The organism is Richelia intracellularis HH01, assembly GCF_000350105.1.
Taxonomy (GTDB): domain Bacteria; phylum Cyanobacteriota; class Cyanobacteriia; order Cyanobacteriales; family Nostocaceae; genus Richelia; species Richelia intracellularis.
Genome location: NZ_CAIY01000080.1, coordinates 1 through 57,671 on the forward strand (window position 1 = coordinate 1; position 57,671 = coordinate 57,671).

Annotated in this window: 33 protein-coding genes, 1 tRNA gene and 2 pseudogenes (1 of these 36 running past the window's edge); 15 read left to right on the forward strand and 21 right to left on the reverse strand. The window is 33.4% G+C overall.

Translation table 11 applies throughout. From position 1 onward, the window contains the following. Positions 1 to 1,290 precede the first annotated feature (1,290 nt). Positions 1,291 to 3,726, forward strand: a complete 2,436-nt coding sequence (gene pheT / locus RINTHH_RS08480) for a phenylalanine--tRNA ligase subunit beta (protein WP_008235421.1) — start codon at positions 1,291 to 1,293, stop codon at positions 3,724 to 3,726. 2,503 nt (positions 3,727 to 6,229) lie between these two features. On the opposite strand, the gene thiS is transcribed toward pheT, so the two are convergent. From thiS to RINTHH_RS11280, 7 genes are all read right to left on the reverse strand, one after another. After that, positions 6,230 to 6,442: a sulfur carrier protein ThiS gene (gene thiS, locus RINTHH_RS08485; protein WP_008235424.1), complete on the reverse strand. Its 213-nt coding sequence runs from the start codon at positions 6,440 to 6,442 to the stop codon at positions 6,230 to 6,232. Beyond that, on the reverse strand, positions 6,435 to 7,553 hold the full coding sequence (locus tag RINTHH_RS08490) for a thiamine phosphate synthase (protein WP_044304933.1): 1,119 nt from the start codon (positions 7,551 to 7,553) through the stop codon (positions 6,435 to 6,437). Before RINTHH_RS08490 ends, thiS begins: the two co-directional genes overlap by 8 nt. Positions 7,554 to 9,279: 1,726 nt before the next feature. Further along, the gene (locus RINTHH_RS08495; protein ID WP_008235429.1) at positions 9,280 to 9,759 is read right to left on the reverse strand and encodes a flavin reductase family protein; all 480 of its coding nucleotides are present in this window, start codon (positions 9,757 to 9,759) and stop codon (positions 9,280 to 9,282) included. A 1,291-nt stretch (positions 9,760 to 11,050) separates the two neighbouring features. Next, entirely contained in the window at positions 11,051 to 11,857 is an 807-nt protein-coding gene (gene cobM, locus RINTHH_RS08500) for a precorrin-4 C(11)-methyltransferase (RefSeq protein ID WP_008235430.1), read from the reverse strand. 244 nt (positions 11,858 to 12,101) lie between these two features. Continuing rightward, positions 12,102 to 12,974 (reverse strand): prolipoprotein diacylglyceryl transferase, encoded by an 873-nt coding sequence (lgt, locus tag RINTHH_RS08510; protein ID WP_008235443.1) that lies wholly within the window; start codon positions 12,972 to 12,974, stop codon positions 12,102 to 12,104. A 282-nt stretch (positions 12,975 to 13,256) separates the two neighbouring features. After that, positions 13,257 to 13,799, reverse strand: a complete 543-nt coding sequence (locus tag RINTHH_RS08515; RefSeq protein WP_008235444.1) for a UDP-3-O-(3-hydroxymyristoyl)glucosamine N-acyltransferase — start codon at positions 13,797 to 13,799, stop codon at positions 13,257 to 13,259. After that, positions 13,759 to 13,998: a DapH/DapD/GlmU-related protein gene (locus RINTHH_RS11280; RefSeq protein WP_008235445.1), complete on the reverse strand. Its 240-nt coding sequence runs from the start codon at positions 13,996 to 13,998 to the stop codon at positions 13,759 to 13,761. The genes RINTHH_RS08515 and RINTHH_RS11280 overlap by 41 nt, the downstream gene beginning before the upstream one ends. Before the next feature lie 1,430 nt (positions 13,999 to 15,428). Between RINTHH_RS11280 and moeB the strand changes: the two genes are divergently transcribed. Both moeB and RINTHH_RS08530 read left to right on the forward strand, forming a co-directional pair. Then, a complete protein-coding gene (moeB, locus tag RINTHH_RS08525) occupies positions 15,429 to 16,601 on the forward strand; it encodes a molybdopterin-synthase adenylyltransferase MoeB (protein ID WP_008235446.1) in 1,173 nt (390 codons plus the stop codon). An 898-nt stretch (positions 16,602 to 17,499) separates the two neighbouring features. Continuing rightward, positions 17,500 to 17,718 (forward strand): hypothetical protein, encoded by a 219-nt coding sequence (locus RINTHH_RS08530; RefSeq protein WP_008235447.1) that lies wholly within the window; start codon positions 17,500 to 17,502, stop codon positions 17,716 to 17,718. 8 nt (positions 17,719 to 17,726) lie between these two features. On the opposite strand, the gene ribD is transcribed toward RINTHH_RS08530, so the two are convergent. From ribD to RINTHH_RS08550, 4 genes and pseudogenes are all read right to left on the reverse strand, one after another. Next, positions 17,727 to 18,899, reverse strand: a complete 1,173-nt coding sequence (gene ribD, locus RINTHH_RS08535; protein ID WP_044304935.1) for a bifunctional diaminohydroxyphosphoribosylaminopyrimidine deaminase/5-amino-6-(5-phosphoribosylamino)uracil reductase RibD — start codon at positions 18,897 to 18,899, stop codon at positions 17,727 to 17,729. A gap of 199 nt (positions 18,900 to 19,098) precedes the next feature. Continuing rightward, positions 19,099 to 19,743 (reverse strand): rod shape-determining protein MreD, encoded by a 645-nt coding sequence (mreD, locus tag RINTHH_RS08540; RefSeq protein WP_044304936.1) that lies wholly within the window; start codon positions 19,741 to 19,743, stop codon positions 19,099 to 19,101. 43 nt (positions 19,744 to 19,786) lie between these two features. Beyond that, positions 19,787 to 20,580 (reverse strand): annotated as a pseudogene (gene mreC / locus RINTHH_RS08545) (rod shape-determining protein MreC). 63 nt (positions 20,581 to 20,643) lie between these two features. Further along, complete coding sequence (locus RINTHH_RS08550; protein ID WP_044304945.1) at positions 20,644 to 21,651, reverse strand: rod shape-determining protein; 1,008 nt, start codon at positions 21,649 to 21,651, stop codon at positions 20,644 to 20,646. 768 nt (positions 21,652 to 22,419) lie between these two features. On the opposite strand from RINTHH_RS08550, the gene RINTHH_RS08555 reads away from it, so the two are divergent. Together RINTHH_RS08555 and RINTHH_RS08560 are read left to right on the forward strand one after the other, a co-directional pair. Further along, the gene (locus tag RINTHH_RS08555) at positions 22,420 to 22,782 is read left to right on the forward strand and encodes a single-stranded DNA-binding protein (RefSeq protein WP_044304937.1); all 363 of its coding nucleotides are present in this window, start codon (positions 22,420 to 22,422) and stop codon (positions 22,780 to 22,782) included. Positions 22,783 to 24,007: 1,225 nt separating this feature from the next. Further along, positions 24,008 to 24,415 carry an EVE domain-containing protein gene (locus RINTHH_RS08560; RefSeq protein WP_008235467.1) on the forward strand — a complete coding sequence of 136 codons (408 nt, stop codon included), beginning with the start codon at positions 24,008 to 24,010 and terminating at the stop codon, positions 24,413 to 24,415. 1,218 nt (positions 24,416 to 25,633) lie between these two features. Here RINTHH_RS08560 and RINTHH_RS08565 read toward each other — a convergent pair. Continuing rightward, positions 25,634 to 26,908, reverse strand: a complete 1,275-nt coding sequence (locus RINTHH_RS08565; RefSeq protein WP_008235468.1) for a vWA domain-containing protein — start codon at positions 26,906 to 26,908, stop codon at positions 25,634 to 25,636. Positions 26,909 to 27,520: 612 nt separating this feature from the next. Here RINTHH_RS08565 and RINTHH_RS08570 point away from each other — a divergent pair. Then, the gene (locus RINTHH_RS08570; protein WP_008235469.1) at positions 27,521 to 28,183 is read left to right on the forward strand and encodes an ATP-dependent Clp protease proteolytic subunit; all 663 of its coding nucleotides are present in this window, start codon (positions 27,521 to 27,523) and stop codon (positions 28,181 to 28,183) included. A gap of 77 nt (positions 28,184 to 28,260) precedes the next feature. After that, entirely contained in the window at positions 28,261 to 28,854 is a 594-nt protein-coding gene (locus RINTHH_RS08575; protein WP_008235470.1) for an ATP-dependent Clp protease proteolytic subunit, read from the forward strand. A gap of 1,558 nt (positions 28,855 to 30,412) precedes the next feature. On the opposite strand, the gene RINTHH_RS08580 is transcribed toward RINTHH_RS08575, so the two are convergent. Together RINTHH_RS08580 and RINTHH_RS08585 are read right to left on the reverse strand one after the other, a co-directional pair. After that, the gene (locus RINTHH_RS08580) at positions 30,413 to 30,940 is read right to left on the reverse strand and encodes an FKBP-type peptidyl-prolyl cis-trans isomerase (protein ID WP_008235472.1); all 528 of its coding nucleotides are present in this window, start codon (positions 30,938 to 30,940) and stop codon (positions 30,413 to 30,415) included. Positions 30,941 to 31,022: 82 nt separating this feature from the next. After that, the gene (locus RINTHH_RS08585) at positions 31,023 to 31,346 is read right to left on the reverse strand and encodes a phasin family protein (RefSeq protein ID WP_008226944.1); all 324 of its coding nucleotides are present in this window, start codon (positions 31,344 to 31,346) and stop codon (positions 31,023 to 31,025) included. Between the two features lie 802 nt (positions 31,347 to 32,148). On the opposite strand from RINTHH_RS08585, the gene RINTHH_RS08590 reads away from it, so the two are divergent. The 3 genes from RINTHH_RS08590 to RINTHH_RS08600 all read left to right on the forward strand — a co-directional run bounded on the left by RINTHH_RS08590 (position 32,149) and on the right by RINTHH_RS08600 (position 37,309). Continuing rightward, positions 32,149 to 33,417 carry a M16 family metallopeptidase gene (locus RINTHH_RS08590; RefSeq protein WP_008235476.1) on the forward strand — a complete coding sequence of 423 codons (1,269 nt, stop codon included), beginning with the start codon at positions 32,149 to 32,151 and terminating at the stop codon, positions 33,415 to 33,417. Positions 33,418 to 33,823: 406 nt separating this feature from the next. Next, positions 33,824 to 34,693, forward strand: coding sequence for a fructosamine kinase family protein (locus RINTHH_RS08595; protein ID WP_008235477.1), 870 nt, complete (start codon positions 33,824 to 33,826; stop codon positions 34,691 to 34,693). A gap of 1,953 nt (positions 34,694 to 36,646) precedes the next feature. Continuing rightward, a complete protein-coding gene (locus RINTHH_RS08600; RefSeq protein WP_008235481.1) occupies positions 36,647 to 37,309 on the forward strand; it encodes a HEAT repeat domain-containing protein in 663 nt (220 codons plus the stop codon). Between the two features lie 2 nt (positions 37,310 to 37,311). Here the strand turns inward: RINTHH_RS08600 and RINTHH_RS08605 are convergent, their stop codons facing one another. Further along, entirely contained in the window at positions 37,312 to 38,403 is a 1,092-nt protein-coding gene (locus tag RINTHH_RS08605; RefSeq protein ID WP_008235483.1) for an ABC transporter ATP-binding protein, read from the reverse strand. 99 nt (positions 38,404 to 38,502) lie between these two features. Beyond that, positions 38,503 to 39,234: a GUN4 domain-containing protein gene (locus RINTHH_RS08610; protein ID WP_008235484.1), complete on the reverse strand. Its 732-nt coding sequence runs from the start codon at positions 39,232 to 39,234 to the stop codon at positions 38,503 to 38,505. Between the two features lie 794 nt (positions 39,235 to 40,028). Between RINTHH_RS08610 and RINTHH_RS08615 the strand changes: the two genes are divergently transcribed. Continuing rightward, entirely contained in the window at positions 40,029 to 41,450 is a 1,422-nt protein-coding gene (locus RINTHH_RS08615; RefSeq protein WP_008235488.1) for an NADP-dependent isocitrate dehydrogenase, read from the forward strand. 607 nt (positions 41,451 to 42,057) lie between these two features. On the opposite strand, the gene RINTHH_RS08620 is transcribed toward RINTHH_RS08615, so the two are convergent. Next, positions 42,058 to 42,130, reverse strand: a tRNA-Val gene (locus RINTHH_RS08620). A 274-nt stretch (positions 42,131 to 42,404) separates the two neighbouring features. Between RINTHH_RS08620 and RINTHH_RS08625 the strand changes: the two genes are divergently transcribed. Then, complete coding sequence (locus RINTHH_RS08625; protein WP_008235490.1) at positions 42,405 to 42,929, forward strand: metal-binding protein; 525 nt, start codon at positions 42,405 to 42,407, stop codon at positions 42,927 to 42,929. A 575-nt stretch (positions 42,930 to 43,504) separates the two neighbouring features. On the opposite strand, the gene RINTHH_RS11595 is transcribed toward RINTHH_RS08625, so the two are convergent. Both RINTHH_RS11595 and queA read right to left on the reverse strand, forming a co-directional pair. Further along, positions 43,505 to 43,648, reverse strand: a complete 144-nt coding sequence (locus RINTHH_RS11595; protein ID WP_008235492.1) for a hypothetical protein — start codon at positions 43,646 to 43,648, stop codon at positions 43,505 to 43,507. A gap of 860 nt (positions 43,649 to 44,508) precedes the next feature. Next, entirely contained in the window at positions 44,509 to 45,675 is a 1,167-nt protein-coding gene (queA, locus tag RINTHH_RS08635) for a tRNA preQ1(34) S-adenosylmethionine ribosyltransferase-isomerase QueA (RefSeq protein ID WP_008235494.1), read from the reverse strand. A 2,456-nt stretch (positions 45,676 to 48,131) separates the two neighbouring features. Here queA and RINTHH_RS08640 point away from each other — a divergent pair. From RINTHH_RS08640 to ylqF, 3 genes and pseudogenes are all read left to right on the forward strand, one after another. Next, positions 48,132 to 48,671: a pentapeptide repeat-containing protein gene (locus tag RINTHH_RS08640; RefSeq protein ID WP_008235496.1), complete on the forward strand. Its 540-nt coding sequence runs from the start codon at positions 48,132 to 48,134 to the stop codon at positions 48,669 to 48,671. A 1,904-nt stretch (positions 48,672 to 50,575) separates the two neighbouring features. Next, a complete protein-coding gene (locus RINTHH_RS08645) occupies positions 50,576 to 52,903 on the forward strand; it encodes an ATP-dependent helicase (RefSeq protein WP_044304938.1) in 2,328 nt (775 codons plus the stop codon). Positions 52,904 to 53,723: 820 nt separating this feature from the next. After that, positions 53,724 to 54,597 (forward strand): annotated as a pseudogene (gene ylqF, locus RINTHH_RS08650) (ribosome biogenesis GTPase YlqF). 3 nt (positions 54,598 to 54,600) lie between these two features. Here the strand turns inward: ylqF and RINTHH_RS11105 are convergent. Together RINTHH_RS11105 and treY are read right to left on the reverse strand one after the other, a co-directional pair. Beyond that, on the reverse strand, positions 54,601 to 55,212 hold the full coding sequence (locus RINTHH_RS11105; protein ID WP_044304939.1) for a hypothetical protein: 612 nt from the start codon (positions 55,210 to 55,212) through the stop codon (positions 54,601 to 54,603). 1,527 nt (positions 55,213 to 56,739) lie between these two features. Next, positions 56,740 to 57,671: the end of a malto-oligosyltrehalose synthase gene (gene treY / locus RINTHH_RS08660; RefSeq protein WP_008235510.1), read on the reverse strand. Its footprint extends 1,855 nt past the window's final position; only the last 932 of its 2,787 coding nucleotides appear in the window; its start codon lies off the right edge, out of view — the gene reads right to left on this strand; it ends in the stop codon at positions 56,740 to 56,742.

The window sequence follows — 57,671 nt, forward strand, 5'->3', positions numbered from 1 at the left end:
GTAATAATTAAATTTCTAGTTAAAACTTAAATACAAAATATCTGCTATTTAGTACCATAGTGATGGAATAAGATGATGTTAATTTAAATTTATATAAGCCTAGGATAAGCTAATTATATAAAGTTTTATGAGACTGAAAAAATTATAGTGGTAATTTTAGTCTTATTATGGCAATTTTATTGAATAAATATATTCTTAGTATCAATAAAATATATCAATGTAGTGAATTAGTAAAATAGCGATAGGATAACAAGTAGTTTAGTTTATCAAGTATAGTTTGTAAGAATAATTTTACTCCAATTAAATACTATATTATCATTAACAAAATATTATATATAAGCATAAGTACTTCAACTATGATAAGCTTTGAGTGTTTACTCCGAATATAATGACTAGATATATACTGATAACTAATTTAAGACTAGGTCTCATAAGTAGATTTACTAAGTCCAAATTTTTCATTACAATCTTTCAGATTATACCTAATAGTAAATACTTAGCACCGCTTGCAATTAAAAGATAAAGACTTAAAGTAAAAGGCTATTATATAAAATATTTATCTTTTTTAGAGCTTCTCTCTAGTAAAATTTAGTAATACTATACTTGTAGCATAAAATTAGTAAAGGAAAGTAATGTTAAGATCTAGTGCTTGATGATACAAAAACAAGAACGACTTTACCATGGTTGTTAAAATCAATAAACCTACAATCCCCACACTAAATCTTATAGTTGAAACTTTTTCCTCACCTCTAATATTTTAAATATGTTATTTTGTCTGAAGCTATTATGCTTTCTTATAACAAATTCATTTAAATATTAACAGTCACCATAGAATTAATAATTACTATAAAAATAGTAATTGCAATCATTTGAATATAGCAAGTTTGTATTACTAACTGATGGTGGGATATATCTCAATATTATTTATTAGTATATGTAGCTAGAGCTAAAATTATTAAATTTGATCGTAACGAAAAACTCTACATTTTTTTAGTTGGTAATATATACTATGTTTAAGTTATCTTGCTTTCGGCCTATGATATGTTCATCTTCTGATACCTAATATAATTACTAAAAGATCAAGACATTATTTTACTGCTTTGTTAGAAAAGTAGACTGGATGAGATAGCACAGTTTAATTTATAGACTCTCTACAATTTCTGTGTATTTGCTCGACCATCTACATTTTAAGATAAGTAATGAAACTAAAATCTATAGGTGGTCGCTTGATTACTTTCATAGATAATAGATAAAACCAAAAACATTTTTTAGAACAAGCAAACTCACTAAATGCGTATCTCTTTGAATTGGTTACGGGAACTGGTCGAAATTAAACTTAATCCTGAGGAATTAGCCGAGACTATTACCATGTCTGGGTTTGAGGTGGAGGAGATTGAAGACTGGCACACTTGGGCAGATGGTGTGGTAATTGGTAAAGTAGCACAATGTCAACCTCATCCTAATGCACATAAGTTAAGTGTATGCCAAGTAGATGTTGGTAAAGGGGAACTATTAAATATTATTTGTGGTGCTTCTAATGTACGCACAGGTATTTATGTGCCAGTAGCACTGGTTGGCACATACTTACCCAAAATCGATTTAAAAATAAAACCAGTAAACCTAAGGGGTCAGATGTCTTATGGTATGCTTTGTTCTTTAAAAGAACTAGGTTTATCTACTGATATTGATGGTATTCATATTTTCTCCCAAGAACATTTGCAATTAGGGGCAGATGTACGACCTCTTCTTGGTTTAGATGATATTATTCTGGACGTAACTTCAACTGCAAATCGTTCTGATGCCTTGAGTATGGTAGGTATGGCTAGGGAAGTAGCTGCACTTACTGGTGGTAATTTAAACATCCCTGAATCTGCTCCTATACTGTTACCCCAAAATATAGGTAATTTGAGTTTAAAAATTAGTGAGCTTGCTGCTTGCCCAGCTTACTTCAGCACCTTAGTTAGAGGCGTGAAAATAGCTCCTTCTCCTGCCTGGTTAAAACAAAAACTAAATGGTGCGGGCATAAATCCTATCAATAATATTGTTGATATAACTAATTATATATTGTTGGAATGGGGACAACCACTCCATGCTTTTGATAGTCAACGTTTAAAATCTATAGATGGTAGAGAGAAAATTACTATTGGTGTCCGTTTTGCAAGTATAGAAGAATCCTTAAAAACCCTGGATGGAAAAACTCGTAAACTATCAACGCAAAACCTTGTAATTACAGCTAATGATAAACCCGTAGCCTTAGCAGGCATCATGGGGGGAGCAGAAACAGAAATATATTCAGGAACGGAAAATATTGTTCTGGAGGCAGCCTTGTTTGATCCAGTTGTTATCCGTCGTTCTTCCCGCAGTTCAGGCTTAAGGAGTGAATCTTCTGCAAGATATGAAAGAGAGGTTAATCATTTCTGTTTGGAGATGGCTCTTTACCGTGCTCTCTCCCTAATTGAAGAATTAGCTGGTGGCACAATTGTTGCGCAAGAAATAGCAGATAATCGTCCTGATTTATCTATCTGTAATCGTTCTATTGAACTTCGCTTAGAACGTATAAATCAGGTTCTTGGTCCTGTAGAACTAGGAGATAATAATATAGACGAACTAACAAGCGTAGATGTGGAAAACATTCTCACTGCTTTAGGATGTAAATTAACAACAAGCAGTCATGCAACCTGGACAGTCACAATCCCCCCATACCGTTACCGTGATTTAGAGGAAGAAATTGACTTAATTGAAGAGATTGCGCGTCTTTATGGTTATGAGCGCTTCTGTGAGACTCTACCGGAAAAACCAGAAGCTGGTTATTTACCTATAGACCAAGAGTTGCTACGGAAATTACGAGCTAGTTTTCGTGCAGAAGGTTTAACAGAACTCATGCATTATTCTCTGGTGAAACCAGGAGAAGATAAACAAATTGCTCTGAATAATCCTCTATTCGCTGAATATTCTGCCTTGAGAACCGATTTAATTGCTGGGTTAATTGATGCATTCCAATACAACTTAGAACAAGGAAATGGTTCTCTAAATGGGTTTGAAATTGGTAGGGTTTTCTGGCAGGAAGAAGGACTACAAGAGACCGATATGATAGCAGGAATCATGGGGGGTGACATTATCTATAGCCATTGGCAAAATAGTGGTAAGGAAGAACCAATGACTTGGTTTGCAGCTAAGGGAATCTTAGAAAGTGTCTTCACCCAAATGGGATTAAAAGTAGAGTATCATCCTGATCGCCAAGATTCTCGTCTCCATCCAGGACGTACCGCCTCTTTGTGGTTAGGAGGTAGTAAACTGGGAGTGTTCGGACAATTACATCCCCAATTACGGCAAGAAAAGGATTTACCGGCATCAGTGTATGTGTTTCAACTAGACTTAGATGTAATATTAGATTTATTAGAGAGAGATGAATTTCTGATTTCTACCTTCAAATCTTATTCTAGTTATCCTGTTTCTAATCGTGATATTGCATTCTTTGCCCCCATCAGTATCAGCGTTGCCGACATTGAAAAAGTAATTATGAATGCTGGTAAAAGTTTATTGGATTCTGTAGAATTATTTGATGAATACCATGGTGAAAATGTACCTTCAAGACAACGAAGTTTGGCATTTCGCCTCACTTATCGGGCAAATGACCGTACCCTTAAAGATAATGAAGTGGAAAACATACATAATAGGATCCGAGAAGCTTTGGTAGAAAAATTTGGTGTTAGTCTTAGGAGTTAGAAAGGGTTATAAGAGTGATATGGTGAAAAGCTGAAGAGCCTACCATTATTTGCTCTTACAATCCTAGTTCCATATATGATTGTGTGTTTGCTTTAACTGGAATATAAACCAATTGAATATTAATGGGAACTTACTTAAGAAGTTAAGGCTACTTGTATAGTGTAGATTAAGATAATTTTCTTCAATGATTGTTACAATCCAATTCGACAATTGTAATAATTTACTCAAAATCGATAAAATATATGGTAAAAAAAATTCAGTTCCTCCTTTGAATGTAATAAATAATCCATAAATTGATGCTTACATTTCGATTTTTATTTACTTTTGGGAAATTTTTTTAACTCCTAAAACTTAGTATAAATTTTGAATTTAACAGCCTTTGCTATAGTGAGAATAGTTAATATTATCTAACTTTATGATAGTAATAATTCAGTTTGCGAAGGCTGATTCAAGGAGTAAGCTGATTTACTAGGTAAGAATTTAATAAGGCATTTACAAATTTCAATTTTATATATAAACTAAAAGTATTTTATATTATAAACTAATATAGTTTGTTGAAGAGAATTAAGTCTATCCTTGAGATCATTGAAACCACTTTTAAATAAACCCAATAAATGGGAAGATAGCAATTTAGTTTTTATGATTAAATATAAAATGTATGCTTGTAATTGCTTTGCGAGAACATATAAAAATAAGATAGAAATATTTTTAAGTAAAATAAACTGAACAAATATTAATGAAAAGAAGTCATACATATCTTAATGAACGAGAACTGGTTTAATTGATTTAATAATAATTAAGATGTATTTTGTATTTACAGAGATATGAAAAATAAGAATAGATAAATATATATAAACTTATTAAAAAAATTTTGTATGGTGAATTTACCTATCCTACAACAAACTTGATAAATCAGTATTTTTTTATACTTTTCCATTCAATAATAACTACTAATAACTATCCTCATTAGCACTTCTCAATAGTAGATTAATTTGGCTTAATTATGCTTGCATTTTATTAATGAATGGTTGTATATTTTTACTGAATATTTTACCTTAAAATATTTTCTTGTTTGTCTTTTTAAAATGCAAATAGTTTTGCTAGTCTCTCTTTTGGCTTCAAAATTCTGTTAACAAATATAAGGTATGAATTAGAGTTGAAACTCTAATTCATACCTGTGCAGCTTATCAATACGTTAAGATTGTTGTAATAGAAGTATCATTTTGCAAATATCATAATATAAGGCTGATAAATCTTTACCCAGCCTTTAGTCATATTCTTAAAGTAATTATAAAAAGGTAAGAGGAATTTATGTTGAGTTATAGCTGGTTAAAAACCATATACCAACTTACTATATTTAGATTTATATCATTATTTAGATTTCTATCATTTAATAACCCGATTCTCTATCCCCATAGAAATTTTACCTTTAAAGGTTGAATCATTCATACCTAATTATGGATTTTTCAAAATGCTATGAATTCTCATTTTCACCTATTTTGACGTTGTCATATATTCGATTTATCGTGTATAATTACTTTTTCAGTTAAATATTACAATAGTTATTTTAACTATATAAATTTCTATTCATCTTAAGTTTATTGATTTATTTTTATATTTTTCTCACTATTGTTCATAGGAGACAATTTTCATCTTCCTACAAAAATTATCTCTAATATTTGACGTATTTATATTTTTTATGTCAAATCTGTATCAGTATATCTGCCCTTGAAACCACTCTAATCACTAGATTGTATTAGCATTACAAGTATCCTATTATAGGAATTGTATTGTTAGAAATTTTCTTAACTATTTATAATTACTCATTATCTCAGTACAATCCGCAGGTTTAATCGTATTATATTATTATAGGAGGGAAGAATTATGTAATCAGTAAATTATGAAGAATTGTTGGAACTACAAAACTACTATGCAAGACTTTATATTCAACAATTCTACAAGTAGAATAAAGAGATGGTATTCATCAAGATACTTTGTAAACTCCATTCCCGAATGAGGGTACTAATAAAAATGTAATTAATAATAGACCAGTATCTATACTATCAAGTGTTACCTTTTCCTTTGCCCATTGATTTATATGAAGTTCAGCAAGAATAATATTTCTCAGATTATCCAGAAAGTCATAGAAATCATATGTAAAGAGAGCACGGATGTTTCAATCAAAGCTGTCCAAGTTTTGCTTATGCTCAATGAATACCTGAGCATAATGTATATTAGCAAAAATCAGAATCTAACCAGTAAATGGTATCGTATTCCTACTAGATATAAAAGTTGAGGACTGAGAACACAGTGAATTTGATTCATACATCAAATAATCTCTCCTACACAAGAAAAATTTCTGATTTCACCATTATTCTCATAATCTAATAGAATAAATGCTATTTGTCAGTCTCATTAACAATATAGGGTTTTAATATAATCTCTTCTGTATATTCACTCAAATCTTAAGTTGATTACTTTTATTACTTTCTAAATCTCCTAGTTATCCTCCACCAAAAATTGTCACTACCTCCAAACGATCTCCATCTTGAATTGTGGTAGATTGCCACAATTGCCTGTGTAAAATCTCTCCATTATATTCCACAACAACCAATCTGGAATTAAACCCGAGTTTTTGAAGGACATCAGGTAATATCATTGGTAAGGGCAAACTATGGACTTTACCATTAACTTGCAGTTTAATATTGCTATGCATGGTTTGGGGTATAAACTGGTTGAATTCGGTTAAATTGGGATAAAAAGTATTGAGTAATTAAAGTTGGTTGCTCAGCTTGCATAATTGCCCTAACTATTGCCACGCGACTTGCCCCAGCATCAATTACATCATTGATATTATTGGTATCTATACCTCCAATGGCAAACCATGGAATACGAGCATTTTTTGCCACATAACTGACATAATCTAATCCAACAGGAGCTTTACCTGCCTTAGTTGGGGTTTCATAAACTGGTCCCACTCCTATGTAATCTACCCCTTGAGATATAGCATCTTGCATTTCTTGTGAATTTGTAGTCGATCGGCCTATCAGACGTTGAGTACCTAGCAACTGTCGTGCTGTGGAAATTGGCATATCTTGCTGTCCTAGATGGACACCATCAGCATCTATTGCCATGGCTAAATCTACCCGGTCATTAATAATAAATAAGGCTCCATATGAATGACATAGTTGACGTAGTTTTGTTGCTTGTTCTAGACAAACATTATCCTCTGCATTCTTATTACGGTACTGCACTAAAGCTAGTCCACCCTTTAGAGCTGCTTCTACAGTTGTGAGTAAACTTTCACTAGGAGAGGTAACAAGATACAAGTGTGCTTGTAATAACATTTGGTATCTTTTAAAACCCATTAAGTCACTTTCCAGAGTATATACACTATAGCGCATCTGTCTAAAGGCTTTGCCCATATTGGGATCATAAAGCTTGCTGTATTCTTCTAATACCCGCATTGCTTCTTGAACCCTGCAGAAGTTGGCTGAGAGTAGAGAATTAATACTACTGCGTTTTTCCTCTCTGACATGACTTAACTCTGTACCAGTATCTCCTGGAGTATCTCGTGCAGCTTTCATTTCCTCATGATGCCACTGGGCAACTTCCTGGCGGAGATTTTTAAACTTTGTGACTAGCTGGGGACTATTTAAGCCAAAACGACACCACTCCTCAATAATCCGCAGTCCTTCACGGGCACGATCCAAGTTGGTATCTAAAATACGGTAAACAACTTTTTGTATATCTTTTTTTCTACCGTACAAATCAGCCATTACAATATTTCCATCTGAGCCTTCTTCAATATAGCCATTTACTTTCATACTCACAACACTTTTTAGTTCTTTATTTCTTCGCTAAAAACTCAGGGTAATCAGATTCTGGTTTTCCAGATATATAAACTCCCGTGAAATTACTTTTTATTAAAACTAATTTGATTGGTCAATAGATTAACCCAAATTATAAATATATAGCTTATGGTTAGATTATAAGAGAATTGTTGCCCTAAGTAGTATCGTTGTATTGTATACGTACTAATGCTTGTGTGTGAGTTTTCTAGAAGGGATCTCTGGGCTTTCTTTTACATTTATTTTTTTACATTGAAGATAACTGCTATCTCGTTAACTAGAAACTTTGTGTACTTTTATGGGAATAAAAATGATTTACAAATATGCCAAATGCATACCAAGTGATTATAGTGGTTAGAACATTATTTACTTCAGATTAAAACAAGATAATTTTGACATCCAACTAATTTCTCAGGTTCAGGTGTTATTTGTCAACTAATATATCAGATATATCGGAGATGAGAATCATTTAGTTAGTTGGGTGGTAGTAATTAAAAATTTAGTTGAGAAATATTATAGATAATTATTTATAGTAGAAAGTAAAATTGTGCCCGGAAGAGCTTGGAAATAGTAAATCAAACTATCAGAATTTGGCTTTTAAGAAAAATAAACCTAATAGCTACCATAAGTATGAAGTTCCACAGCTCTCACGGGATTAATAATAATTAATATAGCTTATGGTATTTCAATTGAAATAGATTCTGGTTTTCTTAGGGTTATAAAACAACCAACAAATAGTGGAAAATATCCTTATTTTCCATTTATAGAATCCTGGAATTGTAAACTGCCTCAGTAACAAATACAGAAAAATCATCAGGAGTTAAATTAATTTGTTTATTGTATACACTTATTACTGTGGGTTTAATACTCATTTGATTCATTTGATGTTTTTTATTTCTACTATCTGGCCACTAAATTTTCTGTCTCCCTTCATTTGATAACAAATATAGTATATTCCGTTCTTACTTTTATGCTGTTGTATCTGCTTTAACAGCTTGATTTTCTGTCTTAAATCTCCCCTGCTACTTCTATAGCCTCATTAATACCCTAACCACATTAGGTTGAGCTGAAATGCCAAATTTACTGCTGTAGATTTGCTGTCTACACTTACCAGTCTAAATTCGATGATGGATTTTGATCATAAAATTTTAATCATAAATGTGTATAATTTATTAACTCCCCATCTCTATTGTGTGTTGTTTAAACTACAAATCAGGCAAGGATATGCCTTAGTAATGAGATATGTTCTCAGGTTAATAGTCTGCTGGTGTGTGTTTTAGTCAACCTTTCTTATTCTAGTCATTATGTATTACGGCGATTTGGAAACAGTTGGGTAATAGGGGTTAAATGCTCGATAGAATAGTAAACTTGCAATATGTACTTTCCAGGCCAATTTCTTGTCTTGCAATCAATTCAAGTATAATTATGTTTCTTGGGATAATACTTTGAGCATGGGTGCAATTTGCATTTACATGAAAATGGTTGTGAATCTGATGCATTTTCCCCTATAGAGTTATATCTCTAATCCTTTAAAACAATATTTTTTCACTTACTGTGACTATGTTGCAGCTGTAACTTTAGCCTGGAATAAAATTATAAAACCGAAATTCCAACAACTAGGAATACTCAATTAGACTTGATATAAATAAAAATCAATGTTCCGAGAACAAAATTTCTTACATAAATTAAGTTCTCAGTGAATTCATCCACCGTAATTCCAGCCAGTTGTTTCTAATAGTAGTTGCTTCCCCTCACGGTGAACTACAGCAGCAATTACCTCACCTACATAAATAGTATGATCGCCCTTTTCAACTAAATCAACTACATTACATTCCACATAACCCAAAGAATTAGAAATAATGGGACAACCTGTTTTAGTCAGGTAAAATTCTACATCCCCAAACTTATTACCTACCCTACCAATAGGTTTAAAAAACTTTTGTGCGATATCTTTTTGTCCATCTTCTAAAAAACTTATGGCAAATACACCACTAGTTTTAATCATTTGCTGAGAGGTAGAATCTTTCCTCACACAATTAACTATTAAGGGAGGTTGAAAAGAAGCTTGCATTAACCAACTAGCTGTAAAACCATTCAATTCTTCTCCGTTATTTACCCCACATATATACAAACCATGGGGGATTTTTCGTAACATGATTTTTTTTGCTTTTTCGTCTAGCATTAATTAACTCTACAAATCGGAAATTTTATAAGTCATTAATAAACCCAATTGATATAAAAATAACATGAAGGTATTATCATTTCCAAAACTTATGGGATTTATTTGGAGAAAATAAGCTTCGAATCGGTTTTAGCAAATTGTGCAAGTTCCTATAAGTAAAATGCAGAGCCCTGAGTCAATAGTTGAGTTAGCTAATTTCCTTGGATTGCCTTAGAATGTTTTTACTGTGTTCTGGAAAATAGATTAGTTTTAATAAGCAATATTACAGCAGTTTGCCAAATATGTGACTGGATTTATATGAATATTAGGGAATTATTAAGTTAGTTATTATATATGTGCTCACTAACTACTTTCAGCCATAGATTTTTTGAAAAATACTCTGGAAGAAGATTAAATATCCCCATGATCAAAGTTTTTATGAAAGTTTGCTAGATGATTTGTTTTTAATTCTTATCCCAACTATTTCAAACCTGTACAACTGTCAAATCCACATAATGTCATATAAGATTTTGTAAATGCTCAACTTTCCTTACGTAATTCTTTCTATTTAACCTAATTTCCTCGATTAAAATAACCGCCAGATGAAACCTCTTAATCCAGTGTAAAATTGGCTTTTTGAATTCAACTTTACAAACTGCACTCACAATCTCTCCTATAACTGTAAAGATAAACTAGCTATTTTTTCTCATGGTTGGACTGGAACGCTATATCCTCACTTGATGCTTATAATACCATGTAACCCTTGGCTATTTTTATATTGCCACTGTTTATGTTATATGATGTGAACCCTAATACTTACCTACATTATCACAGACATCCTTGGGCTCAATTTTTTTTCATGATGGGGACAAAAATAAAATATCCAAATTCTACAGATATAACTTCTTTTCCTTGATCCTAAGATATGATAAAACTTTCTTAAATAAAGGGTTATGTTTCATTTATCTGATATTTCATATGTCTGTATAACAGGCAACTGACATACTAAAATTCTTTGCTTTTCGTACATACTTTGAAGTATGACTTAAAAAACCGATTATCTTTACTGGTGTGAGAATTAGGGAGTTTTTCTTTTCAGGGTGTATTAATGTATGGTCTCTACACTCTCTTAGTTATCTTCAATACTTGACTTATCCTACAGTTACCTTAGAATTTTAATTTTTGTGATTTCTCTTACTAATTAGATATTATTATTCAGTCCATAGTAAAATTGCAAATAGGGGAGATATAAAGTAAAAAATCGAAAGTATAAAGCATATATTTATTTTCTCTCCCTACTGACTTATATTAATTATCCTCTCGGTCTGAATAAGTGAGTGTGTTCCGGGTGATATAATTGTGATCTGTGTTGGGCAGTTTCTACAGGAAATTGCGTAGAGTTCTCACCAACAACTCCCCTCAGTGCAGGACTAATTACATATAGTGTAGTACGAGTAAGATTTTCCTGATAGGTACAGTTGGTAATTTGATCTAGGGAAACAACCTTAATTTTCTCGTCATTCCAACCTAAGCGATATAAAATTGCAACAGGAGTATCTGGTGCATAATGTTCTAGTAATTTTACCTGTGCGTTTTCAACATGATGAGCTGCAAGGTATAAACAAAGACTAGCTTGATGACTTGCAAGGCTACTTAATTCCTCCTTCGCCGGAACTTCTGTACGCCCACTCACACGGGTAAGAATAATAGTTTGTACTAATCCAGGAATGGTTAACTCTACTTTAAGACTGGCAGCGGCCGCTTGAAAAGCGCTGATACCCGGCACAATTTCAAAGGGTACACCTGCCTTTCTTAAAAGTTGTATCTGTTCATGGATAGCACTATAAAGGCTGGGATCTCCAGAGTGAAGACGAGCCACTGATTTTTTTGAACGTACCCCCTCTATCATTATTGGAATGATAGTTTCTAGGGTCTTGTTGGCTGTACGGATAATTTCTGCATCTGGTTTGCATATTTGCAAAATCTCTTGAGGGACAAGGGAATCTGCAAACAAAATTACATCTGAATTCATCAAAATATTTTGTGCTCTGACTGTTAACAAATCTGGGTTTCCGGGTCCAGCACCAACAATATATACGGAAGCAGATAGTTTCTTCATTTGCTAGTTGCAGTGTCAGAATTAGGTTTTTATAAGACAATTCACTTAAGTCAAATATCCTTCCTACAAAAAGTTGGGGATTTTAGTTACAAATTCCGGATAGGAAGTTCTTGCTCTGGTAAATAGAAGTGGTAGATGCACCCTGGTTAAGCCCTGGAGAATTCTCTGGGGCATTTTTTCAGCTATTGAGGAATAACTAAAATACAATTTTAGGGGGCAAAGAAATTTTGCCAGTTTATTTGTCTCAATCTTTACCTTCATTCCCTTGATTATTAAGAATAATGTCAGGTAAAGAGCGTTTAGCTATATATAACCACATTAAACCAACTAGTCCTAAGCAAATCCCAATAAGGCTTATTACCTGTGCTATTCTTAAGGAACCTAGCATTAGACTGTCAGTTCTTAAACCTTCAATCCAGAGTCTACCTAAACTGTAAGCTAGTAAATAAGTCAAAGCTAATCCTCCTGGCCTTAATTTTAATTTACCCCTTAGACTGCCAAAGAAAAGAAGCATTAATAATAAGAATACCACTAGATTCCATAAAGATTCATAGAGGAATGTGGGATGAAAATATTCAAAATTGGCTAAGTCTGGGGGACGACGTTCCAGAGGAATATATAACTTCCATGGTAAATCAGTAGGACTGCCGAAGGCTTCAGAATTAAAGAAATTACCCCAACGTCCAATGGCTTGGCCCAGAATCAATGAAGGAGATACTAAATCAGCTAATTTCCAAAACGATACCTTTTTCAGTCTAGCGAAAATCAAAGCTGCAATCACTCCACCAATAATAGCCCCATGTATTGCTATGCCACCTTGCCAAATAGCAACTATACGTCCTGGATTATAAGCATATTCTTGCCACTCGAAAATCACATAATACAATCGTGCTGCTGGGATTGCCCCAATTACTAGCCAAATAGCTAAATCACTGAGCAATTCTGGGTCTACATGGCAGCGCTTTGCTAGATATTGGGATAAGTTAACACCAATTAATACGGCTGTAGCTATTAACAAACCATACCAACGAATGGTTATTAGTCCAAGCTTTACCAAAATTGGACCAGGAGAAGTAAACTGAAAAGCCAAGGGCAATGTGGTAATATCCAGTGCCATGTAAAAATCCTGATATAGAGCAGATATGAAAAAATAACAATTAAGGAAACATATCATAATTAAGAGTAATAGAAATAAATCATTATTTTCCATCTTTTAATCATAATTAATCAGTGCTCCTTATAATGCAGATAAATTATCACACTGCCTTCTGATTGGTTTTGTACTTTGGTTAGTGAGTTCATGTTCGAACAAATAAATTTGAGCTGTTTAACTGCGCGAGTACAGACAAGCTTTATAGGTTTTCAGTTATCATCGGTGTCCATTGCAACATAGAATTATTTAAAAGATACAGGAGCTTCTTTGTAATTTTCTGACAGATTGATAAGTTTCTGGTAGGCGATTTAGTATGGCGAATTCCTTGAGGTGCCTTTTGTAAGAAGGCATGGCAGGACTGCCACATAACAACTCTCCTGAACTAATACCACTGTGAACGCCAGCTTTTGCAGTAGTGGTTGCTCCATCACAAATTTTGGATTGGGAACCAATTCCTGAATGTCCTGCTAAAGTCACTCTGTTTCTTCTTTTTACCCCTCCTGCGATTTCTGACTGAGCAGCTATTGCGCAACTGGCAACTATTTTACAACCATCACCAACTTGTACAAGATTGTCGATTTTGGTGTTATGGCCAATTCTAGTCTTACCTACAGCAGGAAGATCAATTCTAATGTTACAACCTACTTCTACACCATCTTCTAGTATGGTCAAGCCAAATTGCTTTATTCTCAGCCATCTACTAAAAGTTGGAAAAAATACAAATCCTTCTGCACCGATTGCAGCAACACTATGAATTACACAATTTATACCAACTTTGAGTACGCTCATGAATAATACAATTAGCATGTAGGACTGTATGATTGCCGATTCTTACTTGAGGGTAAATTAACACATTAGGATGAATACATACATCTTTACCAATTTCCACCCCTTCTTGAATTACCACATTTGCACCAACACAAACTTCATTGCCAATTTTTGCTGTTGGGTAAATAACTGCTGAGGAATGTACTTCGGGGCTGAGCATTATCAATACTTTGAACCTTGGTAATTTCCGGGTTATGCTCTTGATTCAAGTCAAGGTTATAAGATGATATATGAGTACTATCTAGTTGTTGGATAATTTGGCTAAATTTTATCACTGTATTTATTAAAGAGTTTCTTGATAATAAAGTTATTTTCATTCTTTGTCATATCTTTAGTCCTACACCATACATAGAAACATCTATAATTTCCTTAAATACTTGAGGTGCGATTTGTAATGAGGTGAAAGTATAATGGACAGATTTTAGAGTGGATAACGTAGAATTATGCTTAATTAGCTATTAGTTCTCAATAATATCTTACCAATTACTGAGTGATAATTACACCTTCATGATAAGAAGTATACTATTTTATAGTAGCAATGAACTGCTAATTTATTTGAGTTCTATAGTATCAGAATTTGAGGTAAATTCTTTTCGATTTATTTCTGCTCATTAGTTGTACTGATAGCTACAGAAGATTTTTCATTTGCTTTGACTTGGGAGGATAATATTAACAGAATACACACTAAATATTATGGACAAATTCGTTAAGTGTTTTAGTGGCATTGAATAATTGATTCAACTATAAATATAAGGTTGATATAGTCTTGAACATGATCATAAAAATTACTATACGGTCAGTGCAAATAAATTATGAATCTCCTACTATATGCTGATTCCGAGTTGATGTGAGAGTATCAACCCCAGCATATTCATTTTTGATAATCGTATACCTGAAAAAAGTTGAATATGTCTGAACTCACAAAAGAGAGACTAACCTATAGCTATTATAACCTCACCAGATTTGTATTTTATATGTCCCCTATCTAAATTAACAATACTTGCAAATGATTTATACGCATGCAGAGAACACCCACCCAGAAGAATTTGGGGAGTTATATTGGGTGATTTGAGAAAAAGATAGTGGATATGGTTTCTACAGAAAATGTTAAGGGAGGTTAATTAGTAGTTATTGAGTAGGAAATTTCCTACTCAATAACTACTAATTATAGAAGGTATGCGACATCAGCTGAATTATTGTTAGAGCTACAAAAATAAGCTGGGGGCAAAATCTAGACAGTACCAATTTTTTTCCACCTATTACACCCATCTTCCTATTATATTCTCAGAATTTGATCGTTTATACACTTAGGAAAAATACTCGTATATTTATGTATGATTGTTGCTCAGAATTGCAAATACGCCTACATTTAGTAATTTAGTATCGATATGAAAATCAGAAATTTCAGATTGAGAAATTAACAATTTGCTTGTAAGTATCTTAATAAGGAGTATCAAATACAATGTAGAATGCAACCTATGGAGTTTCTGCCAGCTTATTTGCTCAAAACTATATTTAAAAGAATACAGATGAAAATACGTCATTCTCAGCTAATATAATAAATCTGCGCCTCTTCCCAATCAATATTCTATGTTTAATCCTAATGTAGATAAAATCCAGTTGACACAAGATGATTACGAACGTTACTCCCGCCACCTGATTTTACCTGAAGTCGGATTAAAGGGGCAAAAGCGTCTCAAGGCATCCAGTGTGCTTTGCATTGGTACAGGTGGATTAGGCTCACCACTATTGCTATATCTGGCAGCTGCGGGCATTGGTCGTATCGGAATAGTAGATTTTGATGTTGTTGATACCTCTAACTTGCAACGTCAAGTAATTCATGGTACATCCTGGATAGGTAAACCTAAAATAGAATCAGCCAAAAGTCGAATTCATGAAATCAATCCCTATTGTCAGACTGATTTATATGAAACCCGTCTCAATTCACAAAATGCTTTAGATATAATTAGGCCTTACGATGTTATTGTTGATGGTACAGATAATTTCCCTGCCCGTTACTTAATTAATGATGCCTGTGTTCTAGAGAATAAGCCAAATGTATATGGCTCGATCTTCCAGTTCGAAGGACAAGCAACTGTATTTAATTATGAGGGAGGGCCAAATTACCGTGATTTATACCCTGAGCCTCCACCGCCAGGAATGGTTCCTTCCTGTGCAGAGGGTGGAGTTTTAGGGATTTTGCCAGGAATTATTGGTGTAATTCAAGCAACAGAAACTGTCAAAATTATTATAGGGCAAGGTAATACCCTAAGTGGTAGGTTATTACTGTACAATGCCTTGGAAATGCATTTCCGGGAGTTAAAGTTACGTCCTAACCCGGTTCGCCCAATTATTGAAAAACTGATTGATTACGAGCAATTCTGTGGTTTTTCCCAAGTTAATGCAAAAGAAGCAGAAGAAATTTCTTCCATTCAAGAAATCACTGTTACTGAATTAGAACGAGTATTGGATAGCAGTACTGATGATTTTATGCTTATTGATGTCCGTAATCCTAATGAGTATGAAATTGCCCGGATTCCTGGCTCTATTTTAATACCTCTATCAGAAATTGAGAATGGTATAGGAGTGGAAAAAATTAAGAAATTATTCAACGGACATAAATTATATGTTCATTGTAAAACTGGTGGTCGTTCTGCTAAAGCCCTAACTATTCTTAAGCAAGTTGGTATTGAAGGCATAAATATTAAAGGTGGTATTACAGCCTGGAGTGGTGAAGTTGATTCTTCTATTCCTACCTATTAGAAGACTTTTGGTCAAGACCACATATCAGCCCCTAGTTATAATTTTTGATTGGGGGCTGTTTGCATTACATTTTATAATATTTGCACTTGATTGCTTAACAAGCTCATACAATTTGAGTATTTCTGGCTAATGGAATAATAATCCCATGTTAACAAGAATAATGGGGCTACCAAAAATATACTCTTGGTCTATAGGCTAGAAAACTCTAATAATTAATTTGTTTTAGTTTCTCATAGTACACTTGCGTAAAGGAGAAAATACTTTTAAAGTTAAATTATATGAATCTAAACTTCATGCACCCAAACTTTTATATTTTAATACGTTGACCCAATAGAATTAACTTGATATTAATATGTATGTATAAAATTACCTTTCTAAGCAAAATAGTAAGGATAAATAATAGACCTCATCCAAAATGATAACCTAACAGAACCTAGTATTGCTATGAAATATATTTATTTCGGTCAATATCTACTTAGATCAGAGCTGTAAATTATTAATTAGAACATAAGCAATTTTTCAGTATCTTATGATGATTATTATCATATTTTGGCTATGGGTGTAATTTTTATTCCCGATAACATTTTAAATATCCCTCGAGACCAATCCAATTTTTGAATAGTAGGTAATTCCAGGATACTCATTGTAATTGAAGTTTATAGAAAAAATATATTTTTCATGAGATAGCTCCACGCTTTTGGATAATATTAATTTAATATGAATTTCTATATTGATTTTTCCCATTTTCGAACTAGTTTTTAGACCAAATCAAGATATTTTTCAATAAATTAAGTTTGTAATAATACTTGTTTCAACTTCAACCTTATCCACAGAAGAATATAAATAAATTGTGTATCCTAGAAACAACTAAGCTTAAAATTAATGGCATGGAGGTTGAATGACCCCTCAGGTGATGCGCCAGTTTTGGTCAGTTGTGGAAAATGCCCATAGTCAGACATTGCTGCAAATGGATGACAATAACTTAGTATGTTGGTTAGTTAACCAAACTACTATGAGGGTACTGCTCAATGTTAATGAAACTGACTTTCTAAGCGAATATATTAAGTCGCGACTCCATCTTATCCGTGATATTGTTTGTGAAAACCAGTATTCTTAAATTGAATGCTAATGTTTTGGTAAATAACCCGTAATCAAAAAATCAGAACCGATCACATGCATTTCTGCGCATTGTAGTGATAGAGCCTCATTCATAGTAGCAAAACCCAAATTACCCACAGGCCCAGGTGCTTTAACACCACCAATTATTTTAGGTGCAATAAATGCCAAGACTTTTTGTACTGCGCCTTGAGCTATTGCATTAGCTGCTAATATACCTCCACACTCCCATAATACTTTACAAAAACCGCGATTATAAAAATAAGTCATTACTTGGTTGGGAGTTAGGGGCTCCAATTCCACTACTTCTACACCTTGTCTATATAATAAGGCTTGAAATTCAGGATTAGCTCCTACTTTAGTTAATACAACTGTCTGTGCATTATCTGTATTCCATAGATTAGCACTGCTTGGTAAATTTAAATGACGACTCATGACTACCCGCAGAGGACTATGATTACCTTGTCCATGATTGGTTAAATGCGGATTGTCTTGTCTCACCGTATTTCCACCAATAATTACAGCATCACAGGCAGACCGCAATCGATGTACAGCTTGACGGGTAGCATCGTTTGTTACCCAGGTACTATGGCCACTGCTAGTTGCAATTTTCCCATCTAAAGTCATGGCATATTTCAAAATACCAAAAGGTTTATGGTAAAGAACACGATGGATAAAACCCTCGTTTAATAGGCGGCAATCTGCTTCTTCTACGCCAGTCAATACATCAACCCCTGCAGCTTGTAACTTGGCAATTCCCCTTCCAGAAACTAAAGGGTTAGGATCTACCATTCCCACGACCACTTTTGCGACTCCTGCTTTAATTAAAGCTTCTGAACAAGGAGGAGTTCTACCATAGTGATTGCAAGGTTCCAAATTAACATAAACAGTTGCGCCACGAGCCTGTTCCCCAGCATCTCTCAGGGCAAATACCTCGGCATGGGGTTCTCCTGCTCCTGGATGAAACCCTTCTCCCACAATTTTTCCATCTTTAACAACTACTGCACCTACTAGGGGATTAGGAGATGTATAGCCCACAACCAGACGAGCTAATTGCAAACATCTTTGCATTATTTCCCTGTCAAACTCAGTTCCCACTACTGGTTGTATTGGTGTATCCGAATTTTTATGACTGCTACTTATAGATATATCTTGTGTAGCTATAAATGGGGAATTATACATGATTTGCCCAATCTAAATAAACTTAGGAGTCAAGGCAAACAAGAGGTTTTCAACCCCCAATAAGTCTCTTCACTCATCATCCCTTATTATTTTATCATTTCAGTGATTTTACACTCTACTATTTCAACTTAAGTCGTCAATTTTAATTCACCAATACTACTGTAGGAAAAAAATATTTGTATAGTTCATAAAATGAAATCTATAATTTGGTTGAAATTGCTATTTGAACTGACCTGAGCTTTTGCCACCAACAATTTAGAGGGTAATATACTACAGGGGCCCAGAGGCTACTAAGAATTGCAGAAGCCAAGACTATTTTTTGATAATGAGTCCAAATTTCTTTTGGGTTGCGGTCACCAACAAAAATCAATTGGAAAGCAAAAATTGTTTCTGTTAAAACTGACATACCAAATACAATTAAGGCAATAGAAATAAAATCTTCTTGAATAAATCGCCTTTTCTGAAATAAACTAGTAGTTATTCCTACCAAACCTAGACCCAAGGTATGGGTAGGATTAGGGAAAGTTATAGCGTCTTGTAGTAATCCCAAAACAATACCAGCTAAAGTACTTTCTAATGCTGAACGCTTGATGCTCCAGGCTACAACCCAAATTAACAACCAATTAGGTCCAATCTCCAACAATTCCATACCCGGAAATCTAGTTAATAACATTAATAAGGATAAAACTACAGTAGAAAATGTCACACCCCAATCTAAGACCTGCAGTACTCGTGGATGCCAATCTATAAGGTGAGGAATATAGCTATTCTTTTTGGATTTGCTTTTGTGTGGTGATGGAGATAACTGTTTTCTTTTGTAAACCCAAAATTCTCTAATATTCATGATATTTCAGACACCCTAACTTCTCTGAATTTCACTTGTTTGGTCATTTCTCTGAAGAGAATGAATTCTCGGAAAGCCGTTTGGCTGGTTTTGGATGTACCCCTACCCAATCTAAAGAACTAATAGATGGAAATAGGTCAACTTTGGCAATGGATACTGGTAATTTATTCAAATCTAGGGACCTTACCTTACCAATAGGCAATCCCGAAGGGAATTTACTACTATAGACAGATGTTGTGATAGAATCACCGATCTTTACACTTGGGACCTTTTCATAAAATTCTAATATGGCCTCCCTAGAAGCGTTACCCCGTAACACCCCCTTACTACCAGTACGAGAAATATTCACACCAATTGTGCTTTTTGTATCAGTAATTAGTAGAATACGGCTTGTATTAGGAGTTACACTATCTACAATACCAACTAAACCTCCTTCTGCCTTGACAATTCCTCCTATCTCTATACCTACTGTACTACCTCGATTTAGGATTACTTGTTGCCACCAATTATCAGCACTACGACCAATCACCCTAGAGAGAATTGGTTTTGATTTAGTAGGATTGTTTTCTGTATAAGATAATAATTTTTTAAGTTTTGGTTTTGATTTTCTAAGTCTAAAATTCGAGTTTCTAATTCTAGAACCTTAGAATTTTTTAAAGTGTTTTTTGTGTATGGTTGAGAATGTAATGTTTGCAACTGGTTACTAAGTCCCAAATAAAACTCTAATATGGCTGCGCCCTGTGTTTCTCTAACCAGCCAAGAACTACTAAGAATCACAGCAATCACGATAATTTTTAGACTTTTACGCTCCCAACTATAATGACGCACTGTAAACATATATATTTAAGTTAATTCTAGTTTGAGTTCTAAGTATATTTAATTTATCTAGTTCGTATATTCTCATGTTTGACGGGAAAGTCCACTGAAAACTTTTTCTAACTGTTGAAAGTTTTCTAGTAATCTACCCGTACCTAATGCAACACAAATGAGGGGATCAGCAGCAACATGGGTGATAATTCCAGTTTCATGACTAATCAATGTATCTAACCCTTTCATTAGGGCTCCACCACCAGCTAGGATAATACCACGATCAATAATATCAGCAGCAAGTTCTGGGGGTGTTTTTTCCAGAGTCTTTTTGACGGTTTCAATAATTGCACAAATTGGTTCTGACATACTATCCCGAATTTCTGGCTTTTTGAGAATGACAGTACGTGGTAAACCGGAAAGTAAGTGTAAACCTCGAACTTCCATAACAGCCTCATCATCATCACGTGTAGGATAGGCTGAACCAATACGGATTTTAATCTCCTCTGCGGTACTTTCTCCAATCACCAGATTATGTACCTTTTTTATGTATTGAGAAATAGATTCAGTCAGTTCATCTCCGGCTATACGCACCGACTCACTTAGAACTGTACCTTGTAAACTAAGAACTGCAACCTCGGTAGTACCACCACCAATATCAATAATCATATTTCCGGTCGGTTCTACTACCGGTAAGCCTGCACCAATTGCTGCTGCAATTGGTTCATCAATTAAATATACTTCTCTTGCCCCCGCATGAACGGCTGCATCCATAACAGCTCGTTTCTCTACTCCTGTAATACCACTAGGAATACCAATTAAAATTCTGGGTAATACTAAAGATTTCCCCTCGTTCGCCTTATTAATGAAGTGTTTGAGCATAACTTCTGCAGAGTCAAAGTCAGCGATTACTCCATCTTTTAATGGTCTTAAAGCCATCACATTCTTTGGTGTACGCCCTAACATCTTTTTTGCCTCTGTTCCGACTGCAATGACTCTTTTTTCAATATTATTGATTGCCACAACAGAAGGCTCTTGCAGTACAATACCTTTGCCCGATACATACACCAAGGTGTTGGCAGTACCAAGATCGATACCTATATCCCGCGATAATGAAAACCTACTAAAAATTCCCACGCTCCCCTTTGCCCCCACCTACTATATGCAAATCCTAGCTGGTGTCTTAAATAAATAATAATGTGGCTAGATTGTATTATGTTTATCATCATGAGTCTAGTCAACGGGTTTATTGACTAGATAACATTTAGTATGTTATTCGTCTGATTTTATGTTTTAAACACTAGAAGTATTTTCAAGAGGAAATTATATCCATGAATAGGTTTTAAATATAAATTATTAATTATCATGCAATAAGGGGAATAACTATAAATTAGCATGGCATTGAAATAATGAGGCTAATCTCCAATAATTTATAGTTTGGCTTGAGGTTATATAACTCCATTTATTTGTGAAGCCTACTGATTTCTATGTTATTGTCAAGTGTAATTTCCATTATTTATCATTAAATATTCGTTAGTAGTCAAATTTATCTACACGATTGCAGTAGGATTGCCCTACTCTACCTTGGTATTTGAATCCGATATTACCATTGCCACAGAATATATCTGAATAGATTTAACTAAATAAATTTACTCTTAATATTTGCCTGTTTAATCTGGCGGAGAATTTTAGGTGTATTTTTCCGATATAGCAACTAACTTTGTATTAATTACTATCTTATAAAAAAACAGTCGTATTCTACGATAATGCAAATTTGCAATTTACTACCCCATAATTTAGTTTCAACAAATACAACTATACTTTAGAATTTATCTATAAGTTTTAACGCTCTTTTTCCGTAGTGTATTTATGAGTATTAATGTTGTTACTTTAGTTGGTCGTGTTGGCAATGATCCCGATATGAAGTATTTTGAGTCGGGCAGCGTTAAGTGTAGATTGACATTAGCCGTAAATCGTAAAACACGCAACAGTGATGAACCTGACTGGTTTGAATTAGAACTGTGGGGTAAAACTGCAGAAATAGCTGGAACCTACGTCCGGAAGGGCAAGCAGATAGGAGTCAAAGGTTCATTGAAATTCGACTCTTGGAGTGATAGAAATACAGGAGTAAAGCGTTCCAAACCAGTTATTGTAGTAGATCAACTAGAGTTATTAGGCTCAAGAAAAGACACTGAAACTGCAATAATGGATAGTAGTTCCAATAACTTTTAAAATTAAATAAACTACTGAATAGTTTCTAGCCAGGAATTATGTCTTTTGGTTTCTGGCCGACCTCTATTTCTAAACAATTAGCATTCCTTTGTTGGTCATCATTATAGAGTTTATATCTAATATATAGGTGCACAGTTGCTTGCCATCAGGTATGATATTTCTCCATATTTTCTGAGTTAAAATGATGATATAGCATTAGAACTAAGGATTCAGAAAAACTTTAGATCCAGAATTAATTTAATAATTTATTTTTTTCTCCTCATTACTAAATCTTATAGTTCATTATAGTATTTTAGTGAGTGAAATTAATTATTTATACATGTATTTAAACTTATTGTATAAAACTCCACAGATCTAGAAAAATAATTGTTGAGCCTTTTTACTTGTGAAAAACTTCAATATAGCAAATTTACCGAAAATATAAGAATATAGATTGAGATTTCAGGTAAGAAGACATGGCTTGTGAATGTAAAGTTTCTTTTGTCAGAATCAAATCTTATATTACAGAGATTAGTATTTTTTCGTAATTGCTTTAAGGATTTTATTCAAACTTTTGATATTCACGATTATTAAATTATGAATATCAATTAAAAATAGACCTAGCAATAAAATGGTGTTGCAAAATTTAAACTTAAAACCTGAGTTATTTCCAAGCTGCTTCACTCATGAATTTGTGTTACTCTAACTTTGATAACTTTATCCATGAATTTTTATAAACCCTGATCCCTAATACATAAGCTAGTTAAATTCATTAGCATTCTAGTCATCTACCAAATAATACTAGTTAAGATACTATCACAATCCATGTGAAATGTATTTCATCTAAAATCAGTAGTTTATAATTCCCTTATATAGTTTTCTTTAGTTATCTCATCTACAGATATTTTTATTTGTACTGTAAAATCTGTCTTTAGTACCCTACAACAATTTATTAGCAATCATTATGACTCTTGTCCCCATAAGTTTAGAGCGAGCATGCAGGAAATCTTCTTTTCATTTATTAAAGTATTATAGGTAGTGAAAAAGCCTAATACATTGCTAAATCCATATACCAATCACAGATAGACAAAAGTCAAAACTTACTTAATAGTAGTATATGTGACTACTATCTGAAAAAATATGCTAGACGATAAATTCTTGTAGTTAGATAAATACAATTATCTAATTAAGTTTATGATTGTTTTGTATTGAAGCCAGTTTTAATTTTATCAAGGGGATTAATTTTATGGCTTATTGGTTAATGAAAACAGAACCTAACGAATATTCCTATGATAATTTAGTAAATGAAGGAATAACTGTATGGGATGGGATAAGTAATGCTTTAGCACTCAAATATTTACGAACTATGAAAATAGGGGATACTGCCTTAATTTATCATACCGGAAAAGAAAGGAAAATAGTTGGTACTGCAGAAATAGTTAGTTTACCATATCCTAACCCCACTTTAGACGATCCCAAGCTGTTAGTAATTCAAGTCAAAGTAGGAAATAGAATATGTAACCCCATACATCTAAAGCAAATTAAACAGGATGAATACTTTGCCGGATTTGATTTGGTTAAATTACCGAGGTTATCTATAGTTCCTGTTTCTGTACCTTACTGGCAACGTTTACAGGAAATGGCCAATGGGTAAATTACTTAACATCATTAATTGTGTAAGGAAAGGATACTAAATATACTAATTTTTTTTCTTTGCACTCTTTTATGAAAACACTACTAAATAGAATGATCGAGTATATATTATCCAGTATTTGTACTTCTATATATTTTCATTCTGTATGTGAGCTTCCTATTTTTTTAGTCTTAGCTGTATTTAGCTAATGACTATCTTATCTTCACGACAGTCCAGTTATATCTGTTGATATATGAAATAATATCTGGATCAATTTTTATCATCAATAAGATTATCTTCAGCGAAATATATATACCACGGAATTTAACCCCATTTTTAACTTAAAAGCATTTGTATTTGAGGGTAATTACCTCCATTTTTTTACTTTATTAATATATTTTCCTAATAGGATAGTTTTGGGTTGATATTCAGTAAAATTCAGACCTGAATTTGGTGAATTTAAGAAATGTTACAAGCAAAATAACTAACTATTACCTGAATGAATATGTCAAAAAGACAAGTGGATTCTGTGATATCAATGGCCCTATTTACTATTTTAAAGACTCTGTACTGATTGAAGGATAACCTACACTAGAAATAACTTGCATTAGGTAGGCTCAATTGTTATTGGGTGATTATTGTTGAGAAATTACTACCATTCTTTGACCTTCTTTCATAAGGAGCTAAGAATTTAGCTATCTTTGTACCAGCTGTGACTAAGTAAATATAATGGGTGCTAAAATAGTTAGAGCTAAGTTAAACTTCATGAGTTAAATCCTGAATTATTTATCACTTACCAAGTTATAAAAATTAACATCATTATTATTAAATAAATCTTAGTCTGTATTTGTAAAAGAATACAACTATATTATAAGAGGTATAAACTATTTCTAATTGTCTAGTTTAGTGTATAAACAGGTATATTTTTGATTAATGCAATAGTAATTCAATCAACTTATTGTATACTTACAATAAGTTGATTGAATTACTATCCATTTTCTATTTTATGGACGGTGCTAGCAATATTTTCACTATTTTTTGAAAAAAATAATCTATAAAAAAATTTCCCAAGAAAAAAGCCAGTTTGTAAATGGGCTAGATGGGATATTTACGAATCAGCAAAATAATCAGGATTTACTTATTAGGATTTTTAATTTATTTATCTGCTAAGCTTGGTAAGCAGAATAATAAAGCCTTTAACAGTATATTTATGATGTCCAAAATCGCCCACCAAAATAACTAATTTACAGACTTATTTATATCATGGTTAAAATCTTGTAATATTGTTTTGGAAACGATATATGTTCTTTTGCGATCTGTTTCCGATAGTTTCTCTCCCATTTGCAGACGGGTAGCAGACGTCTGTAAGACTGTGGCAGCACTATTATCACCCATTTGTAGTGCTGTCTTAGCAGCAGTATGTAACATAGTTACAGCACCTGCATGATCACCTTTTTGCAATTTAGCTTCTGCTAACTGAGTTTGACGGTACTTAGCCAATATCAAAATCGACTTTTGTACATTGGAGTTTAGTCTAGGCTTATAAACTTCCTGAACTTCCATGTAAACGGGCATATTTTCAGAATATAAACCTGTATAATTTTGTGCCGGATCACTATACTTAATTTGTAAATTTGTAATTGCTTGTTTTCCTACAGGCAATTTGCCCATATATAAATTGGCCAATACTACCCGTTCTGTATCCAGCATTAAATCTCCTAAACGCACTGAAAAGCGACCGTTTGCTTCTAGTTGAATAGGCAGTTCAATAGTATCTGGAGATACTTGGGCAATGGGTTTTAATTTAGCTAATCGTACATTAGGCATGAGTTGAAATAATAGATGAGCATTAGTTAAACCTATGGACTGAGCACGCTTAAATAAGCGATTAAAAGCCTCTATTGCTTCATCAGGTCGTTGAATATAGGATAATGTACCACCAGATGTATCTGCGATTCTTTCTAGTATATCTTGGTTCCAATGGTCACCAAACCCTAGGGCGTTTAAAGTTAAATTATGATTTGCAGCCAATTGGGCAAGCTTTAAACAGCGATTGTTATCACCATGTTCATTTTCACCATCAGTTAATAAAAATACTTGAGAAATATTTTCTTGTTTTCCTTTTGCTAATTGCTCAATTCCCAAGCGTAACCCTTCATCAATTGCAGTTCCTCCATCGGCAGACAAATAGGCAATCTGTTGCTTTGTCCATTCTGGATTCTCTAGGATTTGGTTGGGTATTAATACTTTGGCACGATGATCGAAAGCTACTATACTCAAACGGTCGCCTTCCTTAAGTCGATCCACCAAACCAATGGCAGCCCTTTTGACCATTTCCAATGGTTTACCATTCATTGAAGCACTATGGTCTAATACTAAGCATAAATTAAGTGGCACATTTTTATCCGTCTGTCCTATATTCACAGAAATAGAAACCTCTAATTGGCGTTGATTATTTAACTGATTGGCATCTACATTGCTGTCATTAAAATTTGCCTGTAAACTAACCTTCATAACCACAAGTACCCAAATCACAACAAAATAATTTAGTTATAAATAATTTCTAGTATAAGTATCTAGTCTGCAGAAAAATTTCTACTGACAGATACATCAATAACTGAGATTTTTATGTTCCCAGATTTACATCAGTAATTCTTAGTTCCTGTATCACTTAATTATTCCTTTTCTTTAATTACTAGACTTTAGACTAATTTAATATTTTCAGAATTGTACTAAGAAATAACTACTACATTAACTTCACTATTTAAACTATTTCCATATGAGGATTATAATCATCTGCAAGGTAATTTTCTTGAATCAAAATTTTGAGGGAATTAATCCCTTGTAAGACTTTCTGAATGGTTTATTCTAGTCCTAAATTGCTTGAGCCCAAAAGAAATACAGAAAATTAATAATTCTGTAAATACCCCAAATACTTTATAAATTTTTATGTCTGACTTCCAAGCCCCAATTGATTTTGACTAATTTTCCTGGAAACCTGAAATTCACTTTAAACTTCAGTTATCAGCATAAGTAAGAATTAGGGAAATAACCACACCCCATTTAGGCTATCATCACGCTACTATGTATTACAGTTAACGGCATAAATATCAGACAACAGTTGCTATGGATACCTTCCCCATCAAAGCTGTTCAAGCTCCTTACTACGGCGATAATTTTACTCGCACACCTCCTCCGGATTTACCCTCGCTATTACTCAAAGAGCGTATTGTCTATTTGGGTATGCCACTGGTGCCAGCTGTCACTGAGTTAATTATTGCAGAATTGCTTTTTTTGCAGTCTGATGATCCCGAAAAACCAATCAAAATTTACATTAACTCCACTGGTACATCTGGCCATAGTGGTGATCCTGTTGGATTTGAAACAGAAGCTTTTGCAATCTACGACACTCTAAAATATATTCATCCCCCCGTACACACCATTTGTATTGGCATGGCAATGGGCATGTCAGCCATGCTCCTTAGTGCTGGGACCAAAGGTTGCCGTGCTAGTTTACCCAATTCTACAATTGTTATACATCAGCCTAAAAGCTATGCTCAAGGACAAGCCACAGATATCCAAATTCGTGCAAAGGAAGTCTTATCTAATAAGAGAACCATTTTAGACATTTTGTCCCAAACTACAGGGCAAGAACGGGAGAAAATTGAAAAGGATATGGACCGAATCTTTTACATGAGTCCTCACCAAGCCGTAGATTATGGATTAATTGATAGAGTTTTTGAAAATAAGACAGAAATGGAAAATAATGTTTCTGCTAACATTCTCTAGAAAATCGATTTTCGAGTGCAACTTACTGTGTTGTAAATTTACAGACGCCACTACAAATTAAAAACGGAGTCACTAAAATGCCTATAGGTGTTCCTAAAGTTCCCTATCGGATGCCGGGAGAACAATACACTCAGTGGATTGATATCTATAATCGTTTGTATAGAGAACGGATTATTTTCTTAGGACGTGATGTTGATGACGAAATTGCCAATCAAATTATTGCAGTCATGCTGTATCTAGATTCAGAAGATCCAGGTAAGGATATTTATTTATATATAAACTCCCCTGGTGGCATGGTTACATCCGGCATGGCAATTTATGATACTATGCAACATGTTAAGTCTAACGTAGTAACTATTTGTGTTGGTTTAGCTGCCTCTATGGGCTCTTTTCTCTTGGCCGCTGGGAATAAAGGTAAACGTTTAGCATTACCTCACTCCAGAATTATGATTCACCAACCTTCTGGTGGTACTCGTGGGCAGGCAACCGACATTGAGATTGAAGCCAGAGAGATTCTCCGCATCCGTCACCAACTCAACAAAATCTATTCTCAGAACACAGGGCAGCTTTTATCAAAGATTGAGAAGGACATGGATCGTGACTTTTTCATGTCTGCCCAGGAAGCCCTGGAATATGGCCTGATTGACAAGGTAATTGAAGAACGTGCTTAAAACGAATTGGTTTTTAGTTGGGTTATAATAAGAGCCCAAATCAAACTGTTGCCGGCTGTACTAAAAGGGAAAAGAAAAAACAAAGGAAACAGTAATAGAGGCCGCCAGTCGGTTGTCCGGTTTTAATAAGCGGCTTCTATTTCCCAGCATGTGTAATTTGCATCTAACTAATGAGGCAAGAATAGATATATTCCAATCATAATCATATCTGAAATATATTTATTTAAGGAAACTTATAATTTGGACGTCCGGATTATGATTTCACATTGTTGAACATATTATTAATCAGTTACTTAGGCAGGTGATGTTTTGTATTATTTACTACAAGGTAAAATAAATATCTAATACTGAATTATTAAGTCATAATCAAAAGCCTAAAAAGCTATTAGGAATAACTATTACCTTAAAATAACCTATTAATTGAAGATAATGAAATAGGAAAACTTATAAAACCTCAAAGTCATACAAATATTTTTGGAGTAGTGAATTTATTTCGTGGGTATAGAGCTTACTTTTTATTAATTAATTTTGTCTAGATATTTTGATTGATTCTGAATACAGTTTAGCAATAGAGTGGCCCATACAGAAAATTTTGCAGCACATCACTTGAAGAGGTTATGTTTTATTAGGATATTCCAGTATAAAGAAGTCAGATTATTGAAGTATCCATTCGGAAAATTTTCGTGATTCAACAGTATAAGATAGTATGGTTGACCGCCATATTTATAATGGGGCGATATATGCAATCATAATTTCTAACTTCTCTATTTATCATTATATTGTAGACACTAAACACTCAGTTATCAGGAATGAAATCTACTGACAAGGAATACTTCTCTGATAGGCCAGTGAATGAGGTATGCTAACATGAGCAAGGATATTAGAATAAAGTCTTTTTATCAAGAATGCTTAGAATCAGTAATGAAGAAAAATATGATCAGATGTTTTAGAACATTCTTTAACTCATCTGTCTGAGTAAGTTTTATAGTTATAAACTCTAACAAAGTAGTTCATTCAGGCTAGTTGATTTAATATAAAATCATGGCCCAAAAACTTCCCAGAAGCTCTAGAGAGTTTATAAGTTTTTTGGGATTTGAAGTTAAATACCCGTCCGTCTGTAAAAGCTGTTCAATAGAATTATAAAGCAAAGGCAAAACCACATGCATCTTCAATAGTAATCATGAGAATATTATCAGACTTAATAATTCCATAATGACAAGCTAAACTCTCGAATTACTCTTCTGAGAATAGAGTTCACATATATTAAGGATTAGATTGACATTAAAAATTACACTAAATTTACTATAAGTTTTCTTAATTTATACATAATTATTTTTTTACTTAGTAATAGTTTTGACGACTGCTACTCAGATGACATAACAGTCTGACTAAATCAATAATTAAACTAGCCTAGAAATATTTGTAGAGAGAGTAATAATTATTTACTTTCGTTTGTTCCCTTTGTACAAATTAAGTTTTCCAATTCAAGATAGTATGCCCTTCGTTTATTGGTTACTGGTTGCTAGTTTTTGTAGAACCAATAACCAAAATACGAGTGTTAACTAATGCCTAACAATTCCACATCAAAAATGAGGGTTGCATTGGGGGGAATAACACCACCAGCACCACGGGAGCCATAACCCAATTCAGGGGGTATAACAAGCTTGCGGAGTTCTCCTACTTTCATACTTCCGACTCCCTCATCCCAGCCTTTGATAACCTGTCCTATGCCGACTTTAAAGCTGAAAGGCGTTCCACGATCGCGGGAGCTGTCAAATTTATTTCCATCTTCTAAGGTTCCAGTATAATGAACCGTAACTGTTTTTCCTATACTCGGAGGTTCACCTCCTCCTGCTTTAAGAATTTGGTATTTTAATCCAGAGGCAGTGGTAATGGTATCAGGCATATTATTATCTTTGTTATTGGCACTTAAGGAATTCTCATCAGCTTCAATAGTGGGAGTTATCGTAGTAGTAGTCAACTGCAATGCTATGGCAGTTTTTTGTTGTATACCAACAAATTGTGTTGCTATTAACATTAGCATGTACACAATCACTAAGCCAAAATTAAGTAAAATTGTCTTCAAAATAACTCCTCCTTACTGAAGTGTTTTGAGAATTAGATTATCAGTAAGTAGGACACATTAGATCTAAATTAGCAACTTTAGTCTAACGCCAAAGTTTATTTTCCAAATTTCTAACTTGATGTTCTAATCGATCAATTCTTCCCCTTAACTCGTCCATCTCATTTTGGCGGGCTACTCCCAAGTCTTGTAGCATATTTTGCATTTGCCTTTGCATTTGAGTTTCCCAGTTGCTTTGCTCAAACTTTAATTGCTCTACCATGTCATCCATTACTACTTTAGCCTGTTCAGGATCCAGCTTGCCATCTTTGACCAGTTGATCACTAGCTTCTTTGAGTTTGTCTATAACTAGTGATGTTGTCCCAATCCCCAACATTACTAATTGTTGCATCCAGTTATTATTATCCATACTCCCTTTCTGTAATTTTTGATAATTAGCCGACTCTTGCTCTTAAGTCTAGCGAATCAAGTTATATTAAGAAACAAGCAAGAATTGTTCGGAATGTTAAGTTGACAACTATCATATTCACAAGTTCCCTAATCCCAATTGACTTACTCGTAAGTAAAACTTTAGGAATAGTTCGTGTATTTAGGAGAAGAGCATAACTGGGCAAAATCCCATATTGTAAATTATTTTCTAGTAAGGGATAATGAGTAAAAATTGTATCCAGGTCTATACTTTTTTACTATAAACTTCCTAAGTAGGAATTATCATATTGACTCAGTTATACCAAATCACTTATTTAGCAATTACTGCTTATTATGATCACCTGCAGGATCATTGCTCTGGGTCGCTAGCTATTATTGGGGGGGTAATATATTGGCAAGACTTTTGGAGTAATTGAATAATTTGGTTCAGCAATGAATTATTCAAACTCAATGGAAACCCTGAAAAGCCATATAATACCTACATAGTGTCAGGTTCTTTATGAATATTGATGTCTTGGTTACAAAACTTAATTAGCTTTGGGTAAGATTATTTAATCTACAAAATCTAGTCTCAATTCCAGTCAAGACTTTGATATTGATGACTAAAGGATTTTTATGAGTAATAATAAAAAATACAAACACTTTTCGAAGAAATAATGCTGACTTAATTTCCAAGACAGGACTATATCTTATTTTTTTATAATGGCAAAATTTACTATTACTCTATATGAAGATATAAAAACAGTAGGAAAATCACACGCAATTACCAGTGAAATCAAAACATGTTAAAGTCCTCTCATATAAGTTCACCTGTACGAGAGAAGCTATTTAATGGCATGACTATTATAGTAGAACAAGTGCCTGTAGAAGTAGTCAGTTTGCACTTGTGGGTAAACATTGGTTCTGCAGTTGAATATGATGATATCAATGGCATCTCCCACTTTTTAGAGCATATGGTTTTCAAGGGTACAGAAAGGCTTGAAAGTGGTGAATTTGAACGTCGTATAGAAGAAAGGGGCGCGGTAACAAATGCGGCTACTAGTCAGGATTATTCCCACTACCACATTACTACTGCTCCTAGGGACTTTGCAGATTTGGCACCGTTGCTATTTGATATAGTACTGAACGCAAGCATATTAGATAATGCTTTTGAACAAGAGCGGCTAGTGATTTTGGAGGAAATTCTTCGTTCTGAAGATAACACTCGGTATTGCACCTTTAAAAGGTTAATAGAGGTTGCATTTAATCGGTCACCTTACAAACGTCCTATTCTAGGAACAAAGGAGATAATTTCGCAGTTAAAACCACAACAAATGCGAGATTTTTATAAAAATTGGTATCAACCTATTTCCATGACTGCGGTAGCTGTAGGTAATTTGCCTGTGGGAGGTTTAATTGAGATTCTTGCACAGGAATGTGTTCATAAACTGACTGAAAATGGAAGTTGTAGATTGCCAAAAGTGGAGCAAGAATTACCATTTACAGAAATTGTGCGCAATGAATTTATAGATGAAAGACTACAAAAAGCCAGATTAGTAATTTTATGGCGGGTTCCGGGAATATATCAGTTAGATAAAACTTATGCTCTAGATATTTTGGCTGGGGTTTTGGGAAGAGGAAGAACATCAAGGTTAGTAATGGAGTTACGGGAAGAAAGGGGAATTGCTAATAATATTTACGTAAGAAATATGACAAATCGATACCAGGGAGTATTTTACATTTCCACCCAATGTGAAATAGAGAATATTCCTTTGGTAGAGAGTGCAATTATAAATAATATTCGCAGATTACATACAGGGATGGTCCAAAAGTCAGAAATTGAACGCATTAGTATCAGAGTGGCAAATCAGTTTATTTTTGGTACTGAAAAACCTAGTGACCGTGCTAACTTATATGGTTATTATCAATCGCTAATAGGAGACTTAGAACCTGCTTTCAATTATCCTCTAAATATTTGCCGTCAAACTAGTATGGACCTAATGCAAGCTGCTCAAATGTACTTATCTCCAGATGCTTATGGCGTAGTTGTGGTAAGGCCTAGTGGGAATTGATTAAGTAAGAATAAGACATGGCATCACATTTGGTTAGTCCGGATTTACTAGACTTCAAGCTTTTAGTTATGGATGAATCTAATAGTAGAAGATTTTGTAAAAATTTTTGTCAGTTTGAAAATAAGGACCTAAGGCAAATTTATCATGAAAGTGAAAACACCCTAAATTTAAATCAGAATAATACCTCAAATCTTCATTTCCCGCTTGATATCTGCAAAACGTAAGCTACAAGTTGAAATAAGTAAAAATGACAAATAGACTTTTTACTCATTTCAATTGTAAAATAGCATTGTTTTAGCCTGGGAAAATGACTGTGTTGTCTTGCAGAATTTTAGTAGGGAATGGAATAACTGCTACCATCATTTGGTATGTAAGAGTAAACACTAGAAAAATATGACTTTAGACAATGTGGAATAGCATTGATACCCATATTAGTCGAGTAACTGGTAATCGATTTCAATCTGAACAAAAGTGTTTAGTAGATGGTGGGTCTGTCAATGAAAGCTACATAGTCAATAATGATAAACAGACATACTTTATCAAAGTTAACCAGGCTTCTCAAATTGCCATGTTTGAAGCAGAAGCTTTGGGCTTACAGCAAATATCTGATACTGGTGCTATTCGGACCCCCAAGCCGCTATGTACTGGCATATCGGCTGATTGCTGCTACATAGTAATGGAATACTTATCAATGGGAAATCGTAAAAGTCGCTCATTTATGGAAATGGGGCGAAACCTAGCAAAAATGCATAAAAAAGTCAATATTTCCCAGAAGGGCTTTGGCTGGTATATGCAAAATACTATTGGCTCTACACCTCAAATTAACACTTGGACAGATAATTGGGGAGAATTCTATGCCCAAAATCGTCTTGGTTACCAATTTAGACTGGGAATAAAACGAGGAGGGGATTTTCCCCAAGCAGAGGAGCTAATAGCAAAAACTCCTAAACTACTAGGTGACTATAAACCACAGCCTTCTCTTATTCATGGGGACTTATGGATTGGTAATACTGGTTTTACAATAGATGGGGAACCAGTAGTCTTTGACCCTGCAACTTATTATGGTGACCGTGAAGTTGACATTGCTATGACAGAACTTTTTGGTGGTTTTCCCTGCGATTTCTATCAGGGATATAACGAGGTTTTTATGCTTGACTCTGGATATAAAAATAGAAGGATTCTTTATGGCCTATACCATATTATTAATCATTTTAATTTATTTGGTGGTGGATATGAGTCTCAAGTTAATAGGATGATTCGTCAGATTATAACCTGAAAACATGTTGAATTAGTATAGTTGCACTTGGCTCAAAACTGCCAGGTAAGCCTCTAAAATTCTTTTTATAGAGTGTTAAAATAGATGGGAGATAGTTTAAGTCTCATCTAAATTTAGAGTTGATATTATAGAAATAATAAAGTAATAAAATATATTAGCACTTCAGCACGATTGATTCTTCAATTAATACCTCCAAGATAATATCCTTACAAGATAAATTGCTAATTATAAACCTGGTCATAACGAGATAGTAGAATTAAATCACCTAAACTATTACTAAAACCCTATACCCAATGGCTGATTAGATAATCCCAATATGTCAGATGGAATTATTTTTTGTTTAGTAATTACTACAAACTCTCCTGCTAAATGGTTCTGCATATAATTTCTTGCAGCTATTTCTATGCTATGTTTTAAATGTAGAAATCACGAGCATTATTTTAATGATGCAGATATCAAAAAAAAATTATATTACTTCCGGATACTCATCTGACCATAAGATTTTCTTAGCAGAAGTTAAACGTTGGTCATGATCAGTAGTAAATAATTAAGACAATATCTCGACGACTTTGCAGTGGTTATAATAATTCCCCATTGTATAGCAAAATCCATCGCAGTAATTTCTGCTTTAGCAAGATAAACTTGATAGATAATAATAGGCAGAACTATCAATGATTAAGAATATACATATAAAGCAAAACTTGTAACATAGTTTTCAATTCTCTGCAGTCTTTAGACACAATTGAGTCAACTATCTGTTGGAGTTAAGTTATTATGAAAACTAGTAGTTATTTCTTAGGAACCTGCAATAATGAAACGGTTGGCACTAGTATGCTTCAAATACTGCGAGTTAATAGACCACATCAACTCCTACCAAATTACAAATGACTTGGGCTCCAAATGTATTTGGTCATATTTATCTAGTTAATAATCTTACTTAAGCTACCGCAAATATTTGACTTATTTCTATCTTACAGCTGCTGATTATTATGAACAGCGGGCTTAAAGAATAAAATATTGATTTTGATTTCTATATTTATGATCACAAACAAGATTTTTTATATTCATGGAAAACTTAATCCAATAAATACCAAATTTTATTATATGGGGATATATTTGAGATTTAAAATTAATGAATAATAATCTTATTGATTAGATATAACTTCATGTTCACAAGGAATTTTAGATGGTAATTCAGTAATTTGCTAGCAGTGGATATTGGAACTATTATGAATATAAAACTGTTATAAGAAAGGCAGTTTATGGGAAAATATAGTTGGATACTTTATGCAAGATACTAAGATGTTTAACATATTTAATTATTCGGCTATTCATACTATTATTGATAGTATGAAATTTACACTAATTTCTTGGATAAGAAGCCACTCAAGCAGAAATTAATAGCGGCGATTTGAATTTACTTATGAATAATGGATTTTTACTTTTATTATTTTTAGCTTTTTACATAGTAAATAATTTTTAAATTAAGTCGTTGCTCAGTTAGTATATTTATCAAGTTAAAATTTCCCAGTATGGTATAAATTTAAGCTATTTGTTGGGAAGAAACAGTTTTTTCGTTTATTTATTCTGCGTTATTACAGTTAGAAACCATTATTTACTTGTATAGTAGATATTAACAGTATAAATTATGAGACTGTTATTATAGTCATCTTTCTTATAATTGATTTTGGTGCTGTTAGGAGATTTCAGGTAGAGTCTATAGCAAAAAACTCCTAGTAGTAAACCTTTGACTTATTAGGGGTTAATTTTGGTGTTGGTTATATTTTTGTGCAGGCTCAATAGTTATTTAATTTTAGTATTGGAGAAATATTTTCTACGTATCATTTCTGCTATTTAATCACACTCAAAAGCTAGTATGATTAAAATCAAAAGGAGATTTTATAACAAAGTGTAAAATAATATGTGAGCACTCACAATTCTCCAGCTAACATCATGGAACTACAGCAGATTGAAACCTATCTTAACAGTCCCGATGCCCAAAACCGAATCAGGGGCATTGTGGGGTTACGAAACCATAGCCCCGAAGTGGCTGTTCCCCTTCTAAAAAAGCGAATGTACGATAGGGAATTTATGATTCGCTCTTATGTTGCAATGGGCTTTGGTTATAAACAAACAGAAGAGGGATTTCAGTCACTCTTAGATATAATTGCTAACGAAAAAGATCCAAATGTACGGGCAGAAGCTGCTAATTCCCTAGCAAAGTACGGTTTAGAAAGGGCTTTGCCCTATTTAGAACGATTATTTGAGCAGGAGTCTCATTGGCTGGTAAGACAAAGTATTTTTGCCGTGATAGAAGAGGTAATAGATTCGAAAATGCTGCTAAGAATATGCCAGATTGGTCTAGAGGGAAGAGATCCCCTTGTCAAACAAACGGCAGTATCTCAGTTAGGTCGGTTATCCAACACCTCCCAAAAGGTAGTAGCATTGGAAATGCTACTACCTTTTGTTAAATCCGACGTTTGGCAAATGCGTTCTAGAGTGGCCAATGTATTAAGGAAATTTGATTCTTTACCAGAAGCACAAGAAGCCTTATCACAACTGCGACAGGATCCAGACTACAGAGTTGTAGCCGCTATTCTAGAAGGGTGTTTGTAGATTCATAATATTGGGAATATTCTCTCTTCAGTATGGGGATCGAATAAAAATAATTTACTTAGATCAACTCCCAAGCGAAGTAAATCGCCTGGGTTAATATTTCTATTGGCTGTAATAATTGCATTGATAATTATATTTGAGCCTGTTAAACCAAGACGAACAAATGTTTCTCTACCTAAAGTTTCTACTACCTTTACTTCTCCAAGCAGGCTAGGATCATTGTCCTCGTAATTGAGAGTTAGATGTTCAGGACGAATACCCAAATCAATTGTCTGTCCTGGGTTGAAATTTAATTTTTGTTGAATTTCTGAAATTATGGGTAGAAAATTTCCTGCTACATTGAAGCCTTCTCCGGTATAAGTTCCATGCAGGATATTCATCGGGGGATTGCCAATAAAAGTTGCTACAATGCGGTTGGCTGGTTGGTTATAAATAGTTTGTGGTGTTCCCACCTGTTGAATTTTACCCCCTTGAAGAACTACGATTTTATCTGCCAAAGTCATGGCTTCAACTTGGCTATGGGTGACGTAAATGGTCGTAATCCCAATAGAACGATGTAACTCTTTCAATTCATGTCTAGTATTATCACGTAGCTTAGTATCCAAATTAGATAAAGGCTCATCTAATAAAAATACTTTGGGTTGACGAGCAATCGCTCTCCCTAAAGCTACCCTCTGCTGTTGTCCCCCAGAAAGTTGTTTGGGCTTGCGCTCCAAAAGCCCTTCTAAAACTAATGACTGAGCGACTATAGCTATCCTCTCTTGAATAAGATGATGTTTGACTCCCCGCATTCGTAAACCAAAAGCAAGATTTTGCCTCACAGTCATATGGGGGTATAAGGCATAATTTTGGAATACCATTGACACATCTCGTTTCCTAGCAGGGATATCATTCATAAGCTTATCCCCTATGTAGATTTTGCCAAAATTAGTAGTTTCTAACCCTGCAATAGTTCTTAAAATAGTTGACTTGCCGCATCCAGAAGGACCCACTAAGACCCAAAACTCCCCATCAGGAATATCCAGAGAAATATCTGTGATCGCTACCACATTATTAAATACATGCTTAACATTTTGTAATATAACTCTTGCCATTATTTTTGGGTTTTTAATGCTTCCACAAACCTGATATAAGTTTTGAATTGTAGCCTGCTAGTTGAATATTTAGTTAGAATTTGCTTCCTTTTTACTTTATCAACTCTTCTCTTCTCGGCTCCAGGCAGGATGAGCCATTAGTGAAGCAAAAACTCTAACACCCCGCAACTGATTAGATAAAGGTAAATGTCCTCTGGGTGCATCTATACTCCAAATAAATTCTTTCGGATAGCGAGTCCAATTATTACCTTTTTTCCAGCCGATTTTATTCCAAATACTTTCCCAATTTTTGCCCAAAGCAAGACAAATTTCTCTTTGTACAGAGAAGCCAAACTTTCCTTCAGAGTTCACTAACCACAAATTATTAATAGTTTGTAAATCCACAATTGGGAAATTATTTACTTCTGTGAAATATAACCACTTGCGTTTGACAGCGCTATCCCCGGCCAACTCGCACATTTTCTGATTTGTCATGCGATCAGCCACTTCCCAGTTCTGCACGGCCAGCAACTTTTCGATAGGGCTATAGTTAATATTACGTTCTGACTCGAGTTTAACAACACCCTGAGGAAAATAGTCTTGCAAAAATTTTTGAATATTAGGGAGTTTAGAATTATAGAGAATTTGGTAAGCTCTACCATCTGATGGAGTCGCCTTACTCCCTCGGCGTTTTAGCAAAAATTCCATTAAAACATCTAGTCCTAATCCACCAAGGTTACCCAACTGTGGTATCAACTTTTTTTGAACCTTCTCAGACCCAGTAATCAACTGGTTGCAGAGGGATTTAATATCATCACTAGTAGTATCTGATACATTTATTGGGTCTGTCATACAATTACTCGTAAGATCTGTTCGGTGGAACAACAGTTAATCACCGGCTAAAAACTATAAGGAATTATGGCTAATTCCTTATAGTTTTTAGAGGCAAGAAAAACAGAAGAAGACACTTTTATTATTGTACAGTTAATTAGAGAGTTAAATATCTTGCATCTGAATTTTTTGTAGTTTTATAGATTAGGCTAACGCTTCCGATAATCTAACCAATTAGGGATCACAATGTTAAATTAATCTGTTGAAAGCACTATCATCTTGATGGTACAAAGTCTTCGTATTTCATTTTTTCGTGGTTCATTGATATTAAGCAATTACGCGTTGGCAGGATCCTTTGAATTGTTTGGTTTTATTCCGGTTTATTTAAAATAAGAAAAAATTTAATAAACTAATGTACTCTGGAAATTCCAAATGTCAAACTCACCTTAATTTCTGGGTTTCAAGCTCCAATTAGTTTAGATTAAGTTTCTTATAAAACTGAAAGTTCAGTCTGAACTACAATAATTTTTATAGAAATGCATAAAGGAAGTAAGAGATTTAACGATTTCCTATTGTGTCTGACAATTTAAAAATCCAAACCCGAGTGTGTATTCTTCTGCCACATGTTCGAAATAATAGAGTCGATTAAGTATTTATTCGACTTTCTTTCAGCCTTGGCAATTAAGATTAAAAAAGAGTAAAACTCTTAATCTACCTAGTGGCATTTTAAAAACTAAATAAGCTAGAATCAACTGGCTTTCTAAAAACCAGAACTTCCTTGATTTAATTTGCGGTACAAAAATTAGGAGTATTTGATGTACAAAAGAGTTTCTCCCCCAACAATTGGATCAAAAGTCATATTCGAAAATGGTGAGCCGATTGTTCCTGATAATCCCATTATCCCTTTTATTCGTGGTGATGGCACTGGTCGTGATATTTGGCCTACTGCTAGCAAAGTAATCGATGCAGCTGTACAGGAGGCTTATAAAGGTAAGCGAATGATTAGCTGGTTTAAGGTCTATGCAGGGGATGAAGCTTGTGATTTGTATGGAAGTCACCAGTATTTACCCGAAGATACCTTAACAGCAATTCGTGAGTATGGCATAGCTATAAAGGGTCCTTTAACTACCCCTGTAGGTGGTGGTATTCGCTCTTTAAATGTAGCCCTGAGACAAGTTTTTGATTTATATGCCTGTATCCGTCCTTGTTGCTATTACGCAGGTACTCCTTCGCCTCATAAAAACCCAGAAAAACTGGATATAATTGTTTATCGGGAAAATACCGAAGATATTTATTTAGGAATCGAATGGAAGCAGGGTAGTAAAATTGGCAATCAGTTAATTAGAATCCTAAATGAGGAAATGATCCCCGCTACTCCGGAACATGGAAAAAAGCAAATTCCCATAGATGCAGGGATTGGGATTAAACCAATTAGCAAAAATGGCTCCCAGCGTCTTGTCAGACGTGCCATCAAACACGCCTTATTATTGCCTAAAGATAAACAAGTAGTGACTTTGGTACATAAGGGCAATATTATGAAATATACTGAAGGTGCTTTTCGTGATTGGGGTTATGAATTAGCAACCAGTGAATTTCGTCAAGATTGTGTTACAGAAAGGGAGTCATGGATTCTAGGTAACAAAGAAAAAAACCCAGAGATTACATTTGAAGAAAATGCCCGAATGATTGATCCTGGTTTTGATGCTCTAACAGAAGAAAAGAAAGCCGAAATTGTTAGGGAAGTAGAAACAGTTATTAACTCCATTTGGTTATCTCATGGTGAAGGTAAGTGGAAAGGTAAAGTAATGGTAAATGATCGCATTGCAGATAGTATTTTCCAACAAATCCAAATCCGCCCCGATGAATATTCGATTCTTGCTACCATGAATTTGAATGGAGATTATCTATCTGATGCAGCCGCCGCAATTGTTGGCGGCCTGGGGATGGGGCCTGGGGCAAATATTGGCGACTCAGCAGCAATATTTGAAGCTACCCATGGCACTGCTCCCAAACATGCAGGGTTAGATAAAATTAATCCAGGTTCTGTAATTTTATCTGGGGTAATGATGCTGGAATACATGGGTTGGCATGAGGCTGCACACTTAATAAAAAAAGGTTTAGCTAGTGCAATTGCTAGTCGCCAGACAACCTATGACCTAGCAAGGTTGATGGAGCCGCCTGCGGAACCATTGAAATGCTCTCAATTTGGCGAGGCAATTATTCAACACTTTGGTTAGATAAGTAAATCATATTTTGTAGAAAAATGAAGTAACATATCCAATTTATTATCCTGATAGAGTTGCTACGAGGAGCATTGCAGCTTATAGCCCTAAAGTTCAGGCAGGTATCTGTTGTATTCAATGAATTTAAATTAACTAGCAAGTGTAATTATCTTTCATTGGATGAGCAGGGATGTGCTTGATGCAGACGGTGATCAGGTGAAAGTTGAGTTAGTTATATGTAGGTTCAATATTTTGCCACAAGAATAATTACTCATCTAAATGGTAACCTGGTTAAAAATAATTGATTGTAAATAGAGGGTGCTAGAATACATCTCATAATTTACACCATGAATTTTGCTGAGATTAAATTCATGGTAATTTTTGCAGTTTATCTCCTAGATTATAATTATGGTCAATGGTATTTTCAATAAATCAACTTACTCGATTATATAACTTACAAAACTCATCATGACAGCAACAACGCTCAATTTTCACAAAAACGTTTCATCTCCTCAGGAAGATAAAAGACCCCACTGGCGAAACAATAACATAGCCTTCAGTTTATTAGCTTCATTTTACCTGACTACAATCTCAGCAGGAAATTAATAAAAAACGGGAACTATGGGCGGTACAGGACTCGAACCTGTGACATCCTGCTTGTAAGGCAGGCGCTCTACCAACTGAGCTAACTGCCCGTTTTCTTTATGATTTTTAATCATAACAAACTTGTCTGGATTATGCTAGTTTTTTTCAAAAAACTTCTGGGCTTATTTCTTGAGTTTTAGGATTACACTCAAAATACTATCCTATCTTTCTTTATATTTTAGAAGGTTAGGACTACATGAGAACTGTGCTTCTATAACAAATTCTAATGTTGAACAGTCTACTGAAAAACTTATTGTAATAGGCTGGCCTGTTAGTCGCTTTATAATGTAAACTCGGCAGGTCTTCCTAACCCAAAATCTTTTTATGCCCTCAGGTAGGATACATGATCGCATTACATTATGGACTTTGCCATGGTTAGCCACAATAGTCTTCTGGCAAACTTATAGTGGTAATGTTACTTTATTGATTGTTGGCGGGTTCCTGTTTGGAGGATTAATGTTTGGTCCTGATTTGGATATTTACTCCCGTCATTACAAACGTTGGGGTTGGTTTCGGTGGGTTTGGCTTCCTTATCAAAAAAGTCTACGTCATCGCTCTTTTCTCTCCCATGGTCCCATTATTGGTACTACTTTGCGGTTGATTTATTTGTTTTGTGTCGTCTGTTTATTTTGGTTTTTGTTGTTGTTATTTACCCGAGATATCCTTAATTTAAATTGGAATTGGGAGATAGCAGGAAAATCCATATTTCATTATCGGAAAGAGTTTTTTACCTTATTTTTGGGAATGGAGTTAGGAGCCATGAGTCATTATTTAATTGATTGGACGAGTTCAGTCTACAAGGATTTAAAAAAAAAGGTATTTATGACTGGCTATCCAGTGGAAAAATAAAGAAGCATAAAATAAGTGATCGTACTAACAAGTTACCACAGACAAAAATTAGTAAGAGTCGCAGTCGCATAAAGTAAACCCATAAAAAGTTCATAAGGACAACCTTAATAACTCTTTAAAAACTCTGAGAAAAACAGTATTATGTATACTGCGATAGCATCTTGATTTAAATTTAGTTTGGTATTTTCGGAGTCTAAAAACTAGAATAAGAGAATAATGATATTACCGTCATATAAATTTAGAAGATTAGTAAGTTTGTGTAAAACCAAAAAAATTAAAGTATAGAGTCTATTTAATCAGATATCATTTCTAGAATTACTATTATTTGAGTAAAGCTATATGTATGGCTAAGTGCAATTTATTAGAATTAGATTGAAGAATCTAATCATATATTATAACACTTATTATTACTGAGAAATTAGAATCCTATTTAATAGCAGTATACAATTAAGCATTGCAATATAAATTAGGTTATATAGTGTTCATATAAACCCATAATTTATCGCAAATTTTTTAATATACACAACTAAAGTTCCTACTGTGAATTCACCCTCGGCTAAATGGTAGTAGGGAAATCAATTCCCCCTATTAACTTTATTTTGAAACACACCTGAAGAAAGATTTAGCCCAGTTACAACTAATCCTACAAGACGACCTAATCCATTCAAAATTCGGTAGAATCCTTGTAAGTAAATAATCTCTCCTGTATGTATTCTCATTATTAGCCCAGGGGATATTCCTAGACTAACAGACTATTCTCTAACTAGAGTAGTTAGCATTCCTGTCAAAATATTTGTAATCAAGAGAAAGCAAATAATAATACCCAGAATACGGTGATACTTACGGTATAAATGCTTCATGTTAAAGGCTTTAAAACATAAGATAAATTAGGGAATCGGTAAACAAATAAAGGGGCTTGGTAAACAAATTAAGAAGAGTACTAATAATAACTGACGCAATCAACAATCTAATATCTTCAATTCTTGATGTTTAATTTAGTAATTATATAATAGTATATGTTCAAATAAAAGGTATATTAGAAGTATTTTCAACCCATACACAGAATATGTTACAAACACCAGCTTATTAGTATAATGCAGGTAAATAATATTATCCTCTGATTTTGATTCAATATCCTATCTGAAAATCGATTGTTCAAAGAACAGACTAACATATATACTTCCACCCATATTTATTAATGGGTATATGAAATAGATTATAAATAGATATTAGTTTGGAAGATAGGAGATTTTCACTTGAGAACCCTAAACACAAAAATTGAATTCCGATTGATGAAAACTAAAGATACACCTGCGAAAACTTGTCAGCATGTCAAATTAACAGAGTGTTAGTTTTATAATTATAAGATTAGAGCTAGAGTAATCTATACACAAATAATTATGACTGTTTGTACCCCGAAATCCTATACTTATATAAGATTTTTCGTAAGATTATATAGATATAGGTTTTCTTGGAGTTTTACCATACTATAGACTATTTTCCATCTAAGAGGAGTTTTCCCTAATTTTTGATTAGATGTCATCCTCAAATGAAAGTGGTATATAGTAAATGAAATACCTTAATTGACAGCCTCCGGTAGAATTAGCATTGCATCTCCAAAAGAATAGAAACGATATCCAGAAATGATTGCTTGTTGGTAAATATTTAATAATCTTTCTCTCCCAATTAAAGCACTCACCAACATCAATAAACTAGAACGGGGCAAATGAAAGTTAGTAATTAAGCCATCAACTACTTTCCACTTATAACCAGGATAAATAAACAAGTTACTCTTACCACAAAATGGTTGAACTGCTCCTGACGCTGCAGCTGATTCTAAAGATCTTACCACTGTTGTTCCTACCGCAATAATACGACCTCCATCTGCTCGGGTCTTGTGAATTTTTTCTACTGTTTCAGCAGAAACCTTAATCCACTCCCCATGCATTTTATGCTTTGTAATGTTTTCTACTTCCACCGGACGGAATGTACCTATGCCGACATGAAGAGTTACAAATGCCTGATTAATACCTCGTGATTGCAATTTTTTCAGTAAACTTGGTGTAAAGTGTAGTCCTGCTGTGGGTGCTGCAACTGCTCCTGGATATTCTGCATATATCGTTTGGTATTTTTCCTTCCCAGAATGGTTCTTATTAATATAAGGGGGTAAAGGTATTTCCCCAAATACATCTAATAGTTCTATTAAACTTATCCCTTCTGGCAATTCAAATCTTAATAATCTCCCTCCGGTTGCTTGATCACTTCCTACTACAGTTGCTTTCATTTCTCTGCCTAAATTAAACTTACTTCCATTCTTCTGTGTTCCAGTAGTAAAAATAAGTTCTGTTCCCAACTTGAAACGCTTTCCTGGCTTAACTAAAGCTAACCAATAATTATGCTGCCTCTCCTCTAATAGTAACACTTCTATTTCTGCTCCTGTGGACTTATGGCCATGTAACCTGGCCGGAATAACTCTGGTGTTATTCATCACTAGTAAATCTCCTGGCTGAAGTATATTAGGTAAATTACGGAATACTTCACAAGTAGGTTGTTTACTATTACCAGTATTAACAGAATCAACTATCAAGAGTTTAGAACTATCCCTAGGAGAGGCAGGATTTTGAGCAATGATGTCTATAGGTAATTCATAGTCATATCCAGATAAACACAATTCTAGATTATTAACAGCTAAGACACTATTACTATTCTGTTTTAGTGGTAAGCCAAGAGCAGAGGCGGTTTTCATTTCATTGTTTCCCTGATTCGAAACAGTATTTTCACCAGTCATATGTTTTGTCATTGATTTATTAATATTTAAAGAAAGCAAAAATATTGATTACAAGAGTTTTTGAGAAATACAAATATAATACAAAGTTAATAACATTGAATAAATGAGAACGATTTTAAGGACTGAGTAGATGTTTAACCGAAAATAATCGATAAAGCTCAATTAATATAATTGGTATGGGTTCACAGTAATTCTTCTGTTTCCCACACTAATTAATGTACCTGTGGAGAAGGATGCGATACCCAATTATTCATCCCTACAGCCATGTAATGAGAAATATAATATATCAAGCGCATTACTATGTGGAGAGATTATAAATGATTTCAGAGGGGGTTTGAAAATTAAGGGATTCTGTAAAATTCAATAAATTAATTATGGAGACATAAGCAATTGAAAATTATATTACAAGTGAAATTTTAACCACCTTGTTTTTAAACCTTCTACTAATATTTTTTTTGTACTCTGGTATATTTATTTTGTCGCAAAATAAATATACCACTGTGGATTCTTCAGTTTGTATCTGATACCAGATCTTACTTATTTTCCCACAAATATCATGTTCGATATCAGAGCAAATAATTGTATCAACTTATCTTCTCTCAATTTTGAATATAAATGGAGAATGTTTTCACTCAAAATATCAACATTAAATAGCTATACACCCAAGATTTTATATTTGCTTTTGTGGATTTATAGCTTTTCTTTTCTATTAGTGTTATCCAACAAGTTATTCTTTGATATCTGACGAAGTAATACCCAATTTATTTTTTTATGTTGGAGTTGAAGATATAATGGTTTGTTTATAATCATATGGGCACTCTTTCACTTCAAATTATCATTCTTAGGAAGAATACCAACATTTGACTTCCTTAAGATATAGATATATTGGATCTTAGTCATAGTAATTGGTATCTTGCTTGTAGAATATGTTTTAAGGGGTAAGATTTTTTCGAGTTTAATATTTACTCAATTTCTATTGTTTTCTATGCTAGGCTACCCACTTTTTATTCTCTGTCGTTTTTAGTCAAGTTGTCAAATGATGGTTTGCTCTGCTATACAAACTAGTTTTTATTTCCTAAATTTAGACTGAAATCCTTGTAAATTAAGTAAACTTACACATAGTACAAGGTGGCTGTTACCCTAACGGAGAAGATTGTGAATGAATATATAAGGGATGTAGAAATGGTTTTAATTCGAAGCAACAATATAGAATACTTGTATTATTTGGCGAATGCCAGCCCCAATTTGTGTATGGTCTATACATAAATAAATTCCCATTTCCTTGCTCACAGTTATTCATCAAAATAGATGTTTGGATTGTTAGGGTCAAGCTGGCAAAATAATTAAGCTCTCGGTAAGAGAGTAATATTCGTGCTTGTTTAACTGATCTAAAGTATTAGCTATAAAATGCCAAGATGTGCAAAAATTAGTCTTTGGTATTTGGAAACAGGGGAGAATAATCTAGTTGATTTTATGTATTGCTATCATGTTACGACCGTATCTCATGGCAATCAAGCATCAAAAAAAAAGAGATTGAAAGCTCTCAATAAGGATTTGTGAGAGGTTTAGGTTATTGCCTAGAAACTTGCTCCTAACCAATATTAATTTGAATGATTTTATTCCACTATAATATAAACGATAATAGTTAGATTTTTCCTGATGACCTCTACCTAATAAGCCCTGAATTATAGAACAATAAAAAATGTGTTTATCTATTCTTCAGAAAATCAGCAATCTGTTCTCATAATAGGATGCTATACTAATCCTATATTTTCATAAACTCACCAAAAGTAGACATCATATTGATATTATCAGTTTAAACTACTCGTACACAGATTATGGATTTATAAAATTATTTCAATGGTTTAGCTTATTAATAAGTTACCCAAACTAGCAAGACTTAATAAGTTTCGAAGCTCTTCAACGTAATAGATTGCCTATAGTTTACAACAGCATTTATTCTAAACCCCAGTTTATAATTCAGTAGGATAGCTCATTATTTATAATGATAAAAACCCCCTCCTATTATTTTTTCATTAAGGTTTGATAGCCAAAAAATAGCAACATAGAATAAATAGAAATAATTTTTAACCTGGATACATAACTAAAAGCATTTCTGTACTTACATCTTTAATCTGAATAGGTGATGATTTGTTTACATATAATGGTTAAAAGAGGATATTCGTCACAAGCTCAACTATTATCATTAACTCTTTCTGATGGTATTAGCAACGGCTAATATATAATCACCTATCAGCACTAGTAATATTTACTCTACACATAATGGTAAAAAAGTAGTATTCTGCAAAAATTAAAACTTATAGCATGTATATTCTCATGTGATATATCATCCTAAGATACCAAATGTTAGGATAATAAATTAAAGGGTAGTTTATCTTAAATAAAATATTAAGATGATTATTAGATTTATTAATAAATTTCAAAAAGCTCAAAACAAATATAATAAAAGCTTTGAGCTTTTCGCCTGCTTATTTATAACAGGATTTTTCTGGATTGTAGTGTCTATTTACTTTACTCCCTTTGCATCAGCAATCAACTATAATAATCGAATTCTAGAATCAACTGATTTTTCTAGACAGGATTTAACAGATTCTAGTTTTGATCATGCTAATCTCCGTAAAAGTAATTTTAGTAACTCTAATCTGCAGGGGGTGAGATTTTTCTCAGCAAACTTGTCTAGAAGTAATTTTACTGGTAGTAACATGAGATATTCTGATTTAGAATCAGCCCGTTTGACTAATGCAAACCTCACAAATACAATTTTAGAAGGGGCTTTTTGTACTAATACCCTATTTGATGGCTCAATCATTAACGGTGCAGATTTCACAGACGTTTACTTCCGCACTTCTGTACGAAATAAGCTCTGTGAAGTAGCTAAAGGTAACAATCCAACCACTGGCAGAAAAACCCGTGACACATTAATGTGCCCCTGAAGAATATAATATATGTCTCAGGTTGAAATAAATCATATTTTGCATTATTCATTAAGTGCAATATAGAGTTATATTAGTACATGACTTATCTCTATCTGCTGAGATTTATTCTCGACCTAACACTAAGATGACTTTAAATTCATCTAATTCTTGAGTACAAACTATCAAAATCCTATTTTACTCAAGTGAGATGAATGGAAAATACCAGAAGACGTATCCTAAATTTTTCATAATTCTATGTATAATTTATATTAAGTAATAATGAAATTATTACTAATAACAGGACTATATTTTAAATAAACTCTAGTAACAATACAACTCAAAATCCTTGGGGCGATTATCTTCGCTATTTTAGGGCATCAGTATAACTAAATATTTAAGAATATTTCTGAATTTAGGAGTATAAGGAAGCTATAAAATATATATCCTGTTTTTCTGTAACTATAAGCATATTCTTTATGATTTTCCATGTCTGCTTTTTATCAGCATAAACAAGTTAATTTGGATATTTAGTTTTCATGATCCCTTAAAAATTATCCACATTTGATTTTTTCTGACACTCCTCCTTACAGAAGGGTAAAATTTTGTATCCAAGGTCTTTGATAAGATTACTCCACTTAAAATAGAACTAATAATCTCTTCTCTGAATATGCTGTTATGACATATTTGAAATAATATCTTCGCTTCTTAGCAGAATAATCCAGTTTTTGTTTTCCCTAGATATCAATGGTCTTGAATGAGACTTTCAACTCTGTAAATGAAAAACTACTCAGCCCCACAAAAATGATTAATAAAAATATTTATATATGTTCTAATTAAATCTTTGATAATGCAGTTTCTTAGCCAAAAGTACACTAAGATATTCTTTATAATCTATGTATATAAGAATAGGCTTAAATTAATTTTAAAACCTAATAATTATCACAAAAATTTTTAATAAATCAATATCTTGGATAATATTTAACATAAAAATTATCGGTCATTATAATTGAATAACCAAGTCTTAATATCATGCTAAAAAGTATATTGGAGCAAAAATAACTATTTGTTGCTCATAGATGATAATGAACGTTGTAAGAAGATTATCACAAGTATTTCTGCTCAATTCAATTTGGTCATCACCCATATCAGTTGCTCTCGGTTCAGCAATACTCAAAACTGATTATTGCTGCTATCTGGTTACTAAATTCACTACTTTCTCTTATATTCCGAAAATCCGACATGTTAAGGCAGTCATTTTTCCGACTAAAAAAATATCTGCTCAATTTTTGTATGGTTAGTTTGTTTTCAGGGATTAGATTGCTGATAAACCCGTAGTGCAGATATGTTAAATCTTCAAATTAGGGTTTACTAATGTCAATCAAAATAGTTGCGTTTATACTTTATGTAAGTAATTTCATATACTACAAGAAAATTTTTACAAAATACTTAAAGTTTTAAACCCTAACTAAGGGATGTTACTAATTTTATGGTGGACAATTTATAAGCGATGTCAAGATTATATTTTGTTAGTTTTTGATAGAAAGCAAAATCACCTATGTTTTCCTATTTCTGTGAGTATTTATTGGTGGCACTTTTCATTGTTGAAATATATATTCAGAAAGCTCCTATGTAAAAAGGTGATATTACTTTACTAAAATTTGAGTATATTTTAGAATTAAAATATACTCAGAATATTTATTGTTGCTGCTGAATAATAAATTAATGAGCATTCACCAGAACCAATAATATACTACTACAAGTAAAAATTTGATTTTTAAATATTTATTTATACTTGCCTTATTATTATTAATAAAGCATTATATAGATATGACATACTTATTTGATTATATTAGAAACAAATAATTATCTATAAATAATCACGAAAATCTAGAATTTGAATGTAGTATCATTTCCCAGAGCCAGTGCTATCAGAATCAGAATCTGCAGGAAATAAACATTTGTCTCCTGCTTCCTTAACTATCGAAAAAGCCATTTCAAACATTCGTAAAGGTTTACGTACAGAACAGCAATCCATGATTGACTGGGAACATGGGCCCCTGGCAGTATCTGCAGTTCCTGGTGCAGGGAAGTCTACAGGTATGGCTGCAGCGGTAGCAACTGCAATCGCACGCCAATATTTACAATCAGCTACTGGCTTCCATCTCCCAAACCAGGGTCAGCTGGTTGTAGTGACTGTTACACGTTCTGCAGCAGAAAATATCAAGACGAAAATCCGTCAATTTCTTCAGAGTAGTCTGTCTTTGCCCCCAATTGGTTTTACAGTTTATACCCTTCATGGTTTAGCATTAAATATTGCTAATAATCACCCGAATTTATCTGGTCTGGATTTGGAAAATGTCTCTTTAATTTTGCCTAACAAATCTCACTACTTGATTCGTAATGCTGTGGAACAATGGATTACTAAACATCCTGAAAATTATTATTCCCTATCACAAGGAATAAAATTTGATGGGGAAGAAACAGAACTATTACGTCGCCAGTTAATAATTCGGACAGAAGTCCTACCAGATTTGGCATCTACTACTATTCATGAAGCCAAAAGCCTAGGACTGTTGCCCCCAGATTTACAACAATTGAGCAAATATACCACCGATAAATACTCGATTTTAAAGATAGCATCAGAATTATACGAATTATATGATGACTTAATGCAACAGCAGGATTTCATAGACTATGATGACATGATTCTTGCAGCATTGCGAGTACTAAAAAATCCTGATGCCCGGAAGGCTGAACAGAAAAAAGTTTTTGCTATTTTTGAAGATGAAGCTCAAGATTCTAGTCCTCTACAAACTAAATTATTGGAAATTCTGGCAGCAAAAATAGAAGATAATAAAATTTACTCATCTCCATTTAATTTGGTACGAGTTGGCGATCCTAACCAAGCCATTAATTCTACCTTTACACCAGCTGATCCTATTTATTTCCGTAAATTTTGCACAAGTTGTGATAAGGAAGGTCGGTTAATCACCATGAGCCAGGCTGGTCGTAGTGCTTCAATAATAATGGAAGCAGCCAACTTTACTATGGCGTGGGTAAATAGTAAGTGTGCCGAAGCACAGCAAGTTCTACCCTTCTGCTATCAGAAAATTTACCCTATTGATATAAATAGTCCTCAACTGAATGTTAATCCTCAAGCCTTAGATAAAGGATTGGAATTACATATACCTGATGACATTTACCATACAGTAGAACTGCTAGTTCAGAAAGTAATAAATTTGTTTGCTCGAGAAGATACAAGTGGGATTAGTACTGCAATTCTAGTTCGTGATAATCGTCAAGGAAAATGGTTATCCAAAGTATTATATCCTATCTGTAAACAGCATGGGATAAAACTTTATGATTTAGCAGAACAAGAACACCACTCTCACGTACCAGAGGAAGTATTAACTCTACTGCAATTTTGTGCCCGTCCACACTCGCCGGATTACTTAAAAGCTGCATTGACAGTAATGGAACAAAGGAAACTAATCGATTTTCAAGACTTCAATGCTCTGTCTATCTTTCCAGAGGATTTTTTGTATCCTGGTCCCTTGGCTATAACCCAACCAGAACCAATTCAGACAGCAGCTCATTTGTGCCGTAGTCTACTCCATGCAAGATTAAAATTACCTCTTTATGAATTAATTTCTTTCCTAGGATTAGCATTAAATTACAACCAAGCTGAACTCGCCACCGTTGATAAATTAGCAGAACGGGTGAATAAACAAATTGCTTACAATGCTTCTATAGATACTATGCTCATTACCTTACTTGACATAGTCAATTCTGAGCATTTTGAAACCGTAGATACAGAAAACATAGAAGTTCAATGTACTAATCCCGGTCAGCTAACTATAATTACTATGCATAAAGCCAAAGGTTTAGATTGGGATTGTGTATTTATGCCATTTCTGCATGATAATTTGATACCTGGAAAATTTTGGGTTCCTCCTCATAGCCAATTTCTGGGTGACTTTACTTTATCAGAGGTTGCTCGCACTCAAATCCGTTCAGCCTTCAATGCAGATTTACTAATTTTACCTAATGCAGAAGAAGCTTGGACAAAAGCTAAATACCTAAAAATAGCAGAAGAATATCGGTTACTGTATGTGGCAATAACAAGAGCTAAAAGGTTTTTATGGATGTCTGCAGCAAAAAAAGCTCCCTTTACTTGGAGCAAACCAGATAGTTTAAAAGAACAAGAACCTTGCCAATTATTTACAGCCATAAAAAGATATTTTCATTGAATAAAACCCAAATTTAGTTTATTAAATAAGTAGTAAAAAGATTTGTAATTATCCAGGCTTACCAGATTAGGGAAATACTCATTAACAAAAATATTTAAGTTATCTATTCTAAAAATTAGAATAACGACTAGATACATATATTGACAAATTTCTATCCTAGTCATATGTAAATTGCTGAAATCATAAAAACCCCTAATAGCTAAAATATTAGGTAGTATTTAATTAGTATGGAGAATATAGAAGAATTTTTCCTAGTTTTTTATAAAAAACTATTTGTAATATTGTTAAATTATATTTAGATATGATCAGAAAAAATCCAATTACTATTTACCATCATTTATTAAAAGTGCTGATATAGATGTATCATAAGAAAATCTTAATTATATTATTATCTGAATATGTGACTCTTATTTATATACTTACTCAGTATCTACTTCTGTTTACATCTGGCTACTAAATTTAATATTCTCTTCTATGATAGAATTTCTCTAAGTAGATTTTCTATAAATTATTCACGGTCCTAGAATTTTGTGTGGTGGTTATTAGGATAATTATATTTCTACGACATCATCAAAACTTTATTACGTAAAACAGGTTAAGTGGAGTATTTAAAGATTTATTTTTGATATGGAATCTCCGCAAAAATAATTACAAATATAACTAATGATATCGATCAGCTGTAAAGTTGAATTAATCAAAAGTCCTTTTATTTCAGTTAAACACTTGTAGATGATAACGGATATTATAAGCAAAGGTGTATGGAGAGTGAGAGAAAAGGAAATATATATTAATCTAATATTCAAAATTTACAATCTCCAAAATGTCTACAACTGATAACTATAAATTAAACTTGATTCAATGGTATCCTGGCCATATTGCCAAGGCAGAAAAAAACTTAAAAACAACTGAAATTAGTAGATGTAGTACTAGAAGTTAGGGATGCTCGTATTCCCTTAGCAACTCACCATCCCCAGATATCTGAATGGATTGAGAATAAGGCACGTGTATTAATTCTCAACCGCCTGGATATGATTACTCCCCAAATTCAAGCCAAATGGAAAGATTGGTTTAGGCAAAGAAAAGAAGTACCTTATTTTACTAATGCCCAAAATGGACAAGGAGTAATAGCAGTGTCAAAGGCCACTCAGGTAGCAGGAATGGCAGTTAACAAAAGAAGATATGATCGCGGTATGTTGCCTCGCCCCATTCGTGCTGTTGTAATTGGTTTTCCAAATGTGGGTAAGTCAGCCTTAATTAACCGGTTATTGGGTCAAAAAGTTGTTGAAAGTGCTGCTCGTCCTGGAGTGACTCGTCAATTAAGGTGGGTAAAAATCTCTAAGGAGTTAGAATTGCTAGATGCCCCAGGTATAATTCCTACAAAGTTAGAAGATCAGGGAGCAGCCTTAAAATTGGCAATTTGTGATGATATTGGTGAAGCATCATATGATAACCAACTTATTGCAGCTGGGTTAGTAGATATACTTACTTATCTACAAGAAGTGGCTAATGAATTATTGCCGAAATCACCCCTAAGAGAACGTTATGGTTTGGATACTAGTGATGATACGGGGGAAGCATACTTGCATTCTTTGGCAGAATACCGTTACCAAGGAGATTTGGAACGTACTGCAAGACAGTTAATAACTGATTACCGCAAAAGCTATCTGGGTAATATTCCGTTAGAATTACCTTAATTATTATGGATTGTGATTGGCTTCGAGTATTTTGATTTGGGTTTGGATTTCTTGAATAGTTTGTTGGCGTGATTGTTGCATCTCATGACTTAACCATAACAGGCCGCCACTTACTAAAGTAAGTGAACCTATCACATAAATTCCAAGTAAATTTGTTAACAAATTTACTTGGAAGCGCAAATATCTGATATCTTGTATCTTATATTTAAGCGGGGGTATAGCAGTTGGGGAAATATCTTGTTTTGTGGCAGCTAATTCTATTTTTTTAGTTTGGGAATTCTCTGGGTCGAATGATACTTTTTTTTCACACCAATTGGCAATTAGTTGAGGTAGGTTTTTCTTTGCCCAACGCCAAATAATAACTTTAAAAGCAGGTTTAGATACTAAAGATATTCGCTTTAGTATGTTGTTAAAAGTTCGTGACTTAAATTTTTGATTAATAATATTTACTGTTCCAATATCATATAGACTACCAACAATCAATTTTACAGTGTTCTCTTCTCTATTGATGAGATTTTCCAATAGAACAAAAACATCATTCATTACTTCGTCTTGCCTCTCTTTATCAAAAACCGGGTTAACAGTTTCTTGAGAACTTTTTTCTGGATTTTTCATTATTTTTATAGAGCTATTTACTTGCTAACGTAGGTAGTATTAATTATAACTAAGGGCTTACAAGTACGAATTGATAACAATTTCTATACATTTAGATTAATTATGTATATAAACTGTTTACAATTGAGTGCTAGAGTAAAAAGTTAATTTGCGTACAACAATGCTACAAGCATAAAAACATAAACATCCACTAATTCCACAAAGTTTTAATTTCTGCTATGTAAAGAATAAATATTTTTTACATACTTGATTTTTTGTATTCCTTTCTAAGGGTAGCTCGCTTAGTACCAAATTAAACTATAAAATAGTCTCTAAGATGAGGGATACTTTTAATGTTAGCGATTCAATATAATTATCTTGTGAGTTACTATAGAATAATACTTATATAAATAAACTTCGAACTGATTAATTGAGTGACTATAAACCTGCTTAATCAATTAATTTAGGGTAAGATTGAGAGTACTTGGTAAACAAAAAATAGAAAGTAGCAGGTTTAGATAGGGACAATATTAAATATTAGGCTCATATCGAAATACGAGTGATTTATGAGAGCAATAATACAGGTAAAAAGTAGATACAGTAGCTTCAAATATTTTACTGTATCTACTTTTCCTTTCTTGCTATCTATTAGTAATATTAGTGAATATCTGGATTGGGATACAAACCTCTTTATTATTAGTAATTTTTATAGAAAACTTATATTCTTTTCTCTTCTAATTTTAGCGCAAAAATTGATTTAATACAAGTCAAATTCATGTGAATATTATTTAATTTAATTTGGATAAGAAAATAAGATTAAAAGAAATTTAATTTAATAGCATATAACTTTTACACTAAAATTTAGTAGAGTTAAGCCAATTGTAATTAATTGAGTTCAATATCATTTTTAATTTCCTCAAGATTTAATATATTTAATAATTAAACACACAAAATTGGATCCCTTTATAAAAGAGACTAAGAGCTACTCACAAGTATTTATAGCATTAGATAAAGTTATGAAACTACTAGTATGCAATAAATATCAAAAAAGTTTCTACAACTCTAATAATAGACCAACAGATATACTTGATGTTCTCCCAGTCAACATAAACTAGAAGTTCTTTGTATTCCAAAAATAATGTCTTAATATTTTCACCGATTATTATAATTTACGCCAAATTCGTTGAAAATATCTACAAGTCAAAGAGCAAAAATCGAGATTTGAACCATTTATGTTTAACATGCAGACAATCATTTTGTTGTACTTAAAAACTATGGTAGGGTAAACGGAAATGACAGGGATTAAAAATTACTACTGACAATCAATTATGGAAACTTGATGTGATGAAAGAATCAAGCAGTCTTCGTAAAATATGAATTTTGTAATATTTTTACTTCAGCCCTGATTTATTGCTAAACAAATTCTACTTAATGGCATTACAATCAAGCTTTCGGAAAAATCAGTTTTAATGATTAAATAAATTTAGTTTTTATAGGGGGAATTTACCATATTTTTTGGCAGTATTAATGAAGCAAGTTAGTATCACTTTAATTTACTAATAATGCAACAGGAAAACTTTGTAGTATATCTCTCAACCATATAATATCACCACTTGGGACTTGCTGTTTGGTTATTAAGTTATGCCATACAGGTTTGGAAACAGTAGGAGAGATGATGCGAGTTTCTTGCCATACTTGTTTTCCTATAGGGTATTCCCCTTCTTTAATTAAAGATGTTATAAAGCGGGGAACAACCACAATAGTGTTTTGTTCTCCCAATTTTCTAGAAAAAGCAATAATATGACCTTTTAAACTACCAGCAATAGTTAATTTATGATATGTTCCACGCTGAAATACTTCTAAATACTGCTTTCTTGCACTAAGTACTTGGTAAATTAAGAACTGCTTGATTTCACCACTTTCTGGGTATTGCAGTAACTGTGCTATAAAATTGGGCAAATCCATGTCAATTTGAATTTTGATATTTTCTAAGTATTGTTGGCGTAATTGGAAGTCGACTGGACGACGGTTATCAGGATCGACTAAACTAAAGTCCCATAATTCAGTTCCCTGGTAAAAGTCAGGTAATCCAGGAGCTGTTATTTTGAGTAAAGTTTGGGATAGAGAATTAAAAACACCATAGAAGGCTATTTTTTTCTGGAAAGCTCGAAATAAGTCTAAAAACTCGTTATTATCCGGTTTTAATATTTGTTCAGCAAATTCAGTAAAATTATTTTCATAATCAGCATCAGGTTTAAGCCATGCCGTATGGACTTTGGCTTCCCGAATAGCTTTAATTATATATTCCTTAATCCGATCAACAAATTGGGGATATTCATGTTCATGCCAGGGAAAAGTGCCAATTAGGGTTTGATATAAAAAATATTCATCATTGGGTGTAGGTACATCTATACCACCAGTTACATTTTTCTGAGGTTTATTAATTGCATGCCATCGTTTGAGATTTTTTTCCCATTCTT

Coding starts and splice junctions, on each gene's coding strand:
- pheT (WP_008235421.1), top strand. CDS start 1,291: ATGCGTATCTCTTTGAATTGGTTACGGGAACTGGTCGAAATTAAACTT.
- thiS (WP_008235424.1), bottom strand. CDS start 6,442: ATGCATAGCAATATTAAACTGCAAGTTAATGGTAAAGTCCATAGTTTG.
- RINTHH_RS08490 (WP_044304933.1), bottom strand. CDS start 7,553: ATGAAAGTAAATGGCTATATTGAAGAAGGCTCAGATGGAAATATTGTA.
- RINTHH_RS08495 (WP_008235429.1), bottom strand. CDS start 9,759: ATGCTAGACGAAAAAGCAAAAAAAATCATGTTACGAAAAATCCCCCAT.
- cobM (WP_008235430.1), bottom strand. CDS start 11,857: ATGAAGAAACTATCTGCTTCCGTATATATTGTTGGTGCTGGACCCGGA.
- lgt (WP_008235443.1), bottom strand. CDS start 12,974: ATGGCACTGGATATTACCACATTGCCCTTGGCTTTTCAGTTTACTTCT.
- RINTHH_RS08515 (WP_008235444.1), bottom strand. CDS start 13,799: ATGAGCGTACTCAAAGTTGGTATAAATTGTGTAATTCATAGTGTTGCT.
- RINTHH_RS11280 (WP_008235445.1), bottom strand. CDS start 13,998: ATGCTCAGCCCCGAAGTACATTCCTCAGCAGTTATTTACCCAACAGCA.
- moeB (WP_008235446.1), top strand. CDS start 15,429: ATGTTTAATCCTAATGTAGATAAAATCCAGTTGACACAAGATGATTAC.
- RINTHH_RS08530 (WP_008235447.1), top strand. CDS start 17,500: ATGACCCCTCAGGTGATGCGCCAGTTTTGGTCAGTTGTGGAAAATGCC.
- ribD (WP_044304935.1), bottom strand. CDS start 18,899: ATGTATAATTCCCCATTTATAGCTACACAAGATATATCTATAAGTAGC.
- mreD (WP_044304936.1), bottom strand. CDS start 19,743: ATGAATATTAGAGAATTTTGGGTTTACAAAAGAAAACAGTTATCTCCA.
- RINTHH_RS08555 (WP_044304937.1), top strand. CDS start 22,420: ATGAGTATTAATGTTGTTACTTTAGTTGGTCGTGTTGGCAATGATCCC.
- RINTHH_RS08560 (WP_008235467.1), top strand. CDS start 24,008: ATGGCTTATTGGTTAATGAAAACAGAACCTAACGAATATTCCTATGAT.
- RINTHH_RS08565 (WP_008235468.1), bottom strand. CDS start 26,908: ATGAAGGTTAGTTTACAGGCAAATTTTAATGACAGCAATGTAGATGCC.
- RINTHH_RS08570 (WP_008235469.1), top strand. CDS start 27,521: ATGGATACCTTCCCCATCAAAGCTGTTCAAGCTCCTTACTACGGCGAT.
- RINTHH_RS08575 (WP_008235470.1), top strand. CDS start 28,261: ATGCCTATAGGTGTTCCTAAAGTTCCCTATCGGATGCCGGGAGAACAA.
- RINTHH_RS08585 (WP_008226944.1), bottom strand. CDS start 31,346: ATGGATAATAATAACTGGATGCAACAATTAGTAATGTTGGGGATTGGG.
- RINTHH_RS08590 (WP_008235476.1), top strand. CDS start 32,149: ATGTTAAAGTCCTCTCATATAAGTTCACCTGTACGAGAGAAGCTATTT.
- RINTHH_RS08595 (WP_008235477.1), top strand. CDS start 33,824: ATGTGGAATAGCATTGATACCCATATTAGTCGAGTAACTGGTAATCGA.
- RINTHH_RS08600 (WP_008235481.1), top strand. CDS start 36,647: ATGGAACTACAGCAGATTGAAACCTATCTTAACAGTCCCGATGCCCAA.
- RINTHH_RS08605 (WP_008235483.1), bottom strand. CDS start 38,403: ATGGCAAGAGTTATATTACAAAATGTTAAGCATGTATTTAATAATGTG.
- RINTHH_RS08610 (WP_008235484.1), bottom strand. CDS start 39,234: ATGACAGACCCAATAAATGTATCAGATACTACTAGTGATGATATTAAA.
- RINTHH_RS08615 (WP_008235488.1), top strand. CDS start 40,029: ATGTACAAAAGAGTTTCTCCCCCAACAATTGGATCAAAAGTCATATTC.
- RINTHH_RS08625 (WP_008235490.1), top strand. CDS start 42,405: ATGCCCTCAGGTAGGATACATGATCGCATTACATTATGGACTTTGCCA.
- RINTHH_RS11595 (WP_008235492.1), bottom strand. CDS start 43,648: ATGAGAATACATACAGGAGAGATTATTTACTTACAAGGATTCTACCGA.
- queA (WP_008235494.1), bottom strand. CDS start 45,675: ATGAAAACCGCCTCTGCTCTTGGCTTACCACTAAAACAGAATAGTAAT.
- RINTHH_RS08640 (WP_008235496.1), top strand. CDS start 48,132: ATGATTATTAGATTTATTAATAAATTTCAAAAAGCTCAAAACAAATAT.
- RINTHH_RS11105 (WP_044304939.1), bottom strand. CDS start 55,212: ATGAAAAATCCAGAAAAAAGTTCTCAAGAAACTGTTAACCCGGTTTTT.